At 41.3% G+C, this 57,671-nt stretch carries 48 protein-coding genes and 1 other annotated feature; all 48 genes read right to left on the reverse strand.

The window, feature by feature from the left end; all coding sequences use genetic code 11:
• A partial coding sequence (locus LI164_RS08925; protein WP_070059248.1) for a TnpV protein occupies positions 1–263 on the reverse strand: 263 nt, incomplete at its 3' end.
• Positions 244–1,485 (reverse strand): VWA domain-containing protein, encoded by a 1,242-nt coding sequence (locus tag LI164_RS08930; protein WP_227087020.1) that lies wholly within the window; start codon positions 1,483–1,485, stop codon positions 244–246. The genes LI164_RS08930 and LI164_RS08925, both read right to left, overlap by 20 nt.
• 217 nt (positions 1,486–1,702) lie before the next feature.
• Positions 1,703–2,377 carry a hypothetical protein gene (locus LI164_RS08935; protein ID WP_215683428.1) on the reverse strand — a complete coding sequence of 225 codons (675 nt, stop codon included), beginning with the start codon at positions 2,375–2,377 and terminating at the stop codon, positions 1,703–1,705.
• Between the two features lie 12 nt (positions 2,378–2,389).
• Positions 2,390–2,887, reverse strand: coding sequence for a hypothetical protein (locus LI164_RS08940; RefSeq protein WP_138375807.1), 498 nt, complete (start codon positions 2,885–2,887; stop codon positions 2,390–2,392).
• 12 nt (positions 2,888–2,899) lie between these two features.
• Positions 2,900–3,388, reverse strand: a complete 489-nt coding sequence (locus LI164_RS08945; RefSeq protein WP_173786116.1) for a hypothetical protein — start codon at positions 3,386–3,388, stop codon at positions 2,900–2,902.
• A gap of 15 nt (positions 3,389–3,403) precedes the next feature.
• Complete coding sequence (locus LI164_RS08950) at positions 3,404–11,608, reverse strand: InlB B-repeat-containing protein (RefSeq protein WP_215683427.1); 8,205 nt, start codon at positions 11,606–11,608, stop codon at positions 3,404–3,406.
• A gap of 166 nt (positions 11,609–11,774) precedes the next feature.
• Positions 11,775–12,785, reverse strand: a complete 1,011-nt coding sequence (locus LI164_RS08955) for a response regulator transcription factor (protein ID WP_215683426.1) — start codon at positions 12,783–12,785, stop codon at positions 11,775–11,777.
• A gap of 54 nt (positions 12,786–12,839) precedes the next feature.
• Entirely contained in the window at positions 12,840–13,550 is a 711-nt protein-coding gene (locus LI164_RS08960; RefSeq protein WP_117980453.1) for a GntR family transcriptional regulator, read from the reverse strand.
• A gap of 142 nt (positions 13,551–13,692) precedes the next feature.
• Positions 13,693–14,376, reverse strand: coding sequence for a nicotinamide riboside transporter PnuC (gene pnuC, locus LI164_RS08965; protein ID WP_005333694.1), 684 nt, complete (start codon positions 14,374–14,376; stop codon positions 13,693–13,695).
• Positions 14,369–15,286 (reverse strand): PfkB family carbohydrate kinase, encoded by a 918-nt coding sequence (locus LI164_RS08970; protein ID WP_005333693.1) that lies wholly within the window; start codon positions 15,284–15,286, stop codon positions 14,369–14,371. Before LI164_RS08970 ends, pnuC begins: the two co-directional genes overlap by 8 nt.
• The gene (locus LI164_RS08975; protein ID WP_118398832.1) at positions 15,274–16,290 is read right to left on the reverse strand and encodes an ADP-ribosylglycohydrolase family protein; all 1,017 of its coding nucleotides are present in this window, start codon (positions 16,288–16,290) and stop codon (positions 15,274–15,276) included. Before LI164_RS08975 ends, LI164_RS08970 begins: the two co-directional genes overlap by 13 nt.
• Before the next feature lie 323 nt (positions 16,291–16,613).
• Positions 16,614–18,326 (reverse strand): carbon starvation protein A, encoded by a 1,713-nt coding sequence (locus LI164_RS08980; protein ID WP_005333689.1) that lies wholly within the window; start codon positions 18,324–18,326, stop codon positions 16,614–16,616.
• A gap of 132 nt (positions 18,327–18,458) precedes the next feature.
• Positions 18,459–18,728: a binding site (T-box leader), on the reverse strand.
• A gap of 131 nt (positions 18,729–18,859) precedes the next feature.
• Positions 18,860–19,372, reverse strand: coding sequence for a flavodoxin family protein (locus LI164_RS08985; RefSeq protein WP_117495266.1), 513 nt, complete (start codon positions 19,370–19,372; stop codon positions 18,860–18,862).
• 103 nt (positions 19,373–19,475) lie between these two features.
• Positions 19,476–20,945 carry a polyphosphate:AMP phosphotransferase gene (pap, locus tag LI164_RS08990; protein WP_215683425.1) on the reverse strand — a complete coding sequence of 490 codons (1,470 nt, stop codon included), beginning with the start codon at positions 20,943–20,945 and terminating at the stop codon, positions 19,476–19,478.
• Positions 20,946–20,964: 19 nt separating this feature from the next.
• Positions 20,965–21,183: a hypothetical protein gene (locus LI164_RS08995; protein WP_173786124.1), complete on the reverse strand. Its 219-nt coding sequence runs from the start codon at positions 21,181–21,183 to the stop codon at positions 20,965–20,967.
• Between the two features lie 23 nt (positions 21,184–21,206).
• Entirely contained in the window at positions 21,207–21,557 is a 351-nt protein-coding gene (locus LI164_RS09000) for an arsenate reductase family protein (RefSeq protein ID WP_117980457.1), read from the reverse strand.
• Between the two features lie 29 nt (positions 21,558–21,586).
• Positions 21,587–22,453 (reverse strand): RNA methyltransferase, encoded by an 867-nt coding sequence (locus tag LI164_RS09005; protein ID WP_215683424.1) that lies wholly within the window; start codon positions 22,451–22,453, stop codon positions 21,587–21,589.
• A 41-nt stretch (positions 22,454–22,494) separates the two neighbouring features.
• Positions 22,495–23,028, reverse strand: a complete 534-nt coding sequence (locus LI164_RS09010; RefSeq protein WP_215683430.1) for a hypothetical protein — start codon at positions 23,026–23,028, stop codon at positions 22,495–22,497.
• Between the two features lie 121 nt (positions 23,029–23,149).
• Complete coding sequence (locus LI164_RS09015) at positions 23,150–23,854, reverse strand: alpha/beta hydrolase (RefSeq protein WP_227087021.1); 705 nt, start codon at positions 23,852–23,854, stop codon at positions 23,150–23,152.
• A 5-nt stretch (positions 23,855–23,859) separates the two neighbouring features.
• Positions 23,860–24,315 (reverse strand): YaiI/YqxD family protein, encoded by a 456-nt coding sequence (locus tag LI164_RS09020; RefSeq protein WP_005333664.1) that lies wholly within the window; start codon positions 24,313–24,315, stop codon positions 23,860–23,862.
• Between the two features lie 73 nt (positions 24,316–24,388).
• Positions 24,389–24,568 carry a hypothetical protein gene (locus tag LI164_RS09025; RefSeq protein WP_005333663.1) on the reverse strand — a complete coding sequence of 60 codons (180 nt, stop codon included), beginning with the start codon at positions 24,566–24,568 and terminating at the stop codon, positions 24,389–24,391.
• A 79-nt stretch (positions 24,569–24,647) separates the two neighbouring features.
• Positions 24,648–26,846, reverse strand: a complete 2,199-nt coding sequence (locus tag LI164_RS09030; RefSeq protein WP_117682802.1) for a P-loop NTPase fold protein — start codon at positions 26,844–26,846, stop codon at positions 24,648–24,650.
• 185 nt (positions 26,847–27,031) lie between these two features.
• Positions 27,032–28,024 carry a YafY family protein gene (locus tag LI164_RS09035; protein ID WP_117682801.1) on the reverse strand — a complete coding sequence of 331 codons (993 nt, stop codon included), beginning with the start codon at positions 28,022–28,024 and terminating at the stop codon, positions 27,032–27,034.
• A gap of 88 nt (positions 28,025–28,112) precedes the next feature.
• Positions 28,113–28,769, reverse strand: a complete 657-nt coding sequence (locus tag LI164_RS09040; protein ID WP_117682800.1) for a 3'-5' exonuclease — start codon at positions 28,767–28,769, stop codon at positions 28,113–28,115.
• 479 nt (positions 28,770–29,248) lie between these two features.
• Positions 29,249–30,139: a transporter substrate-binding domain-containing protein gene (locus LI164_RS09045; protein ID WP_117613777.1), complete on the reverse strand. Its 891-nt coding sequence runs from the start codon at positions 30,137–30,139 to the stop codon at positions 29,249–29,251.
• 84 nt (positions 30,140–30,223) lie between these two features.
• Positions 30,224–30,982 (reverse strand): amino acid ABC transporter ATP-binding protein, encoded by a 759-nt coding sequence (locus LI164_RS09050; protein WP_117682799.1) that lies wholly within the window; start codon positions 30,980–30,982, stop codon positions 30,224–30,226.
• Positions 30,983–30,988: 6 nt separating this feature from the next.
• Positions 30,989–31,663, reverse strand: a complete 675-nt coding sequence (locus LI164_RS09055) for an amino acid ABC transporter permease (protein WP_117682798.1) — start codon at positions 31,661–31,663, stop codon at positions 30,989–30,991.
• A complete protein-coding gene (locus LI164_RS09060; protein WP_117605805.1) occupies positions 31,644–32,303 on the reverse strand; it encodes an amino acid ABC transporter permease in 660 nt (219 codons plus the stop codon). The genes LI164_RS09055 and LI164_RS09060 overlap by 20 nt, the downstream gene beginning before the upstream one ends.
• Positions 32,304–32,615: 312 nt before the next feature.
• Entirely contained in the window at positions 32,616–34,040 is a 1,425-nt protein-coding gene (locus LI164_RS09065; protein WP_227087022.1) for a DUF4367 domain-containing protein, read from the reverse strand.
• A gap of 11 nt (positions 34,041–34,051) precedes the next feature.
• The gene (locus LI164_RS09070; protein ID WP_117682796.1) at positions 34,052–34,573 is read right to left on the reverse strand and encodes an RNA polymerase sigma factor; all 522 of its coding nucleotides are present in this window, start codon (positions 34,571–34,573) and stop codon (positions 34,052–34,054) included.
• A gap of 210 nt (positions 34,574–34,783) precedes the next feature.
• Positions 34,784–35,689, reverse strand: coding sequence for a DegV family protein (locus tag LI164_RS09075; RefSeq protein ID WP_117682795.1), 906 nt, complete (start codon positions 35,687–35,689; stop codon positions 34,784–34,786).
• 238 nt (positions 35,690–35,927) lie between these two features.
• A complete protein-coding gene (galT, locus tag LI164_RS09080) occupies positions 35,928–37,424 on the reverse strand; it encodes a UDP-glucose--hexose-1-phosphate uridylyltransferase (RefSeq protein ID WP_117682794.1) in 1,497 nt (498 codons plus the stop codon).
• Positions 37,425–37,443: 19 nt separating this feature from the next.
• On the reverse strand, positions 37,444–38,724 hold the full coding sequence (locus LI164_RS09085; RefSeq protein WP_117682793.1) for a galactokinase family protein: 1,281 nt from the start codon (positions 38,722–38,724) through the stop codon (positions 37,444–37,446).
• Between the two features lie 54 nt (positions 38,725–38,778).
• Positions 38,779–39,348, reverse strand: coding sequence for a DUF6553 family protein (locus LI164_RS09090; protein ID WP_117650335.1), 570 nt, complete (start codon positions 39,346–39,348; stop codon positions 38,779–38,781).
• Between the two features lie 7 nt (positions 39,349–39,355).
• On the reverse strand, positions 39,356–40,405 hold the full coding sequence (locus LI164_RS09095; protein ID WP_022278853.1) for a galactose ABC transporter substrate-binding protein: 1,050 nt from the start codon (positions 40,403–40,405) through the stop codon (positions 39,356–39,358).
• On the reverse strand, positions 40,398–41,396 hold the full coding sequence (locus LI164_RS09100) for a substrate-binding domain-containing protein (RefSeq protein ID WP_117605798.1): 999 nt from the start codon (positions 41,394–41,396) through the stop codon (positions 40,398–40,400). Before LI164_RS09100 ends, LI164_RS09095 begins: the two co-directional genes overlap by 8 nt.
• Positions 41,383–43,221, reverse strand: a complete 1,839-nt coding sequence (locus LI164_RS09105; RefSeq protein ID WP_215683421.1) for a sensor histidine kinase — start codon at positions 43,219–43,221, stop codon at positions 41,383–41,385. Before LI164_RS09105 ends, LI164_RS09100 begins: the two co-directional genes overlap by 14 nt.
• Positions 43,222–43,226: 5 nt before the next feature.
• Positions 43,227–44,831 carry a response regulator gene (locus LI164_RS09110; RefSeq protein ID WP_005333645.1) on the reverse strand — a complete coding sequence of 535 codons (1,605 nt, stop codon included), beginning with the start codon at positions 44,829–44,831 and terminating at the stop codon, positions 43,227–43,229.
• 248 nt (positions 44,832–45,079) lie between these two features.
• Complete coding sequence (locus tag LI164_RS09115) at positions 45,080–46,732, reverse strand: galactoside ABC transporter permease (RefSeq protein WP_117682790.1); 1,653 nt, start codon at positions 46,730–46,732, stop codon at positions 45,080–45,082.
• Positions 46,733–46,750: 18 nt separating this feature from the next.
• Complete coding sequence (locus LI164_RS09120; protein ID WP_117682789.1) at positions 46,751–48,259, reverse strand: sugar ABC transporter ATP-binding protein; 1,509 nt, start codon at positions 48,257–48,259, stop codon at positions 46,751–46,753.
• 87 nt (positions 48,260–48,346) lie between these two features.
• The gene (locus LI164_RS09125; RefSeq protein ID WP_117682788.1) at positions 48,347–49,621 is read right to left on the reverse strand and encodes a substrate-binding domain-containing protein; all 1,275 of its coding nucleotides are present in this window, start codon (positions 49,619–49,621) and stop codon (positions 48,347–48,349) included.
• A 303-nt stretch (positions 49,622–49,924) separates the two neighbouring features.
• Positions 49,925–50,971 carry a mannonate dehydratase gene (gene uxuA / locus LI164_RS09130; RefSeq protein WP_117657280.1) on the reverse strand — a complete coding sequence of 349 codons (1,047 nt, stop codon included), beginning with the start codon at positions 50,969–50,971 and terminating at the stop codon, positions 49,925–49,927.
• Positions 50,972–51,100: 129 nt separating this feature from the next.
• The gene (locus tag LI164_RS09135; RefSeq protein ID WP_005333617.1) at positions 51,101–51,559 is read right to left on the reverse strand and encodes a YhcH/YjgK/YiaL family protein; all 459 of its coding nucleotides are present in this window, start codon (positions 51,557–51,559) and stop codon (positions 51,101–51,103) included.
• Between the two features lie 19 nt (positions 51,560–51,578).
• Positions 51,579–52,319 (reverse strand): hypothetical protein, encoded by a 741-nt coding sequence (locus tag LI164_RS09140; protein ID WP_117682787.1) that lies wholly within the window; start codon positions 52,317–52,319, stop codon positions 51,579–51,581.
• Positions 52,320–52,365: 46 nt separating this feature from the next.
• Positions 52,366–54,492 (reverse strand): hydantoinase/oxoprolinase family protein, encoded by a 2,127-nt coding sequence (locus tag LI164_RS09145; protein WP_005333613.1) that lies wholly within the window; start codon positions 54,490–54,492, stop codon positions 52,366–52,368.
• A gap of 15 nt (positions 54,493–54,507) precedes the next feature.
• Entirely contained in the window at positions 54,508–55,860 is a 1,353-nt protein-coding gene (locus LI164_RS09150) for a citrate transporter (protein ID WP_117682786.1), read from the reverse strand.
• 16 nt (positions 55,861–55,876) lie between these two features.
• On the reverse strand, positions 55,877–56,527 hold the full coding sequence (locus tag LI164_RS09155) for an HAD family phosphatase (RefSeq protein ID WP_227087023.1): 651 nt from the start codon (positions 56,525–56,527) through the stop codon (positions 55,877–55,879).
• Between the two features lie 33 nt (positions 56,528–56,560).
• Positions 56,561–57,562, reverse strand: a complete 1,002-nt coding sequence (gene yiaK, locus LI164_RS09160; RefSeq protein WP_005333608.1) for a 3-dehydro-L-gulonate 2-dehydrogenase — start codon at positions 57,560–57,562, stop codon at positions 56,561–56,563.
• Positions 57,563–57,671: the final 109 nt, after the last annotated feature.

Genomic DNA, 57,671 nt, shown 5'->3' on the forward strand with positions numbered 1-57,671 from the left:
TGTGCCTGTTTCATACCCTCTATGAGCCTTTCAAAGCGTTCCTGTGCCTGTCTGTCAATGTCGGCAAGGTAAGCGTTAAGTCTGCCGCTTGTAAGAAGATTGGTGTATGTAACTTTGCAGTGATGCTTCAGATAATCCAAATGCCGCTGTCCCCAGATGCCTATCGGCTGTTCTTCTTCGGCGGGTACAGTTAAGCACGGTATTAAATAATCGCCTTGCCTTTCGTATTTGCCGCCCATTTCCTCAAAAATTGTCTTTGCCATTGTCTGTTACCTCCACATTCTTTTTTATTTTGAATGTCCGCAAAATCCGTCCTACATCAGTCGGTGATTGGGCTGAGGAGATGATTTCATCTCCAATCTGCTTAAAAATATCTTTCAAACTTGAAGCGTCTGTTGCTTTATAATATGTTGCATCATTTCCATTACTATCCTTTGCACGGGTTCCAAGTTTATCATAAGTATAATTTTCTGCAATTGGATAATTGCTGGAAAGTCCATGCATAAATGCATTGGCTTTTTTAGTCTCTGTCCATGTTTCAGTTTCTGAAAGTTCTGGGCTGCTGTCATCTGCCCCCGCAAATACACCGATTGTATAAATATCCGCATCTTTCTTTATTGATTTTGCTGATTTTATTGCTCTTTCTGCTACATCTTTATCAAAATCGTTATAGCTTGTCGGCACTCCATCTGTAAAAAATATAACTACCCGTTTCACATTTTTTCGATTTGTGTTATCTGCTTCATCAATTTTGCTTTGATTTACAAGCTCCTTTGTCAGCTCCATAGCATTATCTGCTAAAGTAGCGCCAGCCGGCTTGAGTGCGTTCACCTTTTCTTGCAATTCTGATTTATCACGACTCGTATATGCCTTATATCCACTGACAATCTGCGTATAATTGTACCAATATTGACCCTTACGATATTGTTCATTTCCAATCTTGTCACTCTCTTCTCCAGCAAATTTTACAACTGCAATCCGGCTCTGTTTATTCGCATCAGCTCTTTTATCATTTTCCTTTGCGGAACTGTCAATAAACTCATTCACGGCTTCTTTAAGCCGTTTTATCCGTTTCGTACTGTCTGTCTGTCCAACAGGATCGTTCATACTTCCTGATACGTCCAGTACCAGCACAATATCCAGTGGGACTGTTGTCTGTCCTACTATTTTTGCAGTGGAGGAAAGCGCAGAAAGTCCTACCAGGAAATCAGAATTTGTACTTTTCGTTATTGTGGCTGATTGCGAATCATTCTGTCTACTTGTAAGTGTGATGTTCCCTGTGGATACAGATTTGTCCGTCCATATGCGTCCCACATTTTTCGTACTGTCATCAAGGGCATTTGCCTCATGCCAGTTGTTGATCGTCACACTATCCGCCACTGTACTTTTTGTAATATTATCTGCCGCATTTACCTGCTGTGGAGCCATACTCAGCACCATAATCGCAGCCATAATAAATACAATGACCCGGGTCATTTTTTTCATCTTCTTGTTCCTCCTTTATATTTTTCCAATTTTTCTCCATATATTTCAATATTTTACCATGATTACTGTATGTCTTTTCCTGCCAGCGCGAAATGTACCTTTTTCAGCGTGAAATGCAATCTGGTACAGAGCTTTTCAACCAACAAATGAAGTGCCTGTTTTACATAATTTGCATAAATCAGACACTCCCTTATCTGTTAAATTTTCGTTAAACTTTTTATCTTCTCCGCTTTCTTATAACCGTCACACTGATTACAACTGCCGCTGCAATTGCTGCCAGTGCATAAAGCATCGGTCTTGCTTCATCTCCTGTGACTGCTGCCATCCGGTTTTTCAGCTTATTCATCGGAGTTTTCTTGCCCGAGTCCTGTCCGTTTCCACCGCCCGGTGTTCCTTTATCCTTATCTTGGTCCGGGTCTTTGCTTTCGCCGCCGCTGGTATCTTCTGCTGTCTCAATGACCAGTGTCGTATCCTCGCAGACTTCTTCCAGTGTCAGATATCCGTCTTTGAACTGTTCCGTAACGTCTTCTCCGTTCAGGAGTATCTTTGAAACCTGCCATCCTTCCTCCGGTGCGATCCGTATCTTCGGCTCGGCAAAACGATCCACAACAAAGTTATCTATGTTGCCTTCCGTCTGATCTTCTTCCCCTTCTATCACTACATCTGCGTGACTTTTTTCCACACGGATATTATGGGAGTCCGGCACGGTTGTACTAATGGTGCTCTGGGAATTCGATGAGCTTCCTGCATCTGCTGCCAGAACGAACATGGTCGTAAAAAACATCGCTGCGATTGCAGCCAGTATAGTCATCACTGTCACAAACACTGCCGTTGTAATGCGGACAGTCTTTTTATCCACAATGATATCCAAATTTTCTGTCTTTTTCCTCATATGCACGCCCCCTTACTCACTTTTGTCCACGTATGATATCGTAAATGTCACCGTATCTGCGTACTCTCCGGCTACCGCCTTCTTCCAGTCTTCTTTTTTAATCGCGATAGTAAGAGGTGTCTCTTCCCCGGCTTTTGTATACTGCGCTGATGTAAATGGCCGGCTTCCCGCCTCATCCTGCGCCAAAATCTGATAAGGAATCACTGCCTTTGAATTGTTGGAATTCTTTAAGTTAAGATCAGATAGCAATGACACCTGGATACATTTTCCATCCTCAATCTGCGCCTGCTCTACTACAATATTCCCGTAAGAGGTTTCTGTCTCATTAAACCGCATGCTTGTATCTACCGGAATCGTCACCTGGTAAGCCGGGTCCACATGATAACTGACTGTCGCACTTCCTGCCGTCTGGGTGGTTGCTGCATAGATTGGATTTTCTGCACATATTAACAGCACCGGAGTCAGTAGTGCAAAAAGAATTCCTGTTCTTATACTTCTCTTTTTCATCATTCTCCCCTCCTGTTACTGTGCAATTAATGTAGTCTCTACATTTGCCCCGTTCATGGCAGAGCCGTCAGTGAGTGACGCGGTCGTAATCTTGATGGTCGCCGGATATTCTCCCGCTGCAAGTGCCTTCTCTAATGTCACCTCTGTAATCGCCTTCCCCGGCTCCACCATCTTCGATGTGTAGATGGTCTCATCTGTGTCGTTAAGCACGATTTCAAATGTAAAGTAACATGGATTTCCTTCCGGATTCATCAGGTTCATCTGCACGTCTTTTTTGTCTGCCTCAATCGTAATGGTCGGATAGCCCGGTATCCGGATTCCTGTCGGCTTTTCCCCGGTATCGTCTGCCGTCTGGGTCTTCGCATTTGGATCCAGATCCGGCTTAAATGCCGAATCTGAACCTCCTTTTAATTTCATGAAATAAATTAATCCTGCAATGATGACCGCACACAGACAGATGATAATGACAATAAGTATTTTATTTTTTCCTGCTTTTTCTCTCATCTGCTCTTCCCCCTCTTATCTGAAAAATACATACATACTCAGACTACTAAGATCGTATTCATCTCTTTTATCTCCGTGAGCGTCAAATTCCAGTGTCAGGCTGTCTACATCAATTTTACCGTCAACCATCAGATAGTAATCACATATTCTCATCTTACCATTATTCTTATTCAGATCCTCGGTGTGAACCTGCCAGTCATTATGATCTTTATTGTCAGATCTTGTATGATAAGAAATCTTAAGATCCGAATAACCATCTTTAATTTTCTTAGTCCTGTACAGCACCATGACCTCCATAGATGAGTAATTCTGGTGGATCGCATCGTAGGAAAGATTGGTCATATTCATATGATAAACTGCCGGATTCTGTCCAGTATCTCCGGTTGTCGGCACTTTCGTCTGATTTCCGTCTACATAGAAAGTAAATTTTACAGTCTTGCCATCATCATCTACCCGGTAAGTGTTTTCATAATCCGATGGTTTGTAAAGATAAAAAGAATTTGCTTTCCAGCTTGCGTATAAGGTAATATTTTTTGCGTCCTGAAGCTGCAGCTCTTTCGTACTCATGTCAAATGCTGTGTTGGCTCCTTCTTTTTTCCAGCCTTTGAACTCCCAGCCGTAACGAGTCGGATCTGACGGGAACTGGTATTTATCACCGTATTTGGTCTTTCTAACTGTCTTCGCTCTTCCGTCACCATAGTCAAATGTAACATTGTACACATTTGCCTCCCATTCCGGATAGAGTGTCACAACGCCTCCATTCACATCGGTCAGCTTCGACACCTTCTGCCGGTCAGAGTAATAAGTCTTCTTGCCCTTCTTATCCATGGTGTACCATCTCTTAAAGGAGTGGCCTTTGCATGTAAATCCGCATTTTGGAAGTGTTACATTTTCCGTGTAATTGACCGTCTTGGCTGCCATGGAGCCTTTCGCCTCTGTACCACTTAAGATAAATGTAATCTGATAGGTATTCTCTCTCCAGCTCGCCTTATAGGTCCGGTTATCTGTAGAGCCCTGTTTTACAGACACATTGTCACTTACTCCTGTAATTTCGGTTCCACTCCAGCCTGTAAATGTATATCCGGCGCGGACTGGATTTTTCAGTTTAAATACGGTGGTGTCCACGTTGTAAGTCGTCGGATTCTTCTCCCCGGACTTCATGCTTCCGCCATTTAAGTCATAAGTAATCTGGTATGTCTCCCGCTCCCATATTGCTGTGTAAATATGGCTTTCGGCCGGCATAGTCGTCGGAAGGTTATCGACTTTCTTGCCATTCTCACTCCAGTTTTTGAAAATATATCCTTTTCTTGTCGGATTTTCTGGTGTATTTATCTTGTCGCCGTAATTTCCTTTGATTGGTGAAACAGACGTTCCTTCTCCTGTCTTGAACTGAAGGGTATATTCCATCTTCAGCCACTGCGCTTTATAAGTCAGATCTTTATCCGGAACCGTCATTTCCACCTCTTCGTCCCAGCCAAGGAACTGGTATCCTGTTCTTGTCGGCGTTTTCGGCACTGTGATATTTGCACCATAGCGTCCGGTCACGACGATCTTACTGTCGTCCTCACCCTTTTCTGCAGCGAATGTTCCGGAATCTGCGTCAAATGTGACTGTATGTACCTTTCTCTTATAGTAGTACTTCACTGTCGTCTGTCCGTCTCCGGAAATGGTAACTTTCTCCGTCTTTGGTTCCTCGAAGCCTTTATATTTCATGACTTCTGGTGTCACTTCGCTATCCACAGCCTCCCGTGCATGACTGCTTTCTTTCAGCGTATAACCGTCACCTTGTACATTTTGCTGATAATGTTCTACTACATAGTTGACGATGTTTGCTTCCCATTTTGCATAGAGTGTCAGATCCTGATCCGGCATATTCGCTTTGTACTCTTTCGTACATTTTGCATCTGTATACCAGCCTGCAAATGCATAACCGGCTCTTGTCGGCTTCGGTATGGACATTTCATATCTTGCTTCTACCGTCTTATCTGTCTTACCATCGTAGTTCTTAAGCGTCAGCGTATGCACATTTCTTGTGTAACGATAAATGACTGTAGTTGTTCCATCACCTTCAACTGTCACCTGCTGCTTCTCCGGTGCTGTAAATCCATCATAGTTCTTTACTTCCGGTGTGACAACCGTATCCGTATCGGCGTTAAAGTTCTCCTGTGCTCCCAGCGAATATCCGTCATCATTGGCATTTTGCAGACAATGCTTAACCGTGTAGTTTACACTCTGCACATCCCATTTTGCATAAAGTGTGATGTCACGATCTGGAACCACTCCGTCAAATGCTTTTGTAAACTCTGCGTCTGTATACCAGCCTGCAAATGCATAACCGGCACGATATGGTTTTTCCTCCCATTTCTCACCATATGCAAGTTCTTTTGTCTCGCTGTCATTACCGTTATTGTAATGGATCGTCACCTGATGGCGGTCACGCGTATATTTGTAATCTACATATGTGATTTCTCCATCGTCTACCACATCATAGCTAACTGGCTCCGGTGCTGTAAATCCTTCATACGCTTTTACTGCCAATGTCAGATGTTCTCCTGTTTTAGCTGTGACAGTTTCAGTCTCTGCCAGATCATACTGCTCTGAATTGCCAATGGACTGTTGATAATGTCTCACCTGATAAGTCTTCATTCCGGCTTCCCATTTTGCATAGAGTGTCAGGTCATGCGCCGGCATGGTTGTCTGTACGTACGGCTGTGTCAGCGCTTCGTCCGTGTACCAGCCTGCAAATGCATAGCCTGTCCGCGACGGAGTATTTGTAATATCTGCCTCATAGCGAACTTTTGAAGTCTTGTTATCTTCTTCATTGTTCAGGACATAAGTCAGATTGTAGCTGTTCCGCATATAGTAATACTGGATATCCGGTCCGCCCCAGCCATTTATCTGCCCTGTTTGAGCCTCCGGTGAAGTAAAGCCTTCATACTGTTTTGGCTGCGGAGTCACTTCTGATTCTGTCAATCCGCTTAATACTTCTTCCTCAAATAAATCAAAGCCGTCTACAGATTCTTTATAATGATAGACGGTATAGCTGCTCATCACTGGTGTCTGTTTTGCATAGAGCGTCAGATCTTTGTCCGGCATGGTTCCATCGAATCGATTGTTGAAATCTTTATCTGTATACCAGCCTTCAAAGCGATATCCACTCCGGAGCGCTACTTCTGTAATTGCCGCACCAAATGGCATTCCGAATCCTTCCATATTATTTTCATCGACCCCGCGGTCTACCAGCTTCAGCTTATGAATATTTCTCGCATACTTGTACTCAATAACTGTGTTGCCGTTTCCGTCCACTGTCGTGGTCTGTGTTTCCGGTGAAGTAAAGCCTTCGTAACGCTTCACGTCCGGCGTCACTTTATCTTCCGGATATGCCGCAAAGACTTCCTCTTCATATAAGATATATGGATCTTCTTCCACAACCGGTTTATCTGTGTCCGGATACTCTTCTTTATCTCCACCCGGTTTTTCTTTTTCTGCATCCGGCAGTTTTTCTAGCAGATGCCGGACTGTATAGTTGACTTTCTGCTTCTCCCATTTTGCATAGACCGTCATATCTTTTGCCGGCATCGTCTGGCCAAATGCGTTCTCACATGCCTCGTCTGTATACCAGCCTTCAAATACATAGCCTTTTCTTGTCGGCATCGGTGATGCAATCTTGTCACCATATCTTGCTGTCACTTCTGTCTGGTCTGATTCTCCGCCTTTTGCATCAAAGGTCAGCTTGTACTCATTCAGATCATAGTACACTTTCAGTACAAGACTGCCATCTGCCTTGATCGTTCCCTTCTGCAGTTCACCTTTTAAGTGATAGACTTTCTCGTCAAGATCTGCTGCTTTTGCTGTGACTTCCTCTCCCATCTGTCCGGTCAGAGCCGCAGTCTCGCTTAAGCTGTATCCGCTGTTATCCGTATTCTGCACGTAGTATTTCACGGTATAAGTAATGCCTTCCAGTGCTTTCCATTTTGCAATGTAGGTCTTATTCTCAGATGGAACTTCCTTTGGAACCCCAGCGCCTTCTTCGTCCTCCCAGCCAAGGAATTCATATCCCGGTCTGTAGACTGCCGGTGTCGGCATCATGGTTCCATACCGGTAATTTCCGTCTGCGATCACTTCTGTCTCCGTTCCATTCTCCGTCTCTTTTTCGGACTTGAATGTCTGTGTATATTTATTTCTTGCATAATAGTAATTGATGACCAGGCTGCCGTCTGCTTTTACAGTCTCCGTAAGTTGCGGCGGTGTTACAAATCCCTCCCGCTCTTTTGGAACCGGGCTTACTTCCTCTTCCGTCCTGCCATTCATTTTCACCGGAGTCTGCGCTTCATAGGTTCCATTCGTTCCTTCTATATAATCTACGACTGTATAACCCACATCGGCTGCTTCCCATTTTGCATAGACAAGTCTGTCTTCTTCCGGCATGGTTTCCGGAATGGTGTATGGAATGGTGAGATCCATGTCCTCATACCAGCCGGCAAATGTGTATCCGAGTCTTACCGGATCTTCCGGCTTCTTGATCTCTGCGTTATATTTTCCGGTAATTGCATCGACGAAAGATCCGCCATTACTCTGGAATGCAATATAGTAACCATCTCGCAGGCGGTCCCAGTGAAGCTTGATCTTTCTTGCACATGGCTTCGTATTAAAGGTACCTTCCTGGTTTTTCCATGTAATGATCATCTCACCGTCCTGCTCCGGCTCATCACCTGGATTTACACGGATAATATTGGTCGCCGGATCATACGTAAATGCACTGTTCGTCATGGAAATGTTGAAATACTTTGTATCATCTTCGTAAATCTTCTCGTAATATTTTCCGTCGTCCAGTCCGGTCTTCATATCCATGTACTGCATCTTGAAATATTCATCCGGGATCTGAACCGACTGAATCTCCCGCTTCATATTAATCTCGGCAACCTTATCCTGGGTATAAGCAAAATCCAGTACATTTTCCAGAACACCTACCTTATAAAGCGGCCACTCATTTTCGTAAAGTGTCGGATTATAGGTAAATGCATTGGACAGTGCCTGTGCCTCGAACTTCACTTCCAGATAAATACCGATTTCCAGATACATAGCTCCCATAGCACGGCTGCTTCGTCCTGCCGATGCCGTATACTTCAATTCGTAGTAGAGGTAACCCCAGACCTGTGCATAACCGCCCACATCCGCCGAGATACCGACACTGGCGATGGACGTTGATAATAATCCCACACGCACCGTCAGTCTCACACCGGCTTTGATTCCAAGAGTTCCCATAGCATATGCCGTAAATTCATACTGCTCCTCTACCAGATCTATCGTATCATTGGTCGCCGTCCGCTCTTTGACCCGTACACAGAAGACATACTCTTTCGCATTCTTATACCAGTACGTCATTCCGATGGAAATATTCACATTTGCGGAAACAACGAATTCCAGCTTCACCTGAATATCAATGATCAGAAGCACACGGAAATGCTGGTCTACCAGCGGACGCTTGTAGATTTCCACCCAGTCTGCCTCGTCTGCCAGAAGTTCCGAGTACCTCTCTGCCAGAGACTTGGATACGGATATTTCATCTCCGCCACTGACGAGACCTGATGCAGAATTTAGATAATCCTCGCCATTCTCCATCATATTCTTCAGCTCTTCGGTAATCTTGTTGACACCTTTTCGTAATTTCGAACTGGAATCAGATACTGGGTTTCCAGTTTCTGCAGTCTTGAAGTTGACATTTAGTCCGATTCCTGTGTATTCATATAATTCCAGAGATGCCGTTACGCGATAATCTGCAATGTACGGAATAAATCCCCATGTTTTCCACACGGCTGAACCGTCCACATCGATGGATACTCGCACTTCCTGTTCAAATGTCGCCGTGATCATGATCTCGATGTCTGCGCCCCGGTTCACATGAACTGTAATCGGCACGCCGATCTCCAGTGCAAGCCTTAGTCCACTCACATCTCCGTCAAAATGTTTTAGTGTCGTGCCGAGATTTGCTTTTACCGTCGGTACTCCTAATTCCACACGGGAACCGCCTGCCCCACCTGCGGCTCTTGCCTTTCTCAACTGGCCATAGCCCTGGCTCTGAACCATGATGTCTGCATTCATATCTTCCTTGAGAGATTCCTGAAGCTCCTCAAAAGATTCTGTCTCCATTGCCGCATCGGCAACTCTTTCTGCCACTTCGGATGCAAATCCGCTGTCTACTGCCTGTGTCTCAATATCCTCTTCCAGCTCCTGCACATCGGTATCTTCCAGAAGGTCCTCCCCTTCTACATTTTCCTTTTGGTACACGTCCATAGTCTGGCGCATATCTTCTTCGCTCACAGGTATATAGCTTACTATGTATTTCCCTTCTGATAACAGAACACTCGTAATCTCTCCATAGAGAGACACAGTTCCGCTTTCATTTTCTCCCATTGTACCTGTGTAAATTGCCAGATAATCGCCCTCATCTACGGTTGTCTCACTGTCCAGATCCATAGCCTGGCTCATAGCATCATCACCAAAGGTCAGGTCACTGACATTAATCGTCACACTGTTATTATCCGGGTCACCGTCCTGATCTTTGTCTATAGAAAGCGGCAGCACATCCGGCATAAAGAGCACGTCTTCCGGTCTGGAGCCGCGATATGTATACTTGTCCCCGTCCGCTCCTGTAATCTCGATAAATGACACATCACTGTTGTCACCAGAGGACATATCCATGGTCGGGATCACATCACCGGAATAAATTGCGACCTGGTCGCCGACTTCTAACTGCTTCTTATAAGTAAATGTTCCGGTCGTATCACTGCCTTCTTCGGTCAAGGAACCGTCTGTTCCAATCGTCATTGCCGCGATTGAAACTTCCTTAACTTTCTTTCCATTTACAGTCAGATTGGAAAGCTCTTTCTTATGAATATACTTGATCTCTTTATTTAACTCTACATTTTTGACTTCTTCTCGGTAGACCGTAAAATCATAGACACGGATCGTCGGGTCAAATCCTGTAAAATATAACGCCTTTTCCTGAAGCTCCAGCTTATAGGCTGCCCCCGGTGTCCATCCGTTCGGATTGCTGATCGTAAATGTATGGTCTGCTCCTTCGGTCACATCTACCGTAACCGTTTCGGAAGAATCTGTCACGTTTTTTATTGTGAAATTTTTTCGCACCTGATCAGGCGTCATGGCAGCACTTGTATCCGTCACCGGAATCGTAAAATCAGTTGCCACATCATTTGCTCTGGCATAAGTCGCCATGGACACTTCTTCCATCGGCTGATTGTCTGCATAAGAGGCATACAAGGTCACATCACTCAGAAGACGGTCCTTACTGTCCACATATCTGGTGCATGCTTCATCGTAACACCAACCAAGAAATGTACTGGACTTTTTCACCGGTGCCGGCAGATCTTTCAGAATGGTTCCTGCCTGATACTGCTCCTGTGTTACTGTGATCATCTGATCTGCTTGCTGCGGATTCTTCTTCGTGATAGTTCCGCCATTTGTCTCATATGTAATGTTGTACGTTGTATCCTGAAATGCAATGTCAAAAGTCAGATGATCTGTATAATCACCTGTATAGTTCGGTTTATCCAGAATGTTGCAGTTATATTCCTGCTGCTTATGGCTCTCATCTTTCGTAAGACTTGCGACAACCGAACCATTTTCCAGTGCCGAACCACTCTGCGGATTTCTCAATTCATATGCAAGACTATGTAATCCACTCTTTAATTTCCAGTCATTTTCAGACTGGACTGTCACGCTCACATGATCCTTGTCATATAATCCACCTGCATCCGCTTTTATCGTAAGCTTATCCCCATCCGCATTGACCGTCTGTGGAATATCCACATAATAGTAGCGTTCCGTCCATTTTGCATAGAGGACAACACTGCCGGAATGATCCGCAGTACTAAGCGAAGTAACCGGCTCCCCGTTAAACTTCTCATTATCATACCAGCCGGCAAACTCATATCCCGCTTTTGTGATCTGCTCCGCTCCCGGAAGTTCTGTCACCGGCTCATCGTAATTAGACGGAGCCGTGTAACCAGTAGCAAACGTTCCTCCATTTTTCTTATAATCAATGCTGGATTCCTTCAGCACATCCGTCCCCTGGGACGTTCCTTCCTCCGATTGCGCAACCGGGTTCTGCGCATTCGCGTCTTCGGCAAATGCTGTGACCGGCACTGATGTTGCAAATAGCACCGCACTCAAAATCATACTGACCAGACGTTTCTTCATATGTATTCCCTCCTCATTTTTCCCTCTGAAAACGAGTAATTATATGCTAAATTACATATATATTGTACCAAAGGAAATACATCTCTCACATGCCCGTTGAAAGCCAAAAAAGTGCCTGTTTTACAATTTCTTTTGTAAAACAGACACTTTTTCGTATCCTGTTATTCTATTGATTTACGAATTCTTTAATCTTATCGCGTTTATCAATCTGTAGTTTTTCCAGAATTCCGGAGACATAATGCTTCACTGTATTCACAGACAGTCCCAGATGTTCTGCAATCTCCTGGTTCGTCCAGTCACGGCACGCCAGCATAGCTATGGAAAATTCCAGCGGAGTCAAAAGATCCGTCACTGCCTTTTGCGTCTTGGGATTGTGAATTTTCATCCAGCCACGGCTGAATGCAAGTACACCATCCACCAGCTTCTTGTACATTTCCGGCTCTTTTTTCCGGATACAGACTTCCAAAACTCCCTGAAGCAGACCGTGATACTCGATAAATGGCTCCATGAATTTGTCAAATCTTGCCCACTCCCATGCCTGGCTCACCGTCTGAATCGCCTCTTCTTGTTCTTTCAGATTGATCTGACACATTGCCTGCACACAGCCCAGATAAATCATGGAGATCGGGTATACTCCGTCTGCCATCAGAAATGCACCCTGCACAACACCTTTTGCCTTAGCATAATCCTGTCTCAGATAAATCTCATGCGCCAGAAGGCTCACCGCAAATAACCGCTGTCCGATTGGCAGATACGGAATGTACTGCTGAAGCGGCGGTGTTCCTTCCTCCGGCGGTATATGAAGAAATATGCTGATTACATAAAATGCGAACAGGCAGGCCGCTTTTACATTCACAGGTGCATCCTCCTGCATTGCCTGGGTCAAACACTGATGTACATCTTCCCTTGTACACTGTGCTGCCTGAGGATCTCCAAGTGTAAGATTCGCAAATGTGTAAAGCATATCCGCCGATAGCCGGAGCATCACATCATCGTGATCCAGATAATCTTTTACCGTCTCCACACATTTTTTCGCCTGCGCCGAGAAGAAATAATATTCTCCCTGTGCGATCTGCGCCAGTTCCTTATCTTCTATTTTCTCAATTGCTTCTGCTGCTTTTCCCGGTTGAAAGGCACTTCCAACCAAAGGAAGGATGACTCTGTCAGATATTTTCATTTCTTTCACCACTTCTTATAAAATTATATTTTCTATCATTCAAGAATGCCTTTATCAATGAAACTTTTCTACATAATAATTCTGTATATCTGTTAAAATATACGCCTCATAATATTCTACCGGAATCTCCTGATTGTCTTCCAGACAATAGGAAATCGCTTTAATTCTCAATAAAGGCTGACTTTCGTCCCGTTCCAGTAACCGGCTCACCGACACATCTGCTGTTGTAGCTTCCAGTGTCTGTCTCACCCTGTACATATATGTCCCATAGAATGAACCAAGCACTTCATATAAAGACCGGTTATTGAAGTCAAAAAAATCTAACTTTTCAAATCTTTTTGCCGGTAATACTGCTGTATTTAAACTATACGGAATACCATCTGCATAATAAAGGCTGCGGATTTCAAAAATCTCTTCTCCTTCTTCTATCTGAAGTTTATCTGCCAGATACGCATCTGCTTCTTTTTTTTCTAAAGACAACTGCTTCTTGCCCGGCAACTTTCCTTCATTCCTTACAGCCTCTGTAAAACTATAGATTCTTGATCTTTTCTGATCTGCCAATTCTCTCACAAAGCAGCCCTTTCCCTTGATCCGGTACAAGATCCCTTCTGCACACAATTCATCAATTGCTTTTCTCACCGTCACACGACTTACTTTATAACACTGGCACATTTCATTCTCGGATTTGATTACCTGATTGGGTTTTAAAATATTATCTTTGATCTGTTCTTTTATCTCTTGCTTGATTATTTCGTATTTGGTCATCTTACTTTCCACCTGTTCGCCATAAAGAATAACTTTGGCTTATCGTTAACGCAAAAAGCCACAGATCTCATACTCACATGAAATCCATGGCCTTCTTGATCTTTTATTATTTTAACATAAAATCCTCTATTTTTGTCCGTTATTATGCAGTTTCTTTTGCAATTTTTCTCCAGTTCAGGAAACCGTATGTGGAGTTGATGAAGTTGATTGTCTTCATAATGATAATCAGCAGTGCAGAGGAATCTCCCTGCATAAATACCATGATCCACATCACAATTGAAAGTGCATTTACAATTGCCCACATTGCCCACTGCTCTGAGAAACGAAGCAGATACAGGAAACTTGCCACAACCGATACGACTGTTGTCAGAGAATCCATAAATGGAAGATTTCCACCCATCCATTTCAGAATCTGCATGTATCCGAGTACTCCGATAATTGTCACTGCTACTGTTGTGAGCATAATCTTTGGTGTCATCGTGCGGAATTTTACTTCTCCACCCTTTGTCATGTTCTTTTTCCATGTGAAGATTGCAATCGCACTGACCGGAATTGAGTAGATTAAGTTGTACATGACCTCACCGTAAAGCGGAATACCCATACAGTTAATCGCATATAATGCACTGTTGATAATTGCAAAATACAGACCGGCAACTTTACCTTTTGCTCCAAGTACTAGGTTCAGACTACTTGTCAACGTCATGACCAACATAAACAGACTTTCTTTCTGAATTGCCCAGGCTACTGTCTGTACAATCAGTACAAATGCAAGCCATGCTTTTTCTTTCCAGCTCCAATCTGTAAAAAATTCTTTTATTTTATTCATTTTCCCATTCCTCCGAAATCTTCTGAAATTCCTCCAGGTCCATAACCGGTCCGGACGTTCCTACAATTGCCGCTGCCGTACGATTTGCAAGTAATACGGCATCTTCTACTTTCATTCCCTTTGACATTCCTGCAATAATCGCCCCGATATGACTGTCTCCGGCTCCTACAGTGTCCACAACATTGGTCTTAACAGATGCGACCCTTCTCATTTCTTTTCCATCATAGAACAAGGTTCCTTCTGCCCCAAGCGTAACAAATACAAGATTGCCACTCTTCTCATAAAGGGCTCTCACTGCTTCTTCTACATTTTCCTGCTGTGTATAACCCTTTGCTTCTGCTTCATTAATATGTAAGATTGGCTTTAATGCAAAAAGGTTTTCCATTGTTTCAGATTCGATTGCCGTAATCATCGGTCCCGGTGCGAAAAAGATATGCTTTTCTTCCACATTTTCCACTGTTTTCAACCATTGTGAAATGATTTCACCACTTTTTCCACAAACCTGATAGCCTGCGATGTAGATATTCTCATAGTTGTCCATGTCGATTTGCTCAAACCATTCCTTTTTGAAGTGGCATTCCGCTCCCTGCACTGTGATAAATGTTCTTTCTCCATCAGCCTCTACAAGACTCAGGCAATAACCGTTATCCTCTCCCGGTTCTTCAATCATCGGCTCATATCCTTTTTCCTTCATGCCTCTACGGATAATATCTGCAAATGAACCACTTCCCACCGGCACACACAAATCATGTTCACATTTCAGATTTCTCAATGTGTTGGCAACATTGTACGCACAGCCGCCAACTACCGTTTTCGTCTCCTTGCAGGGAATATCCTCCCCACTCTTTGGGAGACGTTCAACCTTCATCATCAGATCAACAATCGCAGCTCCGACTACTAGCGTCCGCATCCCAACAGCTCCCTTCCTTTTTCAAGAATATTGATATACTCCTCAAAATCTGTCTCCGGGTTTTGAACTCTTAAAAGTTCTGTGTACTCTGGATTAATCTTTGAATAACCAACAAATGCCCCACATATAGCTGTTGCCATCGCTCCGATTGTATCTGTGTCACCGCCAAGATTTGCACACATCAGACAACATTTATTTGGATCCTGTGTGTAATATGCAATGGAAACCGCTGCCGGAACAGATTCAATAATTCCAACTCCTGCCCCAATTACATCATAGATTTTCTTAGAAAATGCATCTTCATCGTCTGCATATTCTTTTGCGATCTGAACACCAATCTTTACTCTCTCTGCAAGTCTCGGGCTGAAGGTCTCGCAACCTTTTTCGTATCCGGCTTCTTCTACAGAAAGAATATCACTTAACACCTGCTCAAAATCATCATTGACAATTGCAGATGCAACACCTTCTGCAATCATAGCTGCTCCGGCGATTGTAACATCACTTGTATGTGTTGCCTTGGAAACTCCGTACACATAATCTATCAGTTCTTTTCTCTGATCTGGTGTAAAGAGGCAGCCGATTGGTGCAATTCTCATAGAACTTCCATTGGATAAAGCTTTGTTCGTTATCGCACTTGCATCTACTCCATCTCGGAAATTCGCCAGTGCAACCTTAGAGGTCGGTCCTAAAATATTATTTTCAAATGCATTCTCTTTTTCAGCCCATTCCAGCATACGCTTTGCAATGTCTGATGCGTCCGGTCTATAATCTGTCGCCTTCAATGAATCCAAAAGAACCATTGCCTGCCCCGTATCATCTGTAAACTGAGCTTTGTTGTAGTTAAATGCAACATCATTCTCTTTTGGTCCATCAATAAATTCTGTAATCTTTCCGCCAAAGAATTTTCTTGCTCTTTCTCGGCCCCACAATTCTGCCGGCATTCCCATCGCATCACCAAGTGCCATTCCGTATAATGCTCCGGCAATTTTATCTCTTAATTCCATGTTTCTTTGCTCCTTTCAGATACATCTTGATAGTACAACTTGTATTATTTCTTGTTGCGTTTATTTTATACATATCGGTTATTTATGTCAATATACTTTCATTTTTTTACAACTTTTCAGCACTTTTGTCAATTTTCATCGTTTTTTGAATAAATACAAGTCTGATTTTTTGTCTAAAATAACAACCCCGTATCCGGTACTGTGTTTCTATTTCGTAATCTTCAAAAAACGCCAGAACCGACATTTGCCGGAACTGGCGTTTCTTAATCCGAGAGCTTATTATACTCCCATTTTATTCTTTTATCATTTTATGAATTATTTTCCTAGGCTGTCACTTTTTTATCTTCCGACTTCTCAAGGAGTTTCTTAATTCCCTGAATTGCTACAAGCACTCCAAGGATTAACAGAAGTACTGCAAAGATAAGCTGCAATGTATTTCCAAAATCCAATCCTGTTGTCATGAATGCCTTTGTAAGTTTTACAATTGTCATTCCAAGTGCCGTAAATGTAACTGCCATCATAAATACCATTGGTCCCCAGAGCATGAATCCCTGACGTTTTGTCTTCTTTAAGAATACTGCGCAGGCTACAAGTGCCAGTACAGATAACAGCTGGTTTGCAGAACCGAACAGTGGCCAGATCTCTGCATATCCGACTTTTGTCAGGAAATAAGCAAGTACCAGTGTAATGATTGTTGCAAAATACTTGTTCGTTACTACCTTTAAGAAAGGACTCATATTCTCATCTTCCACATCTGAATCAATCCAGAACTCCTGGAATGACAGACGTCCGACTCTGGCTACTGAATCCAGAGATGTCAGTGCAAATGCAGATACTGCAAGGTTAATCAGTGTAAATACAAGTGAATGTGGCAGACCGATGGCTGACAGGAAGTTCGCAATTGCTCCTGCAAAAATCTGTGGCTGAGTGGTCAGTCCCTGTGCTGCTGCCTCACCTTTTCCAAATGATGCAACGGCAATCAATGCCAGAACTGCAAGCATACTTTCCATTAACATGGCACCGAATGAAACCGGAAGCATGTTTTTCTCATTTTTAATCTGCTTGGAAGCAGTACCTGATGATACCAGTGAATGGAATCCTGAAACTGCACCACAAGCGATTGTTACGAACAAGATTGGGAACATATACTGCGGATTTCCATTTGCATCCGGTATCGAGAATGCTGTAAATGCTTCAAGATTACATGCCGGATTTGCAACAAATACACCAATAACAGCACCAAGGATCATAAAAATCAACAGATAACTGTTCAGATAATCACGAGGCTGAAGTAATGCCCATACAGGTGTTACACTGGCAATTAAAATATAAGCAAAAATAATAAGATGCCATGTACCAAGGCTTACATAGATTGGGAAGTTAAGTCCAAGTGCAATTGCAACTACCAGTAATATAACTGCTACTGCTGTATTTACCCATTTATTAAATTTTGAATATTTCAAGAAAAATCCAAGTGCCACTGCTTCTATGATGAATAACATAGAGGTTGTTGCAACAGCTCCATTTGCCACTACTTTTGTAACTGCTCCTGATTCACTTGTTGCGAATCCATTAAATGTTCCGGCTACGACATCAGCAAATGCTGCGACAACCAGAATACAGAATAGCCAGCAGAATAACAGGAATAATTTCTTACCTAATTTCCCAATGTACTCTTCAATGATGTAACCAATTGTACGGCCTTTGTTCTTTACAGATGCATACATAGATGCGAAATCCTGAACTGCTCCGAAGAATACACCACCAATTAAAATCCATAAGAGAACCGGAAGCCATCCGAAGATTGCTGCCTGAATTGGTCCGTTGATCGGACCTGCTCCTGCAATTGATGCAAACTGATGACCAAATACTACGTTAGTATCAGCCGGTACATAATCAACTCCGTCTTCTAATTCATACGCCGGAGTTTTCGCATTCGGGTCAATGCCCCATTTGTTTTGGAGATAACGGCCATACAGAAGATAAGCTCCTCCGAGCACTACGATGGCAATTATCATCATAAGTATTCCACTCATAATAATCCCTCTTTCTTTATATTTTGATTATATATTAATCTCAGGAACACCAATCAGCATTTCTGAAATTATTATCGATCTTGCGTATATGTTTCCATACAATAAAAAAACGCCTTCGCTATCCTTTCGGATAACAAAGGCGGATTTATCTTCCGTGGTACCACTTTGTATTACTGTATTTATCACTAACTACAGTCTCTCATCACTGTCATTCTCAAACAGTTTCTTCTGTAACGTGAAGATTACGTCCCTGCTTACTTTAGCTCTGATGTTAAATATGTTAAGTATTTCAGAGGGATGCTCCCGGGTGATATCACAAAATCCGTTCTGTCGCTTCGCACCACCCAACGACTCTCTGAAATCGCGTTCTCTTTTGTGACGTATCCCTTTCACTGCATTTCTTTTCTTTAACTATATTATGTTTTACACTTTTTTGCGTTAAAGCGCAAGAGACTATTTTAACATAATTAACAATAATACAAAGGACTGTTTGTGCAGTTTTTACAATTCTATTTTTTTGATATGAAATCTTGTTATATTTTATTAAATATCTCTACTGCCTTTTGTGCAAAGCGCTTCCCATAAATATTAAAATACTCTTTATAATTTCCCATTCCATTGAACTTTTCCATATTATTATTTACTCCGACCGGTCCAAGATGAATCACTGGCTTTCCACAAGCCATACCGCCTGAATAGCAGAGCATTCCCTTTACCATCTCAATTGTCAAAATAGACTGAATGACCTGAGTTCCGCCACCATGTGTGTACTGCTCTGTTGCAAATGCGCCACCCATTTTCCCCGGAAACTCTAACTCTCCTGCTTTTTCAAACAGCCAATTATGAATCTGCGGTGTCATCTGTGCCATATAGGAAGGAGAGCCGACTACGATTCCTTTTGCTTCCTTTACAAAATCTTCATCCACTTTTTCAATAGAAAATGCTCTGGCTTCTACTCCTGAGACTTCATTCATTCCATCGGCAATCCATTCTGCTGCCTGTTTTGTATTTTCAGTTTCTGAGTGGTAAATAACTGCAAGCTTCATAATAATTTCCTCCATCATTTGTGTATCGGTTTATATAGGTTTCATCCCTTGTTCAAACGCCCCCTCAGAGGTCATGTTGCAAGCGAGATGTATGTTTAGACGATTAAACGTATTTCTTTATTTCTTCGATCACAATTTTCAAAGCTTTGATCCGGGCATATTTCTTATCTACGGATTCCAGAATATGCCACGGTGCGTATTCTGTGTTCGTCTTTTGAAGCATTTCATTCACCGCAACTTCATATTCATCCCATTTTTCCCGATTTCTCCAGTCTTCATCGGTAATCTTCCACTGTTTCTCCGGATTATTTTGTCGCTCTTGAAATCTCGCCAGCTGGGTATCTTTATCAATCTGTACCCAGAACTTAATAATCACAGCGCCCCAGTCTTTTAATTCTTTTTCGAATTCATTGATTTCATTATAGGCACGCTGCCAGTCATTTTCACTGCAGAATCCTTCCAGGCGCTCTACCATCACTCTGCCGTACCAGGTTCTGTCAAATATCGCAATATGCCCACTTTTTGGCAGTCTCGTCCAAAAACGCCACAGATAATGTCTTGCTTTTTCATGCGGTTCCGGGCTGGCAATCGGTTGTACCTCATAACCTCTTGGATCAAGCGCCTCGGTAATTCGTTTGATATTGCCGCCTTTTCCTGCTGCATCCCAGCCTTCATATGTGATAATGACCGGAATCCTTTTCCGATAAAGTTTATTATGCAGTTTTCCTAATTCTATCTGAAGCTGTTTTAATTCTTTCTTGTATTCTTCGTCATTCAGTATTTTGTCCTGCAAATCAATATCTGCAAGACGTGGAATTGGTTCCAGCAGAAATACATTCTGCAAGATTGGCACCGAATGCGCCTGATTCTGCAATGCCACTTCAATGTTGCTCACCAGCGTCTCCATCACCTGCAGCTCTGCCCACTTCTGGTCACCTGCATCAATGATATACCATGGTGCGGAAGATGCATTTGTATCTGACATGTACTTTGAAAATGCCTTTTTGCATTTTTTATAATGTGTATTTTCCCACTGATCGAACAGGGAAACGCGCCATTTTGTATCCTTGCTTTCCAGAAGATCCTGCTCCCGTTTTTTTTGTTCTTTCTTCTCTATCTGCATAAAAAACTTCAAGACAAGATAACCGTTATCTGTCAGTTGTCTTTCAAAATTGCGGACACTTTCTATACGAGAAGCATATTCTTTTTCATCTGTTTTTCCCTCTAAATGCTCTCTGCAGATCTGCTCCAACCAGCCAGAATCCAGGAATGTGAATTTCCCTGCTTCTGGAATCTCCTTAAAAAATCGATATAAAAATGGATATCTTAGTTCCTCATCTGTCGGCTCGGACATTGTCACGACCTTGAAAAAGCGCGGATCAATATTCCGGATCACCTTACCGATCGTGCTTCCCTTTCCGGATGTGCCCCAGCCTTCAAAAAGCACAATTACCGGAATTTTATGTTCCTTGATCTTCATCTGCAAATCATACAGTTGCTTTCTAGCTGTAGATAAACGTGACTTCATCTCATCCTTTTCCGGCATACGTGCCGGATTCCAATTCGTCAACATATCCGAGTCCTCCTTACCGCTAAATTTCATCCATTACTACGTCATTGATTACATCGTACGCATCTTCAAGTGCATCCAATGCTTCCGTCAAAGTATCCGCTTTCTCCTCAGCTCCCTCCTCCTCATACTGATCCAGCACTTCCACAAGCGCATCTTTTACCTCCTGCAGCGCCTCCATGATTTCCTGCAGATTGCCTTCTCTATTTGCCATTGGTAAAATATTTATAATTTTTCCCATGTTATAATCTCCTTTTCCAGACCTTATAATAACTTTTCCGTCCATTCTTTCTCTTTAAATCCCGTCAACACAAGATTTTCTTTCACGATCAATGGTCGTTTCACAAGCATTCCGTTTGTCGCCAGAAGCCTCAATTGCTCTTCCTCGCTCATGTCAGGAAGCTTGTCTTTTAATTTTTGCTCTTTATAAAGCATACCACTTGTATTAAAAAACTTCTTTAGCGGTAAATCCCCATTCTCATACCACTGCTTCAGCTCCTCGTAAGTTGGATTCTCCTCCACAATGTGACGCTCCTCATAAGAAATGTGATTGGCATCCATCCATTTCTTTGCCTTCTGGCAAGTAGAACATTTTGGATAATATAAAAATAACATCTTTTCAATCCCTCCGTAATAGTTTTTACTTATTTTTGCTTCTTTCCCAGCTGCCAAAATGCCACCGCACTTGCCGCTGCTACATTTAATGAATCAACGTCATGTGACATCGGAATCTTGACTGTGTAATCACACATCTCAATTGTCCTATCCATCAAACCTTCGCCCTCGGTTCCAAGAATAATTGCCAGCTTCTCTTCCTGCATAAGTTCCGGATTGTCGATTCCGACCGAATCATCTGTCAGCGCAAGCGCTGCCGTCTTATAACCCATTTCCCGAAGTTCTGTAATCGCCTGCCTAGGCCAAAGTATCTCCCGCTGGCAACGCATTTCATTATTGTCCTGAATAAATGTCCACGGAATCTGAAAAACCGTTCCCATACTGACTCTTGCGGCTCTCCTGTAAAGTGGATCACTGCATCCAGGAGTCAGAAAAACAGCATCCATGTTCAAAGCTGCTGCCGACCGGAAAATTGCACCGACATTCGTCGGATTCATTACATTTTCCAAAATGACTATTCTGTCTTTTCCTGCACACATATCCTGATAATTCAAGAGGGGCTTACGCTTCATAGCACACAGCATCCCCCTGGTCAGCTTGAATCCTGTCAATTTTGTTAATACTTCAAACTCCGCTGTAAATATCGGAACATCTGTATCTTCAAATCTAGTCAGAATCCGTCTAGTCTCTTCATTTTCTTCCATCTGATGCTTTTCGACCAGAACGGATACCGGAATATAGTCCACATCTAACGCTCTGCCAATTACCTTCGGACTCTCCGCGATAAATAATCCAACCTCCGGATTGTCCTTATTTATAAGCTGCGCCTCGGTACGTCTCGCATAAATATCAAGCTCCGGTGCGGAAAAATCATTGATTTCTAATATGTTTAGCATTTTGTCTGCAATTCCTTCCCCATACTATTTTCTTCTATATGCTACTGAATTTTTTCGAAAAGTGACAGATATTCTTCTTCGACTTCTTCAAATGGACGAACCGTATAATCTAAGTCAATATGTAACTCTGGAATTTCTCCGTATTGTATTTCTCCAAGTAAATGTTCCAAGTCATACCATAGCATTGCATGATCTATTTTTTTGAGTTCTTTCTGTTCTTCCTCCGTCAAATCTGAGCCAAGAAATTTTTCATAAATTATGCCAAGCAAATGTTCTTCCTGCTCCTGATATTCCGGTAGTTCATTCTTAAATGGTGTTGGAACATCGGACATATAGCATTCACTTGCATCATGAAGCAAGCATGCAAGTACCATTCGATTTGACAGACCACGGGCTGCTGCCTCCCTAGCACAGCAAATACAATGCTGTCCCACCGACCAAAATGTTTTTACATGTCCATTTCCACGGCAAATCATGGAAAGTGCATGCGCAATATCTTCAATCCGAATTAACTCCGGATTTGGATTTGTTGGTTCAAAATGTTGCCCTGTGTATGTAGTAATAAATTCACCCATCATTTTCTCCTGTTACTTCATAGCCTCATACTAAAATTATTTTCTATGTACATATGCCTTGAAATCAATCACCTTTGCTGATTTCCTTTTTGGGACAATTCCTAAACGTTCCATGTCTAATTTAGTATCTTTTTTCCATCAGCCACTTGATTCCTTTTGCCAGACGCTTCCCAGAATCCGCAAAATGTCCTCCGGGATTCCATTCCAATACTACCTGCTCGGCAAATGGATCTTCCAGCAACAATTTTTCTTGTTCCCTGGTGCGGTCTCCCACAGTTGCCATTACCGCATTCTTCGTCTTTTCTTCCTTTCCTCCAAGGCTCAAGTATACGCTGCATTTGCGCTTCAATATATGTTCTCTCATGTAAATATCCCAATTCTTGAACCACAGAGAACCAGAACAACACGCAATTCCAGAAAATGTATCGCATTCATATGCCGCCCACAACGCAAATAATCCTGCTAAGGAATAGCCTGCCAGCCAGTGTTCCTGTTCTTTCACATGATATGTCCGGTCAATATATGGGACTCCTTCTTCAAGTAACCACTTCAACGTCCTTGCGCCTTGTCCATCAAATGCTTCCGTTCCAAATGCCGCCGGTGCTTCCCAGGGTGAAAAATCCCGGTTCCAGTCTTCCACCTGAAATGCTACTAAAAGAAATTTCTGTTCCGGCACAAGCTCCATCAAAGCTTCCCAAAAATGTTCTACTTCTCCTCCCTGATGCGGATACATGCCCCAGAAAATAACCGGACCTCCCGATCCATTCTGTACGATATGTAATTGTATATCTGCTACGATTGTCTCTGTCACATTTATCTTCTTCATTTTCATCACATTTCTGATTCCACTGCCATCCTTATCATTTTCTCAAATGACTGCGCAAACCGCTCATCATCTTCCTCAGTACGTTTCTTCGGCCCTTTTATATGATTTTTATGAGAACTTCTTCTCGCCTTCTTATTCAAATGTCGCTCCATAAGCATCTGATCAATATTGTCATTGGTGTACCATTTGCCAGACTGATGAATAGCAAATGCACCCTTTCCCAACGCCATCGCTGCCACTCCATAATCCTGTGAAACCACAATATCTCCCCTATGACAAATGCTGATCAACTTATAATCAACAGCATCCGCTCCGGCACCCACAACAATCACTTCACTGTACTCAGATGTCAGGACATGATTTGTGTCACATAATAAAGTCACCGGAATGTTGTATTTTTTTGATATGTTCTCAACTATGCTGACCACCGGGCAGGCATCAGCATCAATGAATACTCGCATGTTTCTCTCCTAAAACTCCTAATTTTTCTATTTACAAATAGTGTACAAATATTTATAATAAGACAATAAGATATTAAGTGCTGATAGAATGGTGTCTATATTTAGATGCTTTAATCCTTAGGTAACGATATCCTTTTGCCCATAGAGCCTTTTGCAATGTAACTTCAATTGTTGTATTCTTCCCTCTGATTTTACTCATCGTTTTTCTACGCTGTTCAGTTACATTATTAAAAACTCTTTCTTTTGCTTTCATTTACTTATTTCCCTAACATGTAATTTTTTATATTATACCATAAAACATGTTATAAAATGTATGTATCCTTATTTACACTTTATCGTTCTCTCCATTTTTCAATCATTCTTTCAGCATCTTTCTGACTTACTTCCCCTTCATCATCACTTTTTCCAATACTATCCAAATAAAATGCCGCACAATACTCTTGATTTTTTTTAGATAATCTAAACATCTCACCTGTTGCTTGCGTATTTTGAATTGCATCTAAAATACGTTCTTTTGTTAAATATTTTTCGTATTCCTTAGATACAGCATACTTAATACCGTTTCCAATCCAAGTAAACACTGTACTTTTGAGAAAACACAATATGTGTATATCGTCTTTCAACTCCTGCTGAATTCTTTGCGTCATAAATTGGGAATCAAAATTTTCCATAAGGTATAAAATCATTCTATAATCAAAAAAATCAAAAATACTATTTTCTTTTAATATTGTCTTTACTTTTTGCTTAAATACTTGTTCTACATCTTCTAATTCTTCAATTGATATAATCCTTCCCTTACTTTTTTCCCTTCCTTCTGCCGCTAATCTCCCATAACCCAATTCTATTATATTAATAACATGTGCTATTGACGGTAAAGAATCTAACTCTCCACTATTAATTAATTGTTCTAAAAAGTTCTTTCTATTTACTTTCTCAATTTGTTCGAACAAATCGATAACCATATGCTCTGCATAATCTCTTGAAGATGTCATTAGTAAATTACCCGTAGATTTTTCCTCCAATTTATAAGCACTTTTCAAAATACTTGTAACAATTATTTTTGCTCTTTCTTCTCTAATATTAGGTATCGCAGATTTTATTTCGGATAAAAACGCATAACTTTTTCCTTCCTGATTCAATTCCAAAATATATTTTTCCAGTTCACCGCATCCTAATTTTTGAATCGCCCTTGTAACCTCAAAAGATTTTATATCAATCTCTTCAATATTAAAATCAAAATACCTTTCAAATTTGTCTGGATGTGCAATACGATTGCTCCTCCTAAGCAAATCAGAATCATACCATTCTGTTATTTTCCCAATCTCATCTCCGATATATGGAAAAAGGCATACTAAAATGTCCATTATCTTTTCTGCCTCTTTCTCTTTCCCCACCTTCACTAAAACTCCCTTTAATTCATTTAAATACATATCATACAGTTCTTTTTGTCCTTTATTATTGGCCATATACACTCTTTTGCCACTCAGTTTACCTGTTAAAAAATTTTTATTGTACTTTATCCATTCATAAACAGTTGGATAGTACATTTCTATTACAGATATAACCACCATATCTGTAAAATCTACTTCTGTTCCTATACCAGAAAACTTAAACTGTACCAAATTACACAGTCTATTTACATCTCTCATATTTTTCAACAACGGTATGACACAAGTATCTGCCAATCTCTCCCAATGTTCTAAATTTATTTTTATACCTTCTTGCTCTTTTACTATGTTATATAATCGTTCAAATATAATACCTCTAAATTCAGTCGAACATATATCTGGTATTTGAATTGGCATTTGAATTATTTTTTCCAAATACTCTTCACCACTTCCTTCTTGAATCTTCTCCAAAGCTTTTACAACAATCTCTTTATCAAATACCAATAAATATATCATATTAGGGAATTTTGCCACTGACGTAATCAACTGAAAGACTTGTCTTATTTGTTCATTGTTAAGCCTATCAATATCATCTATAACCACTAGAATTCTTTTATTCTGGCCCTTCAACAGCTGAACAACTTTTTCCTTCTGGCACATAATATCATTTTTATCCAAATTATTCTGTATTCGTTTACCTATACCTTTAGAAATTCTTTTCCCCAAAAAAGATATCGCTCCTCCAACATGTGGAATAACTTTCGCAAAATCAAACGCATCTGAATACCGTTCTAAAGCGTTACCTACCTCTTTCAATGTTTTATCTTTTGTCCAATGAAATTGATTTGCCAAATGAACAAAAAACTGTTCTAATAATTGATTTGTACTCGAAAAATTCCAAGGTTCAAAACGAACAATCACTACTTTTTCATTTTCTTTTATTTCCTCAAGAATCATATTTACTAGTGATGTTTTCCCAGTTCCCCATTGCCCATACAGTCCAATAGTAAAAGTATCTTGACTATTCAAATTTTCCAAAGATTTAGCCACTAGTTCCGCAAAATACTTTCTTTTTAAAAAGTCTTCCTTTTTGCTTAAAATCGGTTTATCTGAATAATACATTTTTATTACCTTTCTTTTCATATCTAACTTTTAAAATCATATAATATATTTTGAGAATAAAAATGTTTGTAACTTTCTCTTAATATTTATCATTCCAACTCGTAATCATAATTTATTGCCATAAATAGCACTATAATGTCCCAATTTATAATCTCATTAACTTCACCGCGTACCCACAAATTTCTTTTCCTGGGTAAATTAACCTCTTATTCCCCATACTGCTCTACCAGTCTCTTCACTTCTCCTCGCATCTGTTCTACGACGTCCTCTGGCGAGAGTATTTTCACCTGTTCGCCCAGTGAGAATACCCAACCCAAGAACTGCTTGCTGACGTGTACATCTACATTTACAGTAAAATGATTTTCGTCTGCCGGTATGAGCATAATATCTTTTCCGAATCGGTCGATAATAACTCCTGCCAGGCGGTTATCTACCAGGAGCTTTACAGTCTTTTCTTTTCCGCCGAACATTCCGAAGCTTTTCTTTGCATAATCTGCCATGTCTAGTTGCTTAAAATGTTCTTTTCCTTCGCGTGCTTCTGTAGACATGCGGATATGAAGCATCTTATCTACACGGTAATGCTTGATTAGTTCTGCTTCTGAGTCATATCCGACGAGATAATAATTTTCATCGTCCCAGGAAAGTCCCCATGGACTGATATGATACCAGGCACCATCATGCCGAAGCTCCATTTCTTTTTTCACATTCCACTGATAATACTGAAACTTGATTTTCCGGTTCTCGGATATGGCATTATGAATCGCATCGACGGTATAATAAATGCTTTCGTTCATGGCCTTAATTCTGCCGGACACATAGACTTGTCGCTGCAATTTCTGTGCGTCATATTTACTGACCAGTTTTTCCAGCTTTTTAATCAGTGTATTTGTCTTCTTTTGGGTGATGAATTTCGAAGACTGAATTGCATCTACCAGAAGCTTTAACTCAGGAAGTTCAAACGGGCGCTCAACTACATGATAATGATAACGGTTTCCTACCGGTTCACCTTCAACTTCTATCCCTAGCTTTTCCAGATCTTTCAGATCATTATAAATACTTTTCCGGTCCGCAGTGACTTCGTATTCTTCCAGCTTTTCTTTAATTTCCGGCATTGTGATATAGTGCTCTTCATCTGTATTTTCTAACATAATCTGTGCAAGTCGATATAATTTGAACTTCTGATTCTTTCCTTTTGGCATCGCAGTCTTCCTCCTCACCTGATGATAGTTTCATTGTATCACAGGTGGGGAGAATATGGTACAGCTATGTATTTTGTCGATTTAATCCTTACGCCAACTTAAGCTCCATACCGGCAAATAGTTCTCCAAGTGAACTGCTAAGGTGCTCGGAAGGTTTCTCTGGCATCTCATAACTTACCAGTTGATAATCTGAACTTAATTCTAACTTTTCAATCAACAGACCTGTATTGACCGCATCGTTTAGCCCATCGTGGAATCTTCCCTCCGGATCTATGTCAGCCCGTCCCAATGCTTCTTCCAGACTCATTTTTCTGGACATCTCATATCTCTTCATAAATATATCCTGATAGTCTACCCATCTGGATTCTTCCATAAAGGACGCAATCTTTTCATCTACAATATTTTTTGCTTTTATCTCATGAAGAATCTGGGCACGGTCACTTCCACTCCAGGCATAGACTTTATACTCTCTGTCACCGATCCAGTTGAGCATATGTAATAACGCTTCCTGAAGTCTCGGCGCATGCTTCACCTGGCCGTTCTTGATACCTGTCAGATTTTCAATAAAATAATCTATCACACCATGTTCTGGGTGTACGAACTGACTGAGTGTTCCAATTCTCTTGAACTCCTCGTCCAGAAGCACCGCACCAATTTGTATCGTTTCATTCGCATATTTGTATCTTTTACTACGATAATCTCTCGGCACCTTGCACATTTCTAAATCAATAACCAGATAATTCATATAACATTCTCCCTTCTGAATCTTACAACATATGGTATTTTACTCAACTACTCGCTTCTCTAGTTTTCATTCAAATCCTTTGTTATCTATATTCTATCCGAAGAGGTGGGGTATAAAGTTCCCTCATCAATACATTTTCAATCTGCTTCTTTATTTTGTCACTATCTTTATATTACCACAGCATTATCGACCCACTGCAATATAGAAAAAGGCAGGACTTGCTCGTTTCTTTTTTATTTTCACATTTAACGCATTGCGTTATATATTTATACTATAATATATATCTTTTCACTCATCAACGCATTCATATCTTCTACCTTTACCAATATCATCAGTACTTCCTCCAAATATGAACATTAAGACAAAATACAAATATTGGACACAAAATCTCCCCTACACAAAAACAAGCTGACCTTTCGGCCAGCTCATTTCTTCTTACTTTTATTATTCTCTTTTAATCCAGTGAGACTACCTTGAATCTATTGTACTGCTCCACCTTCTACAACCAGATCCTCTTCGTAGTCTTTTCCGTAAGTGTCTACAAGTGTCTCTTCGTAATCTTTGTGGAAGAACTGTTCATCACCAAGTGATTTGATTTCCTCATTTACCCAATCAAGCAATGTATCGTTTCCTTTGGATACTGCTGGTGCAATGGTGTCTTTATTTCCAAGTTCAGAGATTCCAACTGTGTAACCTTTGTTCTGAAGTGCAAATGCGATAACCTCTGTGTTGTCGTTTGCCCATGCTACACCATTTCCATTTTCCAGAGCGTTCTTTGCTGTTGCGTAGGAATCATATTTCTGAAGTGGAATATCCGGATAATTCTCTGTCAGGTAAGTCTCTGCTGTTGTTCCTGAGATGACGATCATCTGATCTTTACTGTTCCAGTTGTCCAGGCTCTTGATAACGTTGCTGTCCGGAGATACAACTCCAAGTGCTACGTTCATGTATGGAAGTGCGAAGTCTACTTCTTCTGCACGCTCGTCTGTGACTGTGAAGTTTGCAAGGATCAGATCAACTTTTCCTGTCTGCAGATACTCGATACGGTTTGCAGCTTCTGTAGATACAAAGTTGACTTTTACACCGAGATCTTCACCGATTCTGTTCGCGAAGTATACATCATATCCCTGATATTCACCGTTTTCATCAACATATCCAAATGGATTCTTATCGGAAAATACTCCGATATTGATTGTTCCGTCTTTTTTGATTTCATCTAATGTACGATAAACAGTTCCGGAATCTTTTTTTGCTGAGGAATCGCTTCCTTTAGAATCATCGGAGCTTGAGCTTCCGCATGCTACAAGTGCAAATGTACTTGCGACTACGGTTGCCAGTGTAATTAATTTTTTCAGTTTTCCATTTTTCATAATACAAACTCTCCTTGTCTCATTTCTTATATCAAAACTCTTATGAGTCTTGCTTTTTCTAAAAATTTCCTGTTACAGATTGATTCAAATATCTCTCTTTACAGACTCAAATGTAAATGTATTCAAGAATTTCTTCGCCCGATCTGTCTTCGGGTGTTCGAAAAACTCATCTGGTGTTTCATCTTCTTGTATTTTTCCGCCTTCCAGAAATATGATCCGGTCTGCGACAGCTCTGGCGAACTGCATTTCATGGGTAACAATTATCATCGTTCTGCCTTGCGCTGCCAGATCTAAGATTACGTCCAGTACTTCACGAACCATTTCCGGGTCAAGTGCTGCTGTTACTTCATCGAAAAGTAAGATTTCCGGGTGCATGCACAATGCACGGACAATTGCAACTCGCTGCTTCTGTCCTCCGGAAAGCTCTCTTGGATAACTTCCGGCTTTTTCTTCCAGTCCAACTCTTCTAAGAAGCTTCATGGCTTCTTCTTTCACTTCATCTTTTGAGCGTTTTTGGACTTTCGTAGGTGCCAGTAAAATATTATCTAATACAGTCAGATGTGGAAACAGATCATAGCTTTGAAACACCATTCCTATTTTCTGTCTGAGGCAGGTCAGAGATTTGCTTTTCGGGTCAATGACCTCGTCTCCCAGTTTGACCACGCCGCCCTGAATCGGCTCCAGGGCATTGATACATCGAAGTAATGTACTCTTTCCACAGCCACTTGGACCAACTACCACAATGACTTCGCCTTTCTTTACGTCAAGACTTACATCATCTAAGATGACTTGATCTCCATATTTTTTTATCAGATGTTCTACTGTAAGTAATGTCTCTGCCACAATCTATCACCTCCATCTTTTTTCCAGATATTTTGCAAGCATACTGATTGGCCAGCATGCGAAAAAGTATAATAAAAATACTACAAGATAAATGCCAAATGCAGCATTGGGACTGCTCATTCGATTTGCCTCGATGATCTGCTGTGAGACTTTCAGCACTTCCACCACACCGATCATCAGGATCAGGCTTGTAGTTTTGATCATTCGTGTGATCAGATTGATGGATAGCGGAATGAGTCTGCGAAGTGTCTGCGGAATGATAATGTACCAATAAGTCTGCACTTTGCTCAATCCTAATGCCTCGCTGCTTTCATATTGATGTTTCGGGATACTGATAAGCGCCCCTCTTACAAGGTCACTCATTTCAGCTGCTCCCCAGAATGAAAATACTATAATTGATGCATTTTCTCCTGATAAGTCCCAGCCAAACGCTCGCGTTGTCCCGAAAAATACGAGAAATAACAGTACCATTTGTGGCATGATTCGTACAATTTCCAGGTAAATGCGAAGAATCGCTTTGGTAATTGGATTTTTCCAGGTCATCAAAACTCCCAGTACGATTCCAAGTGGAATGCTTATGACTACGGAAATCAGGCTAATCTTCAGTGCCACTCCAAGTCCTGCCAGCATTCGCATGAAGTTCTGTCCTTTTAATAAAACACTAATCCCCAAATCCGGCATAACGCAGCCTCCTTTCCAAGAGACTTCCCAATATCGAAATTGGAAGTAAGATCAACAGATAAAAGACTACCAGTAAAAACAGGCTTTCTGTTGTCTTGTAATAAAGTCCGATTAAGTCTTTTGCGGTAAACATAAGGTCCATAAGACTGACTGCACTAAAGACACTCGTTTCTTTCAAAAGAAAAATTACATTTGCCATAAAGGCCGGTACACTTATTGAAAATGCCTGTGGCAGTACCACGTACCGCATAACCTGCAGACGGTTCATGCCGAGGCTCAATGCGCTTTCTGTCTGAATTGCTGCGACTGTCTCCAGTCCGCTTCGAAACGCTTCTGCCATATAACTTCCTCCAAGAAATGTCAATCCTGCGATTCCACATGTCTGCGGATCTGTCTGGATTCCAATCTTTGGAAGTCCATAATATATAAAAAATAATTGTACAAGCAGTGGTGTATTTCGACTGAGTTCGATATAGACCGCTACAATTTGTCTTGCGACCGGTACTTTTTCATACTGGATGATTGCACAGATCAGTCCGACGATAATCGCACAGATAACTCCGGCTAATCCAAGTTTTACAGTCAGCAAGGCGGCTCGTTCATACATTGGCAAATATTTGATAATAAATTCCCAGTTCATTGCCTTACCCCTCTCTCACTATTTTTAATCTCTTGCTCCTTTCGATTTCATGAAAGCAATGTTATCACTCTTTTCCTAGTTAGTCAATAGGTTTTATATGAAATATCGTTTTTTACTAAAACCTATAATCAATATCCAGTTATAGATGTTGGCTATAGCAGTTTAAAGTAAGATACGCTTTGCCGGCATCATAGATATTTTTATCAACATTGCCTGATTCTATTATATGCATACCAACTTATATAAGTTATGAATCTTCAAGAAACAAAAAAAGCCGACACTTTGCATTCTTCGCAAAGTGTCGGCTTTTTTCTACTTTCTGATATCCACAACTCCAGCTTCCAGCATCCCTTCACCGAAATCATAAGCACCGCCTTCACCGTCCAGATTCAGGTACATATCCGCCAGATCATTTTCATTAACAATCCATGCCATGTTGACTTGAATACTCTCGCCCGGTTTCAGAGACGAAATATAATTACCACCATTCCCATAATCTTCTCGCACACTACTGTAGGTCATTTCTGCAGTATGCGCCACGCCGTCCCAACTCACACGGTCATATCCGTTACCGGACTGTTCCATTGCATTATAAATATGGTATTCACCATTTTCATGACGAATCAATGCCAGATTTCCGATATACAACATGTGCTTGATTTCCTGATCCGAATTATTTGTATACGTGACTGTTGCATAAACAAGTTTTTGATTTACATTTTCTGTTTTAATGACCCGATCTACAGAATTCACACCATCGCCGGATTTGATATAAGAAACTTTATTCTTTACAAGTTTTCCGTTGGAATTGATTACATTTTCCCATTCTTCCGGTAAGTCTGCACCGTTAAGCAACTTCAGATCATCCGCTGTCTGAACCGAATCTACGTGGGCAGAAATTTTATCATTTACGATATTGTTTCCGTCTTTATCTTCTCCTGATGCAGATAATGTAAAATCTTCGCCAATCTTGTACACCTTTAATTTATCCTCAGACACAGATGTTACCATTTCATCACCGGTCTCAACGTTCGGGTTGACCTCATCGCTCCAGGTATACATCTTCGCTGTTTCCAGCATCTTGTCATTTTCTGTAATCTCAAGATTTTCTGCTACTTTCACAGCATCCTCTTTCGATACATCATCTCCGATATAGATTGTGATCACACGATATTCATCCGGGCAGAGGAGATAGATTCTCTGGTCAAATACACCTTTTTCTGTCTTTAAATTATTGTATTTCAGGTATACACCTTCGTATTTACCAAATGTTCTCTCCTCAGACTCAACAACATTTTTATTTTCCAGTGCCTGATTCAGGTCATCGCTGTCCAGAAGTACGGACGCAAAGCTGAATCCACCCATGCGTTTGCTTTGCGGATATTCCAGATGTGACTCGTCTGCCCATTTCATGCCCTCCGGAATATATCCGGTCTTAAAATTAATATCGTGAATCTGCGCCGGAAGATCTGCTAATTTATTTTCTGATGTTATCCCCGTCTTCACACTGTAATCGCCCTGTTTTTCCACATACATGCGGTACATTTTCACACCCGCATAAGCTGCTGTGGTAGTTGCCAGCACGCAGACTATTGCTGCCGCTGCCACTCTTGCTTTGTTCCATCTTTTCCTTTTCTTTGGAATCGCTATAATTTTTGTTTCCTGAAGCTGTCTGTCTACTTCATTTTTTATCATTTCATGGATAAAATCCGGAGTCTCTGGAATATTGTTTTTCATATCTTCGAACCTCATATCGCCGCCTCACTTTCCTGCAGATTCATTCTAAGTTTTCCCCTTGCCCTGGCAAGTCTCTTTTGCACTGCGCCTTCCGTAATATCCAGTATCTGCGCAATCTCTCTGATGTTAAAATCTTCGATATAATACAGAATTACCGGCAAGCGCAGCTCCTCTTTCAGAGAATTGACCGCCCTGTACAACTCGGCGTAATCTGCCCTTTTCTCTGCTTCTTTATCGGCACCTCCACACGTTTTCATGCTGCCGCCAGACTCTCCTTTGTCATTCATTTCCTCCAGCGAAACTAATTTGCTGGATTTTCGCAGAATCGAATAACACTCATTAATCAAGATTCGAACCAGCCACGTTCTGGCATATTTGTCATTTTTCAAAGTATCTATCTTCGAAAATGCTTTGACAATCGTATCTTGAATGGCATCAGCACAGTCTTGGTCACTATATAATATTGTCTTGGCTGTGGAATACAATTGTCTCTCGGAATCGAGAATCAATGCTCCCAATTGCTCTCTGGTCACTTTCACACCACCTTTACATCGGCCGATTCATTTTTCTTACATAGATTAGACGCGTGAGGACAGAAAATATCCCCCGAAACAACGATATTTTTTACTTAATGTAGCAATTTTGACATATACACCCACAGAACCTTCCGAAGGCTTTTTATATAATAGAAAATAGCCATCCTGATCTCTAGAAAAGTTCAGGAACGGCTATCTCTGTAATAACTAATTATTTATTTCTGCTTTTTTTATAATTCCAACCCCTATTGGATATGGTCCTGTGTGTACTCCGATCGTCGCACCGATCTGGTGGATTTCAATCTCTTCGATTCCGAGACGTTCTTTTACGAGATCTTTTAACATCTCCCGGAATTTGACTGCCTCTTCATAATCATATCCATAACCGATGCAGAAGCTGTACTCGCCTGGTTTTGCGTTGATTTCATCCACATAATCTTTTGTCATCTCCACAACCTTTTTCATAGATTTGATGCGGTTTCTTGCGAGTCCGGAACTGAAGATTTCCCCTTCTTTCAATGTGATCATCGGTTTTATCCCCAGTGCACCTGCTGCTATCCCCGCAAGTTTTCCGATTCGTCCACCATGCCTTAAATAATCAATGCTTCCGATTGTAAAGAAGATCCGGCCGGTCTCACGGATAGGAAGGATTCTTTCAATGATTTCCTCATAATCCAATCCCATGTCACGCATTCTGCATGCCTCCAGTACAAAAAGTCCCTGAAGAACGGTATTGACCGTGGAATCAATAACTGTGATCCTGGCCTCTGGATATTCGTCCTTTACCATCTCTTTTGCAACCGTTGCAGATTGCAGGGAACCACTGAATTTTGTCGTAATACAGATGCAGATCACCGGAATATTTTCCTTTGCACTTTTTACAAATGTCTGATAAAAATCATCCACTGACGGCATAGATGATTTTGGAAATACATCCGGGTGGTCTACCATTTCCTGATAAAATTCCCGAATTCCAATCTCTTCTATTTCTTTCTGATAAGTCTCACCGTTAAATGATACATAAAATGGTACGACTTCTATATCATGTGCATCTGTGATTTCCTGTGGAAGATCCAGTGATCCGTCACTGACGATCTGAACTTTCTTTTGCATAACTACTACCTCTCATCTCATGAAATTGCGATTCTATATTGTTCTGATTTCCTTTGCATACCCCGAAAATATCAGGCTTACAGAATGAATTATTCTAATACATAGTTTCTAATACTACTTCTTATAGAAACGTAAAGCAGTATAACACAAAGGCAGTATTATGTACACGCTTTTGGCAAATAATTTTCTAAAATTTTAGAATTAAACCGTATGCTTTAAGTTTGGATCTCTTGTCACTTTATACTTGATTTATAAATCTTAAAAATGCTTCTTTTCCTTCTGGTGTCCGTTTGTAAACTCCGGCCTGTTCCAGAACTTTTGAAAAGACAATTCCAGTCTCTTTCTGAACGATTTCTTTTACATTTTCTGCTGTAATTTCGTAGTTCGCTGCAATATCTGCCGCCCACTTTGCATGAGACTTGGTCAGCGGATCTTCTGTCATATTCTCACCGGAAAGGAGTTTTTCTTCCACTGCCTCCAGCTCTTTTTTCAGACGTCCCGGAAGAATTGCCAATCCCATAACTTCAATCAGTCCGATATTTTCCTTCTTAATATGATGGAACTCTTCATGTGGATGATAAATTCCAAGTGGATGATCCGGCGTTGTCAGATTGTTTCGAAGCACCAGATCTAATTCAAAATCTTCTCCTCTGCGACGGGCAATTGGGGTGATTGTATTGTGAGGTTCTCCATCTGTCTCTGCAAGAATCATAGCTGCTTCATCTGTATACCCACGCCAGCTTCCAAGAATTTTATCCGCAAGATCAATTAATCTTTCTGGTTCTTTTGCATTTAAACGAATAACAGACATTGGCCATTTTACAATTCCTGCTTTTACATCTTCGTATCCTTCAAAAGAAATCTCCGTCTCAATCGGTGCGCGTTCCATTGCAAATGTAAAATGTCCGCCCTGGAAATGATCGTGCGCCAAAATGGATCCTCCAACAATCGGAAGATCTGCATTGGAACCAACAAAATAATGCGGGAACTGTCTTACAAAATCTAATAACTTCGCAAAGCAGGCTTTATCAATTTTCATCGGTGTATGCACTTTATTAAAACAGATGCAGTGTTCATTGTAATATACATATGGAGAGTACTGCAAATACCAGTCAGTATTGTTGATTGTCACTGGTACAATACGGTGATTCTGCCTTGCCGGATAATTGAGTCGTCCGGCATATCCCACATTCTCCTCGCAGAGCATGCAGCGTGGATAATCGGAAGCTGGTTGGTTTCTTGCTGCTGCGATTGCTTTTGGATCTTTTTCCGGTTTTGACTGGTTGATGGAAATGTCAATCTCACCATATTCTGTCTCGGTCTTCCAACGGATATCTTTCGCAACTCTGTCCTTTCGGATATAATTCGTGTCCTGACTGAACTGATAATACCAGTCCGTTGCCCTCTGGGAAGATTCTTCCTGAAGTTGTTGAAACTTCTTCATCACCTGTACCGGTCGCGGTGTCAGGCTGCCCATGAGTTTTGTATCAAAAAGATCGCGGTATACGACTGAATTTTCTTCCAGTACGCCACGCTCATATGCATCATCGATCAATGTGTCCAGTATCTCTGTCAGACCAGCTTCTTTTCCCTTTGCTGACTCTTCCCATGAGAAAGAATCTGCCTGCATAACCTCCAAGATCCGGTTTACTGCCCATACTTTTTCTTCCTGCTCGATCAGCTCTTTCTCCAATGCATAATTCACTAACGCAGTAATTGCTTCATTTCGATTCATCTCATTTCCCCCTCATTCTTTAAAGGATAAGTCCACCAGCCGGACGGATACTCAATACATGACAGCATCCTTCACTCAACATAGTTTCCATCGTTTTCTTAAATTCACACACATCTTCCACCGGGACAAATGCCTGGATTGTTCCGGCAAATCCACCTCCATGTACGCGGCATGCGCCCTTTCCATTCAGCGCTTTCTCAGCCACAGCCAATGCAACTGCCATGTCCTGATGTGTGATGGCTGCTGCCGGTGTAATATTCTGAAGAAGTTCCCATGAAGAACGTCCGGACTCTTTTACAAGATTTAAAAACGCCTCTTTATCTTTCCGCTCCAGTGCATCTGCTTCCTCTGCTGCTCTTCTGTCATCTGCATAGAAATGTAAAGCCCTGAGAACTGCCCTGTCTCCTGCTTCTTTTCTGACCTGTGCCAGATCTGCCAGCAGATCTTCTTCTTTGACTTCGCGAAGTACTTTTTTACCAAAATGCGCTGCCACTTTGCTCATTTCTTCCGGAATAGACGCATATTCATTGGTAAGTGCTGCATGATCCGCACCACAGTCGATGATACAAAGTGCAAGTCCCAGTCCTGTAAGATCCGCATTGATGGATCTTACTATCGGGTTTGCCGGATCTTTAAAATCAATGGCTACTGCATCTCCCACGGAAGAAGCAGTCTGATCCATCAATCCACACGGCTTACCAAAATATTCATTTTCTGCTGCCTGACCGATTTTTGCGATTTCTACTGCATCAAACTTGTCCTGACAAAACAGATGATTTCCCGTTGTTCCAATCAGCACCTCACACGCTGCGGAGGAAGACAGTCCGGATCCAGGCAATACCGTTGATGTCACATACATATCAAAGCCTGCTACCGGATATCCTGCTTTATGAAGCTTGGCCAGCACGCCTCTTATCAGAGAAGCAGTTGTTTCTTTTTCTTCTTCCTTCACTTCCAGATCAGCAAGATCAACACTTGTCATTGGCCAGCCTTCTGACTGAAAATGCACAACACTCGTTCCGTTTAATGCGACACATGCCAGAAAATCCAGATTCACTGCTGCCGCCAGCACTCGTCCATGCTGATGATCGGTATGATTCCCACAGATTTCTGTACGCCCAGGCGCAGAACAAAGTGCGACCATCGTATCTTCTGTTGCTCCAAAGCTCTCCTTAAATCCTTCCATCACATGTGTGGCTCTTTCTCTTGCTGCTTTCAGATTCTCACACCCGGTCTTCAGAAGTGACGCGTCCAAATCTCCATTTTTTACCATCCGATATACATCATTCCATTTTTTCAAAATATAGTTCCTGCCTTTCCTGTATGATTTTATATGTTAATATATTTAACATGCTTATTTTTTCAGAAAATGTTCCCGGTTCGGGTATTCCTGACGAAATGCCTGAAGTGCCGCCTCCTGTAGAAGGGCAAATTCTTTATCCATGTGCAATGCATGGGGTGCCTGAAATGCAATGGTGCTGATCTGTTCCGCAATTTTTTTCACAACTCCTTCATCCGATAGCTGTCCCATTCCAAACACAAGTGAAGTAAATCCTCTTCCGTCTCTGCTGACTTCCATAAATTTCAAAAAGACATTTTTTAATTCCAGTAGAAGATTTTCTCTTAATTCTTCGTCCAAAGAATCTGCATCTGCCAGACATAATGTACTAATAATCTTTGCTGCCTGTTTTCTTCTTTGTCCGCCAAAATCTAACGATGTGCCTTCTGCCAGACATTTCAGTTCCATCAGGCTTCCTACAAATGCATCTTTTGTCGGTTTTCTCTTTCCATATCTGGCGACCCATAATTTTTTTCGGAACACATCCGCCTGCGTTAATTCATTTTCTGTATTCTGTTTTAGTAATTCCAGCCTTTTTGGCGCATCTGTCTCCTGATAAAATGTCTCGATCCATGCTGCTTCCATTCACTTCTTACCTCGTCTGTCTTTTTATAAAATCTTCCACATTACTGCTGTATACCGGCTGATACTCAGAAACATAATACCTGCCTTCTTTTAACTTGTTTCGGTTCACATCTTCTCCTCGGAAAATCTCTACAGCTAGCTTCGCTATCTGCAACGCCTGATCTTCTTTATCATTATACACTGTCCCCTGCATTTCACCAGCTTTTATTGCTTCCAATGCATCATCTAATCCATCAATACCGAAAATGACCGGCCACTCTGCCTGTTCATATCCGGCTTTTCGATATGCCTCCACAGCTCCAAGTGCCATTTCATCATTGTTAGAAATGACAAGTTCAATTCCATCTTTATACTGACTGATCAGGCGGTTCATCCGGTTTTCGGCCTGTCCCCGGTTCCAATCTGCGAACTGATAACTTAATTTTTCCAGATTTACCTCTTTCTCGATCAATGTTTTTACAGAGAAATCCGTTCTGCTGATTGCATCCTGATGCCCAGCTTCTCCTTCCAACAATACATATTGTATTTCACCATCCCGATTCTTGTCTACTTCCGGATGATTTTTAATATAATCTGCCGCTATCTCTCCCTGCATCACTCCAGATTGTTCTGCGTCACAACCTACATAATACAGGTCTTCCCACTGCATCAAATCCTCCCAGACCGGTTCCCTGTTAAAGAAAATAATCGGGATGTCATTCTGTTTTGCCAGCCTGATGATCCGGGACGGAGCAGTTCTGTCTACCAGATTGACGCACAAAACATCACAACCGGCATCAATCATCTCTTCCACTATATCATTCTGATCCTGCTGATCATCATTTCCATTTTTTACAGATACGGTAATCTTCATATCTTCTGTTTCCATAGATTTCAGATTTTCTTTTAGCTTATCTGCCAATGCATTGATAAAAGGATCATCCTGTGTATATGTTACAACACCTACACGCAACACTTTATCAGATTTTATTTTTCCTGATCCACAGCCGGAAATACACAGCATCGCTACCATTACAACAACTGCACAGACACTTTTTTTTCTACATTTTTTACTCATAGGAATATAAAAACCTTTCTATTTCGTCATCTAAAAGCTTAGTATCCTGATCCATAATCTTTACTTCCGTTTCGTGGCTTTCCATTTTGTAAAGTCTGTTTTTTATTTTCTTTGCAATTTCTTCTACACTTTTATATCCTATCTCATATCCATCCAGTACGACAAGCCCTTGTGTCTTTCCGTAATCCTGAAGTGCAATTGCTTTCATACTGCTTCCGATCCCATAAATCTTCGTTCCTGCTCCCTGTTCTTGTGTTTCTTCCTGTGCTTCCTCCTGCGTTTCTTCCTGCGTTTCTTCAAACTGGTCTCCCAGTTGATCTAATGCACCGGGATCTAACACTACCAGCGTATCTACTTTTGGCTGTTCTTTCACTTTCTCGCAGACATCCTGGTCTTTTTCCTGATAATAATGCCATAGGATCTGACAGTCGGAACCTTCCAGTGCATCCGTAAGCCCGCGGACTGCACTGGCTGCCGCTTCCGTATCTTTCCTTCCCACAACAATTCCTATGGTCTGTTTTCTTGAATTTATCTGTCCGCCAATATATTTTCCCATCTCATAGTAATCTGGTGCGACTACCGAAAACTTCGATGTTGCTTCTGCGTCTTCGGTATACAGATCTTCCACGACCAAAATAACCGGAACATCTGAACATTCTTTTGTCAACATCTCTTTTGTATCTGTTCCAGGTGCAGGAAGCACAATAAATGCATCGATATGATTATTTTTCTGCTCTTCGATAGCTTCTTTTTCTGCTTCTGCATTTTCAATATCATCTGTGTTGCAAATGACCAGATGTATATGATTCTCTTTTGCCGACTGCTTCATTCCTTTGATCAGAGAATCCCATCTCTGGTCTCCGGATTCCGGAAGTATTACGGCTACTCTTTTTTCCGGCACGTTCTGAATAAAAATCTTCCACACAAAAAACAGTGCCAATACAAGAAGAATCAATTCCATAGCAAAGAATGTTATTTTATTCTTTTTCATATGCTTCCCCCCTCTGGCTGTATTTTTGCATTTCCAGCTTTTCTGCATTTTCTTTTGTGTATGGGATTGCCGGAATGTGAATAACGACTTTCGTTCCTTCATCAGGTTCACTGTAGACAGTAAGTCCGTATCCTTCACCAAACATCAGTTTAATTCGGGAATGAACATTAATAACTCCGACTCCTGACCCATGTTTTGGAACTTTGTTGTTATCTGTCAAAATATTTTCCAACACTTCTTTGCGCATTCCCATTCCATTATCTTCTATACTAATGTATATATCATTGTCTTTCTTTTCCCCGGATACTACAATTCTTCCATCATCGTCTTCATCCATATGTCCGACTCCGTAATAAATCGCATTTTCCAAAATAGGCTGGATGACCAGCTTTACAATACAGTAATTATAAAGTTCTTCATCTATCTGAAAATCTATCTTAAATCTTTCTTTATAGCGTACCAGTTGAATATTCATATAACTACGGCTATGCTGAAGTTCATCCTTGATCGGAATAATCGTCTTACCCCTTGACAGGCTGACTCTCAACAGTTTTGCAAGCTCAGAAATCATAATGACCGCTTCTCGATTCTTCTGTGCTTCTACCATCCAGGTGATAGATTCCAACGTATTATAAAGAAAATGTGGATTGATCTGACTCTGAAGCGCATCCAGTTCACTTTTTCTCCGCTCGTTTTGCTGACGCATAATTTCTTCCATCAACTGTTCAATCTGTTCATATGATTTCTGCACGGAATATCCAAGATGTCGTACTTCCAAAGAGCCTCCAATATAAATATCCGGTTTTTCTCCGGCTTCATAAGCCTTCACGGAAGCATCTAACTCGCGAAGCGGCTTTGATACTTTCTGGGAAATTAACCGGTTTCCCTCCAAAAGCAGCATCATCAATATAATGATCGTTGTAAAAATATAATATCTGAAGTTGTTAATATTGGCTGTCTGCACACTTTCCGGTATCACACCGATCAGTTTCCAGCCTGTATAGGAAATACTTCCGACAATAACATTTTCTTTACCATTGCCAGACGATATCTCATAGACTCCATCCTCATATCCTGCTGCCTTAAGGCTGTTCTCTTTGAATAATTCACGGTCTATCTCTGCTCTTCTTGGATGATAGAGAAGCTCCCCGTCCCGATTACAAACATAATAGTAAACTCCGTCCGAAGACTCATTGATCTGCTTTAAAACATTTTCAACAACAGAATATTTCATATCTACCAGAAGCACTCCGCTCCCCGGTCTATCTCCGTCATTAATATCAACCGAACGGCTGAGCGAAATGACTCGATGATACCGATAAGTTCCGTCCTGGAACAAGTTCTGTACATGAGGCATGGAAAAATGAATATTTTCAATCGCATTTTCCGCATTCTGATACCAGTCCTGGTTTTTAATCTCTACATTTTCTTTTTCTAAAGATACCGGCTCTGAAGCAATAAGATTTCCATCACTTCCATACAATGCCATACTCTGTATCTTATCTGAATTCGTCTCATACAGCAGACTGAACTGCTTTGCAAATTCCTGACTGGAAATATCAAATTCCTGAATAATATTGTAGTTAGCCGCATTAAAAATCTGTCTGATATCTAACAGATCAGAATTCAACCGGTCCACGCTGCTTTCGACCGTTGCTTCCGTATTTGATACAGCGGTATTATCCATTGCCAGTTTGAATCTGTGGTAAAGCAGCAATCCCATTATAGTAATTGTAATCAGTGTCGATGCCATAAGAACAGACATGATAATGGATTGTATGTTAAATCCGCCTTTTCTTTTCTTCACGCTTTCTTTTCCCCTCATATGGATTATTTCTTTAAATGTTCATTCCGATATTTTGAAGGTGACATCCCAAATCTCTTTTTAAAAACATAGCTGAAATAATTTGCATCCAGATATCCTACTTTTTCTGCAATGGTATAACTCTTTTCTGTCGTATTCAGTATCATCTCTGCCGCAATATCCATCCTGTAATCGGTTAGATAAGAAATAAAAGATTTTCCCATCTCCTTTTTGAATATAGAAGAAAAATATGAATTGGAAACTCCAAGTGCTGAACACACATCGTCAAGTGTGATCTCTGACTCCATATATCTTTCTCTCACAATATTCTGAGCCTCTGTCACAAGACGTCTTGACGTACTGTTTCTGGCATTTTTCAACTGTTCGCTGATTTTCAGCGACATACCTATGATCCAGGATGTCAGTGCACTTTCATCCATCTGGGATACTTTTTGATATAAATTCGGTACATTTCCGGACATTTCATTAAAATCCAGTGAATTATTGGAGCAGAATTTAAAGTAGCCGCTTACGATCTCCATGGTAGCAAGGTTGTACTGTCCAATCGTCTTTGCATTTTTATGAAGTTTTTCAATCTCTTTTCTGGCCGCTTTCTCAATCTCTTCCTCATCGCCTACATGAATAGCACGAAATAGCTCATGCATTCTCGCTTCTTCCTGCTGCGTCTGGATTTTCGATTCTTTTGGTACGATTTCTCCAATATTGATTGCCCGCTTTGTTCCATACAAAACTCTATAGGAAACTGCTTCTCTGGCGCCTTCGTAAGATGTACTGATATCATAAAGACTTTCACATGTCGTTCCTACTCCTGCTGTGACAACTGCTCCCATAATCCGATAGGCCCATCGACAGAACCTGTCACATTCATCGGTAATCTGAACAAGATTCTCCTCCGTGTCCACTTCCAGTACTAAAACTGTATTACCAAGATAGATAAACTCCTGACACTTCCATTTTTCTGCCAGCCTCTGCTTGATTTCCCGGTCTACCGACATGGACAAAAGCAGCGAATCCATCCCCTCCGGTACATGATTCGCCGAAGTATGAAATACAACACAGCAAAAAAGCGGTCCCTTCATATCGATCTGATATGCTGTCAGAAATCTCTTGTAATCTTCTTCACTCACTCTTCCTTCAATCAGTGAAATCAAAAAATTAGATTTTAATGCCGGGAGCGCTTCCTGGAAATAATCTTCCAGTTTCTTTACATTTAACTTCTCTTCCCGTTCTTTATCTAACGTATCTTTTAACCTTGTCAGACATTCTGATAATTCCACCGCATTGATCGGCTTTAACATATATTCCTTGATCTCAAGATGTACTGCTTCCTTCGCATATTCAAACTCATCAAAACCGGTACAGAGCATAATGTATATATTCGGATAATCCGCACGCACTCTTCTGGCCAGTTCCAGTCCGTCCATATAAGGCATCTTGATATCGGTTAAAACGACATCCGGCTGAAGCTTTTCTATCAATTCTAATGCCTTCACTCCATTTGTCGCGCTTCCTACTACTTCAAACCCTAATTCATTCCAGCGGATCTTTGCTTCCATGACATCAATGACTTCTTCTTCATCATCCACAAGAATTACTTTATATCGTTCCATCTTAATCCCCTTTTTGTCCCTATTTCAAGTTTTTTATCATAAATCGGGAACTTTTAATCCCCATTCATTATATCAAATATGCCCCGGATTCTAAACAATCATTATACAACTTCCAGCGACTTTTATAATATAGCAGGAATTCTCTTAAGACTCCTGCTATATTATAAAAGCCGCCCCTTTCATCTATAAGACGAGCAGGGCGGCTTTCACCTTTTATGTTTACCTGCGTAAACAGCCTTTTTTAACTATTATTTTTTCTGTACATATTTCAGACAGTCAAGTGTAACGGCTGCCAGAATAATGATACCTTCAAAGATAAACTGAAGGTTTGTATCAATACCAAGAATTGTCAGAGAGTATGTCAGAGATGTAAAGATCAATACACCAGTTACAACTCCTGAAATCTTACCGATACCACCAGTAAAGGAAACTCCACCAACTACGCAGGCTGCAATAGCGTCCATATCCCAGCCCTGTCCATAAGCTGCACTACCAGATCCAACCATTCGGAGACACTCGAGCCAGGAACCAAATCCATAAAGAATACCTGCCATGATAAATGCTCCCATTGTTACTTTGAATACGGAAATACCGGATACGGTTGCTGCCTCTGGGTTTCCACCGACTGCATAAAGGTTCTTTCCAAATGTTGTCTTGTTCCAGATGAACCATACAACAACTACTGCGATGATTGCCCATAAAATAATCATTGGGAATCTTCCTGCCTTTGGAATAAAGATATTCGGAATTGCCGGATCAATTGCTCCAAAAGAAACTCCCTTTGTTGCATATGTAACAAGACCGAAGATAATCAACATGTTCGCCATTGTTGAAATGAATGGATGCATCTTAAATCTTGCCATAAAGAATCCGGCGATCATAGCAAATACGGTTGTAAGAATGATACATACACCTAATGCTAATAATGCTTTTGGAATTGTTCCCATATTGGAAAAATCAAAAATGTGACCAAATACACCACCGGTGTTAATTCCGTTATGCATAATAATGGTTGCTGTAACCATACCCATACCAACCATACGTCCTACAGAAAGGTCGGTACCTGTTAAGAGGATCAGGCCTGCAACACCAAGTGCGAGGAACATTCGCGGTGAAGCCTGCTGTAAGATATTCAGGATATTCGTTACTGTAAAGAGCTGTGTATTTTTCACAATTGGTGTAATGATACACAGAGCAATAAAGATCAGGATAATTACAATATACAGACCATTCTTATACAGGAACTGTGTCATATTGAATGTATATTTGTAATTTTCAATTTTCTGTGCCTGCTTCTGAGCAAATGTGTATTTTGACATTCTCAGAAGATCAATCAAATGGAACTTATGCATAAATGCATCATGTTTTCTGTCCTTGATCTCCTGAAGTCTGGACTCATGTGCCATCTGCGCATCATATAATTTATTCTTATATGTATACTTCTCTGCTTTGATCTCTTCTGCATCTTTCAGGCTTCCAAGTGCTTTCTTATGCTCTTCCTGAAGCTGTGTTTTAGTTTTTTCAAAGCTGCTGTTTTCTGCTTTCTTCTCAGCTTCACAGCTCTTGACAACAATGTCATAATATTCACTGCTGTAATGCTTGGAAAGATAACCTTCTGCATCTGCGATCAACTTTGTAATCTGCTCTTTATTTGCATCCTCTGTTGCTTTTGCTTTCTCCAGTTGTTTTTTGCTTTCCTCAATAATCTTGTTCTGCTGCTCTTTTGTTAAATTCTTATTCTCTTTTGCAATTGCAATCTGATTTTTTAAACTATTGACTTTGTCAGATCCTTCTACACGAAGTGCATCGATCTGAGCCTGTATCTTACCAACATATTCGTCAATCGGCTTTAAAAGCTTTGCTTCTTCTTCAGCCGAAATAATTACGTTGTTCTCTGCCATATCTAATACTCCTCTCTGTTACAAATATTTCGCACTGAGTCTCAATAATTCTTCCTGATTTGTCTCTTTTGTATTTACGATTCCGGCCAGACGTCCATTTGACATAACGCCAATTCGATTCGTAATTCCAAGAATTTCAGGCATCTCTGAAGAAACTACAATAATTGTCTTTCCTTGCTTTGCCATATTGATAATCAGTTCATAAATCTCGTATTTTGCACCTACATCAATTCCTCGGGTCGGATCATCCATCATGAATACGCTCGGTGAACGCTCCAGCCATTTACCGAAGATAACTTTCTGCTGATTTCCTCCGGAAAGGCTTGTGATCATATCATCTGGTCCCATACATTTAGTATGCATGATCTTGATCTCCTCTGCGGTCGCACGTACCATTCTGTCATGAGACAATGCAACGCCGCTCTTATAATGACTCATATTGGCAATGGTAGTATTAAATGTAATATCACCTTTTAAGAACAGACCATTGGCTTTTCTTTCCTCTGTAATCAGAGCAAATCCATGATCCATTGCATCTTTCGGGGAGGAAAAGTTCATAACTTTTCCATCATAAATTACATTTCCTTCTGCTCTTGTACGTATTCCGAAGATTGTCTCCAGAAGTTCCGTACGTCCTGCTCCTACCAGACCATAAAATCCGAATATCTCTCCTTTTCTGATATCAAAGGATACATTCTGAATCTTTGGTGCATATTTTGTTGAAAGATTTTGTACAGAGAGAATTTTCTCTCCCGGTTCATTATCTACAGGTGGGAATCTGTTATCCAATGAACGGCCAACCATCGCTGCGATCAGCTCATTCATATCAGTATCTTTACTATCCTTAGTCATAACAAGACTTCCATCTCGAAGTACTGATATTTCATCACAAATTTCAAAAATCTCGTCCATCTTGTGTGAAATATAAATCAGTGAAATTCCCTGTGCTTTCAACTGACGCATCATTTTGAAAAGCTTTTCTACCTCTGGTGCTGTAAGTGATGATGTTGGCTCATCTAATACAATCACCTTAGAATGATATGAAATTGCTTTCGCGATTTCACACATCTGGCGCTGTGACACAGACATTTTCTTCATTGGCTGAGTCAGGTTCACAGTTATTCCAAGTTGACGGAACAGATTTGATGTTTCCTTTTTCATTCTTGCTTCATCAACAACTCCAAAAGAGTTTTTTGGATATCGACCAAGAAACATATTGTCGATAACACTTCTCTCCAGACACTGGTTCAATTCCTGGTGTACCATCGCTACACCATTTTCCAGTGCATCTTTCGGTCCAGAAAAATTCACTTCCCGGCCATCTAATATAATTGTCCCCTCATCTTTCTGATAGGTTCCAAAGAGACATTTCATCATTGTCGATTTTCCGGCACCATTTTCACCCATAAGTCCCATAATGGTTCCAGGTTTGACATTCAGGTCAATATGTTTTAGAACCTTATTTCTGCCGAATGACTTACTCATACCTTTAATCGATAAGATGTATTTATTCTTATCCTCTGTCATAGCCCTGCTTCCTTTTCTTAGCGAAAGAAGGGTATCATCTCTGACACCCCTCTTTGTTTCATTAATTTACTGGTAATCAATCTCTTATTATTTAAGAAGTGATGTATAAGATGATGCATTGTCTGTTTTAACCATGTTAATTGCAAATGCATCGTACTCGCTTGGATTTCCAAGACGGTTTGTGATGTTAGACTCTGTCTGTCCATCTCCACCGATGTAATCAACTGTCAGGTTCAGAAGATCATCATAATTCTCAAGCAGTGGCTGATATGTTGAGCTCAGGAAGTTATCTGATGCATTGTAAATGTCAAGCCATACTTTCTTAGATGGACTCTTAGAAGAATCAAGCTGTTTGGAAACTTTGTCGTAAACCTTTGTTGAATCTGTAAAGTCTTTGTAGTTGTCAGCTGTTACAGCTACGTTTAATGCGTAGTATGATCTGTCCTCTTCACTGTATCTGTAGTCTTCACCTTCTGTCAGGCAGTTACCAGCATCATCTGCTGTACCGATACCTGTATCAACATCTACTCCGTCAAGTGCGTTACGAAGAACTCTCAGTGTCAGGTAAGCCTGTACATCTGCATGCTGTGAAATTGTTCCGCCGTATCCTTCAGCAATTGCTGCTACAGCATCACTGTTAGCATCATATCCGAATGTAGGAACTTTGTTGTCTTTTGCCCAAGCGTTGAACATTGACATTCCCATACCGTCATTGTTAGAAACAACAACATCGATCTGCTCTCCAAAAGAAGCTGACCATGTTCCGATTGCGTTACCAGCTGTTGCTGCATCCCATGTAGCTCCTGCTGAGTTCTTCATCTCCTGAGAAGCAAGCTCACGAATTGTATATGTCTTTCCATTTACATCAAGAGTTGCATCTTTAACAACTTTTGCTTTTCCGTCTACGTTAGTTCCTGCTGGTGTAGAATCAACTTCACCGTTTGCATCAATACCTGTTCCAAGAGCAGAACGAACACCACGTGTACGAGCGATAGAATCGTTATGTCCGATATCACCAATTGCAAGTACATATCCGATTACTCCATCACCGTTTCTGTCAATCTTGTCTGCATTAGCTTTGATGTAGTCAACAACCATCTGTCCCTGCAGTTCAGCTCCCTGGTTAGCATCAAATCCTACATAGTATGTATCATCATTGAAGTTCAGAGCCTCTTTGTCAAGTTCTCCCGTAGAACTGTTAGATGGCTGACGGTTGAACCAGCAAAGCGGTTTGTCTGCATTTGCTACGGAACCGTCTGATGATCCTGATGATTTAGAATCTCCTGAGGATCCACCACAACCTGCAAGTGATAACGCAAGTGTAGCTGTCATAATTGCTGCTAATACTCTTCTTTTTTTCATTTTGTTTCCTCCCATTTGTTCATTTTGCTTCAATTTTCCTTGAACCAATCAACTAATTCCATTATAATCACTATACCCTGTTTAGAACATAGAATATTTTTGTATTTATTATCAAATTTCTATGATAATCAGTGATTTTTTTATGCATTTTCCTTATATCTACTTTTTTCGGCATATTCATCGCAACACCCAAATCTGCACATTTAAAACAAATATACTATTTTCATTCATGCAAAAAAGAGCTTCACACACAACTTTTCTGGCTGTGTATGAAGCTCTTTATTTTTATTCTCTTCTATAATTTTATTCGATCACTCCGCCATTGGCCTCAATCAAACCATTAATATAAGCTGTTCCGAGTGCACGGTCATATAATCCGTAACCTGGTTTTCCTGTCTCTCCCCAGATCATACGTCCGTGATCCGGGCGGAAATATCCGTCAAATCCAGTCTCTACCAATGCTTTCACAATTGCATTCATATCAAGAGAGCCATTCTGTGTCAGATGTCCAGACTCTTCAAATGATGTATCCGGAAGGATCTTTACATTTCGGATATGCATAAATCCAATTCGATTCATTGAAGAATATTTGCGTACCATAGCCGGGATATCATTTTTCGGCGAACTCCCCAGGGATCCTGTACACAAGCACAAGCTGTTAGCCGGGCTGTCCACAATAGAAAGATATCGATCCAGATTCTCCTCGCATGTGATCACTCTTGGAAGTCCAAAAATCGGATACGGAGGATCATCCGGATGAAGCGCCATGACAACGCCGCACTCTTCCGCTACCGGAATGACACGTTTCAGGAAATATTCAATGTTTTCCCAAAGTCCTTTTTCTCCTATTTCACCATAGGCACGGATCAATTCACGGACTTCATCCTGTGTATAGCTGGAATCCCAGCCCGGAAGATGAATATCGTCTTTTAATGGATCCAGACCTTTCATCTGTTCCCAGTACATTACAAGACTTGTGGAACCATCTTCTGCTTCTTTGTCAAGCTGTGTTCTTGTCCAGTCAAATACCGGCATAAAATTATATGTCACACATTTAATCCCGTATTTTGCGCATCTGCGGATAGACTCGCAATAATTCTCAATGTGACGGTCTCTTCCCGGTCTTCCAAGTTTGATCTCTTCCGTTACCGGAATGGATTCTACAACATCAAAAATTAATCCATGCTCCCGGCATTCATCTACCAGATGTTTGATACTTTCTTCCGGCCATACTTCTCCCGGTTTTACATCATAGACAGCGGAAACGATAGAACGCATCCCCGGAATCTGACGAATCTTATCTAATGTTACCGGATCACTGTCTCCGTACCAACGAAATGAACTCTTCATTGCACTTTCCTCCTAATATATTCCTGCTCAGTTATTTTACTGCTTTTTTAATACTTCTTTCTTCAAGAATGCCTCGGCATTCTTGCCGCGAGGTGCGCGTCATGCAATTGCATGACATGCTTCTACCTTTTACAGCTTCACTTTTACAACAATTTTCTTCACCGGACATGGACCATTCTTTGTCATACGTCTCGGTGCATGTCCGTCTTCCGGCGGAACAATGGCAAAATCTCCGGCCTTCAGGATTACAGAGCCTGCATCGTCTGGCTCATTGTAGAAAATCAGGTCTCTTTCTGCATCGTAGTCCATAGAAGGTGTCAGATTTTTCACCGGCTCATACCCAAAGCATTCTTCTCCTTCTACCACATACTGTACATCAAAATATTCCAGATGACTTTCAAATGCACATTCTTCTACAGTCATAGTTGTATAGCTCTGCACACTTGCATAAACTTCATCTCCATCAATCTCTGTTCTTCCGATCGGAAGTGATGCAAGATCTGTTTCTCTTAAAAATGTAAATGCTTTTTTAAACTTATCACTGAGGTAATCATACTTCTCAGCTAATGTAATATTCGTTGTTAACATTTATTTCCTCCTACAGTGTTCACTGCTTCTTTGTCATGTTCATGATTTCATCGTATAGTCCCCATGCTGCATTCTTATCATAAGAATACACGAGAAGTACATCTAACATATACGGGGACACCTTCAAATCCAGAAGTTTCCCTGCGAATGCCATAGCCGCAATCTCAGAAAGACAGGAAATCGTAGATTTATTGGAAAACGGTTTTCTCCAGAGTTCTACCCTTTCTGTTCTTGTATAGATTTCTTTCACGTGCTGCTCCTCTACTGCATGAAATAATTCATGAGCAAGCAATGTATTGGTAAGATTTTCTCTGCGAAGCAGATCACATCCACACTCTTCTTCCAATCTTGAAGCTTTATCCACACAATCCGTAAAGATAGTGATCTCGTCCGGTTCTACAAATTGAGCAAAAAGCACCAGACCGCCTCCTACCGGGACTTTTGGAGTTTTTACTTTCATCCCAAGTTTTTCAGCTAATTCTCCCGGATTTCTCGTTCCATACTGCCTCGCGATTTTTTCAGCCCACTCTCGACCGCAATCATTCGCTTTGTGCGTATACTGCATTTTCTGCTCGTTACTGAACCTTCCTTCTAAAGGCTCTCTGCTAAATGCATATTTTCCCCAGTCTTCCTCTGTCAAAGCCCCCAGTTTCTCTATCATTTCCGGAAACGGAACTTTGGGATATTCCGGCATAGAAAAGGCAGTTCCCTTTCCTGAAAATGCGTCTATAAGTCTGTTCCACTTTTCCTGTCTTCCCATATATTTTATACCTCTGCATCCTTAGATGCCACGGATCATGATTGATCTATAAACTGTTCTTTGCTCCTACGATGATGACATCATCACCTGGATCTATCATCTGCATTTCCACTTCCATCAGCATCATGATCTTATCAAGGTCTACAGAACCTGAGAAATCCATGACACGCGCACCGGCACAAATGTAATAGTCCGGGCGAAGGATTGCGTCCTGCTGATAAATTGCAAGCTCTTCCCATAACTGAGATACGATATTACGATAGCTTCCGGCTTTACAAAGAATTGCTTTTCCGTCATTTCTCTGAACCTTGATAAATCCTTTTTTATCCAGAATACGAACCGGATGTTTTCCTTTTCCTTCTATAGCAAATACATAGAAGTTCTTTGTTGCACATTCTTCATTTACTTCTGACGGAGCAACCTTCAAGTCTTCAGCCGCCAGTTCTCTTGCTTCCTTAGCTGTACACTCTTTTAAGAGGTCCGTTGTCTTAACTTCTGTTGATCCAAGGGCAATGGCTGTCAGTTTTGATGTCTGCGGGTCGATCTCAATATGTACATCTACGCTGTCTGCTGCCGCACCACTTTCTACAGCCTTATCAATTGCCTCAGCTTTGATGGAGCGGATATCTTCCGGTGTCGGGTTCGGAACAACACGTTCTACAACGTCTCGTACCATTGCAAGCGCAACTCCGATAGAAGAAATAACTTCTGCATTGTCCGGGATTGAATAGCGCAGTCCCATTTTATCAGAACAGAATCCGATAAGAGCCGCTGCTCCTCCACCAACTCCGACCAGACTGATTTGGTCTTTTTCCAGACGGTATTTGTCAGCCAGATCCATAATGATCGGCTCAATCTTTTCGTAAGCCCTTGTCAGGATCTGAGTTGCAACTTCTTCTACAGTTTTTCCCATGTAATCTGCCAGCGGCTGCATTGCCTTTCTTGCTGCATTTGCATTTCCATATGCGAAATATTCCGGCTTAATAAGACCAAGCACATTGGCTGCACATGTATTCGTAATGGTGATACGTTTTCCATTCTTTAATTCGATTGCAACATAGTCCTCCGGATCTCCTTCTTTCGGGCTGAAGAATACAACTTTCGGATCTACAATTTCTTCTTCCGGTGTAAATACTGCATAATCAAGACCTGCGATATGTGCGGAACGTGGTCCTACATCTTTTACTCCGTTCTTATCTGCACGAACCATACTTCCTCCGGCAACACCGAGAACTCGTACATCTAAGCTGCTGATATATGTACGATGTCCGCCAACTACAGAATAATCGATAGCAGGACGTCCATCTTTGATAACACCGATATTGGTCGTTGTTCCACCTACTTCAAAGTATACACCATTAGAAGCACGCAGATACATCAGACTTCCCATAACAGATGCGGCCGGACCGGATAACATGGTCAGTACCGGACGTTTTTTCATCTCACTGATCTCCATAACTCCACCGTCACCACGCATGATCATCAGCGGAACTTCAACACCTGCACTCTTAACACTTTGCTCTGTAGAGTTTGCAGTGTTAAGCATTTTCGGAAGAATAGACGCATTGATCGCTGCTGTACGGGTACGTCTTGTCAGTCCGTAAAGTTTTGTGATCTCACTGGCTGCTGTTGCTTCAAGTCCCATGTCTTTTGCAATCTTGCAGATGCCAGTCTCATTTTCCATATCATCTACGCCGAAAGACTCACTGGCAACGATAACCTCTGCGCCATCTCCAACTAAAGATTTAATCGTGTCTGTCACAGCCTGGTCGGACAGTTTTTCATCACAGATGTAACGATTTTTAAGACGGATAAAACGTCCGGACCCAAGATTGATGTCTTTCATATTTGTCTGAGCTTTTGCAATGAGTCCGCCGATTCCTTTCGGGCCGACACCAACAACACCAACCTTTGCAACGTCACCTTCGATTAAGGCATTGGTTGCCTGGGTCGTAGAATGTGCTACGAAAATGACATCTTTCGGGTCAATATTATTTTCCCGCAGACAATTCTGAAATGCTGCTACAACACCGGCTGCTACGCCTGCTTTATCATCGTGAGTTGTCTTTACAGAAGATTTTCCAATTATTTCATGTGTGGCATTGTCAATGGCAACCGCTTTTGTATGTGTTCCACCTACGTCAATACCCATACGTACTTTTCTATCACTCATTTTTTCACGCCCTCCTTAACCGAACATAACATATGTGATCGCCTGCATAATGATACATACAAGCCATGCATATGGCAGTGTCATCTTCAGATGTTCTCTTGTGGATACTTTTGAGTAGCTTACTCCCCATGCAATCCAGCTCTGTGTCATACAGATCGATACATTCATTGTAATAGAAGGAATGACCATCAGTGCATACAGATATGGTGTTGGGAATCCGATTCCTTTCAGGATTCCAAGTGTTGCAGCTCCGCAGCCGAACAGTGTAAATGGTCCACGGAACAGTCCAAGTGGCGCAAGAATTGCAAATACAATGCTGATAACCAGTGTATTATTCGGAATAATATTTCCAAGAAGTGCATTAAAATATGGCACGCAAAGCTCTGCTGCTTTGTTGAACATCGGAATCATAAGCAGGAATCCTACCAGCGGTGCAGTGTCAACAACACCATCATAGAAATCCTTATTCAGTACACGGCATGCACCGCGAAATGATGTCAATTTCTTACATACGAATAATGCATAGAAACTTCCAATTGTAAATCCAAGAATGATCGGTACATTAAATACTACAAGAAGTACAACCGGGATGATCGGTGCGATCAGAGCAATTGTCGGAACATATCCCGGGCGGGCTTTTCTTGCTGCAGATGCGCTCCATGCATGAACGGTTTTCTTCTTTCCAAGTGTCACAACACACATAACAATTACTACAAGAAGCTGTACTGCAACTCCGATGATCGCCCAGTGAAGACGTGCAGGATCATCATAAGTGATGAGCTGTTTTCCATCTTCTCCAAGGAAGAATCCGAGGAACTGTCCGGTAAGTACCGGATTTAAATACATTCCGGCTCCGACACTCATCATGAAGGATCCGATGGAAAGTGTCTTAGGAATACCAAGACTCATAAGGATTGGAAGAATGATCACTCCAATCGCTACAACGGCACCTGCGCCAAATAATGTTGAAAAGATTGCTGTTGTAACTGTAGAGAGTAATACACAGATGATAACCGGTTTGTCTCCACCAAGCTCAACCGCTTTACGGATCAGTGCATCTGCAATACCTGTCTGAAGAAGAACACGTCCAAACCATGCACCAAATACAACATTTACAAGTACATTTCCCCAGCCTTCCGGACCGGACTGGAAAACTTTTGTAATTGCATCAACAACACTGATATCCGTGATTCCCGGATAAGAACCAATAAATTCCGGATTTGTCGCAAATGTATTTCCAATAAGTGGAAGCACTGTCCAAATAATTGCCATAATCAGCATACCCATCATCAGGTTACCGCCGCGCACTGCGTATACGGCCAACCCTACAAATGAGATGAGCAGCAGGATTCCAATAATATATTCCATGATATTTCCTCCTGTATCAAAGATTCTTTATGATTTCTATAACCTCTTTTAAATTCGAAACTTTCGCATCCCACAGGCCTTCTTCTTTCTTAGGTGCCGGGGACAGATCTGGGATTACAATCGCTTTGCAGCCAGCATTTTTTGCAGCCTTCAGACCATTTGGGCTGTCTTCCAAAACAAGACATTTCTCTGTCGAAACTCCCAGTGCCTCTGCCGCAGCTATGAAGATATCACCAGCAGGCTTCGCTGCCTTCACTTCATCACCGCACACTGATGCACGGAAATATTCTGTTACATTTGCCATATCCAGATAACCCATCGCTTTCTTGCGGTTTGTCGAGGTTGCGAGCGCCGCCGGAATATTTTCTCTTTTCAAATACTCCAGCAGCTCCACCAGCCCTTTCTTTACCGGAAGCCCACTCTTATCGATCCATTCTTTTGCATATACCGTCCGAAGCGTAAATGCTTCATCATACAGCTCTTCACTTCCAAATGCTTCTTTGAAATGTCTTCGCTTTTCTTTTTCTCCGGTTCCACGAAAAGACGCAATCAATTCATCTTTCATATGAATGCCAAGCTTTTTTCCTGCATATTTCCAGCCTTCGTATCCGATTCTTTCCGTATCGAACATAAGCCCGTCCATATCAAAAAGTACTCCCTGAATCATTGTTTCTTCCTATTTTATATTTCCTAATTATTATTACATCTTCAGAACAGATTCCCATACTTCTTCAACAACCGGGATTCCCTGTTCTTTGTTCTCTTTGATGTTCTTAAGCTCTAACTCTCCCGGATAAAGAACTTCTCCGTCCTCTTTGATCGGCTCAGAAGATTTCACATCTGCAAGAATCTCATCTACAATTGCATCTGTCTGCTCCACTGTGTTGAACTTTGTAGGATCTACTGCAATCATAATCTGAGTAAGTCCAATCTCGTCACCGAATGTTCCGATTTTTGATACAGAGTTTCCATCTGTAAGAACTGTTGCGATCAGATCCAGCACGATGGAAAGTCCACTTCCCTTCCAGTATCCCATCGGAAGCACACGCCATGTCTTCTCGATTTCTGAAGGGTCTGTTGTGAGTTCTCCCTTTGTATCATATCCTCCCGGCACCGGAAGTTTCAGTCCTTTCAGACGACAATCTTCAATCTTTCCATAAGAAAACTGAGATACAGCACAGTCGATCATTGCATGTTCCCCATTAGAACGAGGCACTGCCATGATCAACGGGTTATTTCCGATCTTACGGTTCAGTCCACCCCATGCAGGCATGTTCGGCATTGTATTAGACCAGCAGATTCCGATACAACCATGATCTGCTGCAAGCCAGCCATATGTACCACCACGCATCCAGTGGTTATTATTTCCAAGAGCTACACAACCAATTCCATTCTCCTTCGCAAGCTCGCATGCACGATCCATTGCACGTTTTGCATTCAGAGGTCCAAATCCACGATGTCCATCCCAACGTTCAATCGCTCCCATCTTCATCTCACAAGTTGCTCTTGCATTCGGATCAATCTCACCTTTCTCCAGGTAGCTGACAACTCTTGGAAAACGGTTCAGTCCGTGGGAGTATACACCAGCCAGACTGTTCTGTGCGAAAATGATTGCCGCATTCTCGGCATCTTCATGAGTGAATCCTTTTTTCTCTAATACTCTTGCAAACTCCTGCACCATTACATCATATTGAACTCTCATATTAATCTCCTTTCAATTTTGAGAAAATATTATTGAAAATTTATAGAAGCGCTTTCTTTACTTTTCATTATATTTATTTCACTCGTTTTGTCAATTTCATGCGCATATT

Origin of the sequence: Dorea sp. 210702-DFI.3.125 (assembly GCF_020560945.1) — a bacterium.
Classification (GTDB): Bacteria; Bacillota; Clostridia; order Lachnospirales; family Lachnospiraceae; genus Dorea; species Dorea formicigenerans.

What these genes read in the sequence shown, in the direction of transcription:
- LI164_RS08930 (WP_227087020.1), bottom strand. Translation starts at nt 1,485, where the DNA reads ATGAAAAAAATGACCCGGGTCATTGTATTTATTATGGCTGCGATTATG.
- LI164_RS08935 (WP_215683428.1), bottom strand. Translation starts at nt 2,377, where the DNA reads ATGAGGAAAAAGACAGAAAATTTGGATATCATTGTGGATAAAAAGACT.
- LI164_RS08940 (WP_138375807.1), bottom strand. Translation starts at nt 2,887, where the DNA reads ATGATGAAAAAGAGAAGTATAAGAACAGGAATTCTTTTTGCACTACTG.
- LI164_RS08945 (WP_173786116.1), bottom strand. Translation starts at nt 3,388, where the DNA reads ATGAGAGAAAAAGCAGGAAAAAATAAAATACTTATTGTCATTATCATC.
- LI164_RS08950 (WP_215683427.1), bottom strand. Translation starts at nt 11,608, where the DNA reads ATGAAGAAACGTCTGGTCAGTATGATTTTGAGTGCGGTGCTATTTGCA.
- LI164_RS08955 (WP_215683426.1), bottom strand. Translation starts at nt 12,785, where the DNA reads ATGAAAATATCTGACAGAGTCATCCTTCCTTTGGTTGGAAGTGCCTTT.
- LI164_RS08960 (WP_117980453.1), bottom strand. Translation starts at nt 13,550, where the DNA reads ATGACCAAATACGAAATAATCAAGCAAGAGATAAAAGAACAGATCAAA.
- pnuC (WP_005333694.1), bottom strand. Translation starts at nt 14,376, where the DNA reads ATGAATAAAATAAAAGAATTTTTTACAGATTGGAGCTGGAAAGAAAAA.
- LI164_RS08970 (WP_005333693.1), bottom strand. Translation starts at nt 15,286, where the DNA reads ATGCGGACGCTAGTAGTCGGAGCTGCGATTGTTGATCTGATGATGAAG.
- LI164_RS08975 (WP_118398832.1), bottom strand. Translation starts at nt 16,290, where the DNA reads ATGGAATTAAGAGATAAAATTGCCGGAGCATTATACGGAATGGCACTT.
- LI164_RS08980 (WP_005333689.1), bottom strand. Translation starts at nt 18,326, where the DNA reads ATGAGTGGAATACTTATGATGATAATTGCCATCGTAGTGCTCGGAGGA.
- LI164_RS08985 (WP_117495266.1), bottom strand. Translation starts at nt 19,372, where the DNA reads ATGAAGCTTGCAGTTATTTACCACTCAGAAACTGAAAATACAAAACAG.
- pap (WP_215683425.1), bottom strand. Translation starts at nt 20,945, where the DNA reads ATGTTGACGAATTGGAATCCGGCACGTATGCCGGAAAAGGATGAGATG.
- LI164_RS08995 (WP_173786124.1), bottom strand. Translation starts at nt 21,183, where the DNA reads ATGGGAAAAATTATAAATATTTTACCAATGGCAAATAGAGAAGGCAAT.
- LI164_RS09000 (WP_117980457.1), bottom strand. Translation starts at nt 21,557, where the DNA reads ATGTTATTTTTATATTATCCAAAATGTTCTACTTGCCAGAAGGCAAAG.
- LI164_RS09005 (WP_215683424.1), bottom strand. Translation starts at nt 22,453, where the DNA reads ATGCTAAACATATTAGAAATCAATGATTTTTCCGCACCGGAGCTTGAT.
- LI164_RS09010 (WP_215683430.1), bottom strand. Translation starts at nt 23,028, where the DNA reads ATGGGTGAATTTATTACTACATACACAGGGCAACATTTTGAACCAACA.
- LI164_RS09015 (WP_227087021.1), bottom strand. Translation starts at nt 23,854, where the DNA reads ATGAAGAAGATAAATGTGACAGAGACAATCGTAGCAGATATACAATTA.
- LI164_RS09020 (WP_005333664.1), bottom strand. Translation starts at nt 24,315, where the DNA reads ATGCGAGTATTCATTGATGCTGATGCCTGCCCGGTGGTCAGCATAGTT.
- LI164_RS09025 (WP_005333663.1), bottom strand. Translation starts at nt 24,568, where the DNA reads ATGAAAGCAAAAGAAAGAGTTTTTAATAATGTAACTGAACAGCGTAGA.
- LI164_RS09030 (WP_117682802.1), bottom strand. Translation starts at nt 26,846, where the DNA reads ATGAAAAGAAAGGTAATAAAAATGTATTATTCAGATAAACCGATTTTA.
- LI164_RS09035 (WP_117682801.1), bottom strand. Translation starts at nt 28,024, where the DNA reads ATGCCAAAAGGAAAGAATCAGAAGTTCAAATTATATCGACTTGCACAG.
- LI164_RS09040 (WP_117682800.1), bottom strand. Translation starts at nt 28,769, where the DNA reads ATGAATTATCTGGTTATTGATTTAGAAATGTGCAAGGTGCCGAGAGAT.
- LI164_RS09045 (WP_117613777.1), bottom strand. Translation starts at nt 30,139, where the DNA reads ATGAAAAATGGAAAACTGAAAAAATTAATTACACTGGCAACCGTAGTC.
- LI164_RS09055 (WP_117682798.1), bottom strand. Translation starts at nt 31,663, where the DNA reads ATGCCGGATTTGGGGATTAGTGTTTTATTAAAAGGACAGAACTTCATG.
- LI164_RS09060 (WP_117605805.1), bottom strand. Translation starts at nt 32,303, where the DNA reads ATGAACTGGGAATTTATTATCAAATATTTGCCAATGTATGAACGAGCC.
- LI164_RS09065 (WP_227087022.1), bottom strand. Translation starts at nt 34,040, where the DNA reads ATGAAAAACAATATTCCAGAGACTCCGGATTTTATCCATGAAATGATA.
- LI164_RS09075 (WP_117682795.1), bottom strand. Translation starts at nt 35,689, where the DNA reads ATGCAAAAGAAAGTTCAGATCGTCAGTGACGGATCACTGGATCTTCCA.
- galT (WP_117682794.1), bottom strand. Translation starts at nt 37,424, where the DNA reads ATGAATCGAAATGAAGCAATTACTGCGTTAGTGAATTATGCATTGGAG.
- LI164_RS09090 (WP_117650335.1), bottom strand. Translation starts at nt 39,348, where the DNA reads ATGGAAGCAGCATGGATCGAGACATTTTATCAGGAGACAGATGCGCCA.
- LI164_RS09095 (WP_022278853.1), bottom strand. Translation starts at nt 40,405, where the DNA reads ATGAGTAAAAAATGTAGAAAAAAAAGTGTCTGTGCAGTTGTTGTAATG.
- LI164_RS09100 (WP_117605798.1), bottom strand. Translation starts at nt 41,396, where the DNA reads ATGAAAAAGAATAAAATAACATTCTTTGCTATGGAATTGATTCTTCTT.
- LI164_RS09105 (WP_215683421.1), bottom strand. Translation starts at nt 43,221, where the DNA reads ATGAGGGGAAAAGAAAGCGTGAAGAAAAGAAAAGGCGGATTTAACATA.
- LI164_RS09110 (WP_005333645.1), bottom strand. Translation starts at nt 44,831, where the DNA reads ATGGAACGATATAAAGTAATTCTTGTGGATGATGAAGAAGAAGTCATT.
- LI164_RS09115 (WP_117682790.1), bottom strand. Translation starts at nt 46,732, where the DNA reads ATGGCAGAGAACAACGTAATTATTTCGGCTGAAGAAGAAGCAAAGCTT.
- LI164_RS09120 (WP_117682789.1), bottom strand. Translation starts at nt 48,259, where the DNA reads ATGACAGAGGATAAGAATAAATACATCTTATCGATTAAAGGTATGAGT.
- LI164_RS09125 (WP_117682788.1), bottom strand. Translation starts at nt 49,621, where the DNA reads ATGAAAAAAAGAAGAGTATTAGCAGCAATTATGACAGCTACACTTGCG.
- uxuA (WP_117657280.1), bottom strand. Translation starts at nt 50,971, where the DNA reads ATGAAGAGTTCATTTCGTTGGTACGGAGACAGTGATCCGGTAACATTA.
- LI164_RS09135 (WP_005333617.1), bottom strand. Translation starts at nt 51,559, where the DNA reads ATGTTAACAACGAATATTACATTAGCTGAGAAGTATGATTACCTCAGT.
- LI164_RS09140 (WP_117682787.1), bottom strand. Translation starts at nt 52,319, where the DNA reads ATGGGAAGACAGGAAAAGTGGAACAGACTTATAGACGCATTTTCAGGA.
- LI164_RS09145 (WP_005333613.1), bottom strand. Translation starts at nt 54,492, where the DNA reads ATGAGTGATAGAAAAGTACGTATGGGTATTGACGTAGGTGGAACACAT.
- LI164_RS09150 (WP_117682786.1), bottom strand. Translation starts at nt 55,860, where the DNA reads ATGGAATATATTATTGGAATCCTGCTGCTCATCTCATTTGTAGGGTTG.
- LI164_RS09155 (WP_227087023.1), bottom strand. Translation starts at nt 56,527, where the DNA reads ATGATTCAGGGAGTACTTTTTGATATGGACGGGCTTATGTTCGATACG.
- yiaK (WP_005333608.1), bottom strand. Translation starts at nt 57,562, where the DNA reads ATGAGAGTTCAATATGATGTAATGGTGCAGGAGTTTGCAAGAGTATTA.